At 72.0% G+C, this 56,965-nt stretch carries 52 protein-coding genes (1 of these 52 cut by a window edge); 29 read left to right on the top strand and 23 right to left on the bottom strand.

All coding sequences use genetic code 11. The features are described 5' to 3' along the window. Positions 1-89: 89 nt before the first annotated feature. From ACIBSV_RS05900 to ACIBSV_RS05910, 3 genes are all read right to left on the bottom strand, one after another. Entirely contained in the window at positions 90-3,338 is a 3,249-nt protein-coding gene (locus ACIBSV_RS05900; protein ID WP_395859736.1) for a BTAD domain-containing putative transcriptional regulator, read from the bottom strand. A 222-nt stretch (positions 3,339-3,560) separates the two neighbouring features. Further along, positions 3,561-3,830 (bottom strand): DUF397 domain-containing protein, encoded by a 270-nt coding sequence (locus ACIBSV_RS05905; RefSeq protein WP_395859737.1) that lies wholly within the window; start codon positions 3,828-3,830, stop codon positions 3,561-3,563. After that, the gene (locus ACIBSV_RS05910) at positions 3,827-4,696 is read right to left on the bottom strand and encodes a helix-turn-helix domain-containing protein (RefSeq protein ID WP_395859915.1); all 870 of its coding nucleotides are present in this window, start codon (positions 4,694-4,696) and stop codon (positions 3,827-3,829) included. Before ACIBSV_RS05910 ends, ACIBSV_RS05905 begins: the two co-directional genes overlap by 4 nt. 259 nt (positions 4,697-4,955) lie before the next feature. On the opposite strand from ACIBSV_RS05910, the gene ACIBSV_RS05915 reads away from it, so the two are divergent. Next, positions 4,956-5,357, top strand: coding sequence for an ATP-binding protein (locus ACIBSV_RS05915; RefSeq protein ID WP_395859738.1), 402 nt, complete (start codon positions 4,956-4,958; stop codon positions 5,355-5,357). A gap of 85 nt (positions 5,358-5,442) precedes the next feature. Here the strand turns inward: ACIBSV_RS05915 and ACIBSV_RS05920 are convergent, their stop codons facing one another. Next, positions 5,443-6,390: an alpha/beta fold hydrolase gene (locus ACIBSV_RS05920; protein WP_395859739.1), complete on the bottom strand. Its 948-nt coding sequence runs from the start codon at positions 6,388-6,390 to the stop codon at positions 5,443-5,445. Positions 6,391-6,539: 149 nt separating this feature from the next. Between ACIBSV_RS05920 and ACIBSV_RS05925 the strand changes: the two genes are divergently transcribed. Both ACIBSV_RS05925 and ACIBSV_RS05930 read left to right on the top strand, forming a co-directional pair. Further along, complete coding sequence (locus ACIBSV_RS05925; protein ID WP_395859740.1) at positions 6,540-7,706, top strand: SRPBCC family protein; 1,167 nt, start codon at positions 6,540-6,542, stop codon at positions 7,704-7,706. Between the two features lie 481 nt (positions 7,707-8,187). Further along, positions 8,188-9,723: a PQQ-binding-like beta-propeller repeat protein gene (locus ACIBSV_RS05930; protein ID WP_395859741.1), complete on the top strand. Its 1,536-nt coding sequence runs from the start codon at positions 8,188-8,190 to the stop codon at positions 9,721-9,723. Here the strand turns inward: ACIBSV_RS05930 and ACIBSV_RS05935 are convergent. The 8 genes from ACIBSV_RS05935 to ACIBSV_RS05970 all read right to left on the bottom strand — a co-directional run bounded on the left by ACIBSV_RS05935 (position 9,639) and on the right by ACIBSV_RS05970 (position 18,068). Next, positions 9,639-10,484, bottom strand: a complete 846-nt coding sequence (locus ACIBSV_RS05935; RefSeq protein ID WP_395859742.1) for an urease accessory protein UreD — start codon at positions 10,482-10,484, stop codon at positions 9,639-9,641. The genes ACIBSV_RS05930 and ACIBSV_RS05935 overlap by 85 nt on opposite strands. Next, on the bottom strand, positions 10,481-11,230 hold the full coding sequence (gene ureG, locus ACIBSV_RS05940; RefSeq protein WP_395859743.1) for an urease accessory protein UreG: 750 nt from the start codon (positions 11,228-11,230) through the stop codon (positions 10,481-10,483). Before ureG ends, ACIBSV_RS05935 begins: the two co-directional genes overlap by 4 nt. Next, entirely contained in the window at positions 11,220-11,909 is a 690-nt protein-coding gene (locus tag ACIBSV_RS05945; RefSeq protein ID WP_395859744.1) for an urease accessory protein UreF, read from the bottom strand. Before ACIBSV_RS05945 ends, ureG begins: the two co-directional genes overlap by 11 nt. 126 nt (positions 11,910-12,035) lie before the next feature. After that, complete coding sequence (locus ACIBSV_RS05950; RefSeq protein ID WP_395859745.1) at positions 12,036-13,757, bottom strand: urease subunit alpha; 1,722 nt, start codon at positions 13,755-13,757, stop codon at positions 12,036-12,038. Further along, a complete protein-coding gene (locus ACIBSV_RS05955) occupies positions 13,754-14,152 on the bottom strand; it encodes an urease subunit beta (RefSeq protein WP_395859917.1) in 399 nt (132 codons plus the stop codon). Before ACIBSV_RS05955 ends, ACIBSV_RS05950 begins: the two co-directional genes overlap by 4 nt. Positions 14,153-14,175: 23 nt before the next feature. Continuing rightward, complete coding sequence (locus tag ACIBSV_RS05960) at positions 14,176-14,478, bottom strand: urease subunit gamma (protein WP_395859746.1); 303 nt, start codon at positions 14,476-14,478, stop codon at positions 14,176-14,178. Positions 14,479-14,560: 82 nt separating this feature from the next. Beyond that, positions 14,561-15,799 (bottom strand): acyltransferase family protein, encoded by a 1,239-nt coding sequence (locus ACIBSV_RS05965; protein ID WP_395859747.1) that lies wholly within the window; start codon positions 15,797-15,799, stop codon positions 14,561-14,563. A 259-nt stretch (positions 15,800-16,058) separates the two neighbouring features. After that, complete coding sequence (locus tag ACIBSV_RS05970; RefSeq protein ID WP_395859748.1) at positions 16,059-18,068, bottom strand: S9 family peptidase; 2,010 nt, start codon at positions 18,066-18,068, stop codon at positions 16,059-16,061. Between the two features lie 95 nt (positions 18,069-18,163). Here ACIBSV_RS05970 and arfB point away from each other — a divergent pair, with 95 nt between their 5' ends. Together arfB and ACIBSV_RS05980 are read left to right on the top strand one after the other, a co-directional pair. Beyond that, positions 18,164-18,586, top strand: coding sequence for an alternative ribosome rescue aminoacyl-tRNA hydrolase ArfB (arfB, locus tag ACIBSV_RS05975; RefSeq protein ID WP_395859749.1), 423 nt, complete (start codon positions 18,164-18,166; stop codon positions 18,584-18,586). Between the two features lie 352 nt (positions 18,587-18,938). Continuing rightward, positions 18,939-19,337 (top strand): ATP-binding protein, encoded by a 399-nt coding sequence (locus ACIBSV_RS05980; RefSeq protein WP_395859919.1) that lies wholly within the window; start codon positions 18,939-18,941, stop codon positions 19,335-19,337. A 6-nt stretch (positions 19,338-19,343) separates the two neighbouring features. Here the strand turns inward: ACIBSV_RS05980 and ACIBSV_RS05985 are convergent, their stop codons facing one another. Continuing rightward, a complete protein-coding gene (locus ACIBSV_RS05985) occupies positions 19,344-20,210 on the bottom strand; it encodes a DUF1206 domain-containing protein (RefSeq protein WP_395859750.1) in 867 nt (288 codons plus the stop codon). Between the two features lie 192 nt (positions 20,211-20,402). Continuing rightward, complete coding sequence (locus ACIBSV_RS05990; RefSeq protein WP_395859751.1) at positions 20,403-21,584, bottom strand: acyl-CoA dehydrogenase family protein; 1,182 nt, start codon at positions 21,582-21,584, stop codon at positions 20,403-20,405. Between the two features lie 101 nt (positions 21,585-21,685). Here ACIBSV_RS05990 and yidD point away from each other — a divergent pair, with 101 nt between their 5' ends. After that, entirely contained in the window at positions 21,686-22,408 is a 723-nt protein-coding gene (gene yidD, locus ACIBSV_RS05995; protein WP_395859752.1) for a membrane protein insertion efficiency factor YidD, read from the top strand. A gap of 43 nt (positions 22,409-22,451) precedes the next feature. On the opposite strand, the gene rsgA is transcribed toward yidD, so the two are convergent. The 3 genes from rsgA to ACIBSV_RS06010 form a co-directional block, all read right to left on the bottom strand. Beyond that, a complete protein-coding gene (gene rsgA, locus ACIBSV_RS06000) occupies positions 22,452-23,540 on the bottom strand; it encodes a ribosome small subunit-dependent GTPase A (RefSeq protein WP_395859753.1) in 1,089 nt (362 codons plus the stop codon). Positions 23,541-23,777: 237 nt separating this feature from the next. Continuing rightward, on the bottom strand, positions 23,778-25,082 hold the full coding sequence (locus tag ACIBSV_RS06005; RefSeq protein WP_395859754.1) for a YihY/virulence factor BrkB family protein: 1,305 nt from the start codon (positions 25,080-25,082) through the stop codon (positions 23,778-23,780). 177 nt (positions 25,083-25,259) lie between these two features. Further along, a complete protein-coding gene (locus tag ACIBSV_RS06010; RefSeq protein WP_395859755.1) occupies positions 25,260-25,796 on the bottom strand; it encodes a hypothetical protein in 537 nt (178 codons plus the stop codon). A gap of 226 nt (positions 25,797-26,022) precedes the next feature. On the opposite strand from ACIBSV_RS06010, the gene ACIBSV_RS06015 reads away from it, so the two are divergent. The 11 genes from ACIBSV_RS06015 (at position 26,023) to ACIBSV_RS06065 (ending at position 35,894) form a co-directional block, all read left to right on the top strand. Next, positions 26,023-26,106: a putative leader peptide gene (locus ACIBSV_RS06015; RefSeq protein ID WP_355541009.1), complete on the top strand. Its 84-nt coding sequence runs from the start codon at positions 26,023-26,025 to the stop codon at positions 26,104-26,106. 133 nt (positions 26,107-26,239) lie between these two features. Next, complete coding sequence (locus ACIBSV_RS06020) at positions 26,240-27,937, top strand: nitrite/sulfite reductase (RefSeq protein ID WP_395859756.1); 1,698 nt, start codon at positions 26,240-26,242, stop codon at positions 27,935-27,937. Then, the gene (locus ACIBSV_RS06025; RefSeq protein ID WP_395859757.1) at positions 27,934-28,155 is read left to right on the top strand and encodes a hypothetical protein; all 222 of its coding nucleotides are present in this window, start codon (positions 27,934-27,936) and stop codon (positions 28,153-28,155) included. Before ACIBSV_RS06020 ends, ACIBSV_RS06025 begins: the two co-directional genes overlap by 4 nt. After that, on the top strand, positions 28,152-28,850 hold the full coding sequence (locus tag ACIBSV_RS06030; RefSeq protein ID WP_395859758.1) for a phosphoadenylyl-sulfate reductase: 699 nt from the start codon (positions 28,152-28,154) through the stop codon (positions 28,848-28,850). The genes ACIBSV_RS06025 and ACIBSV_RS06030 overlap by 4 nt, the downstream gene beginning before the upstream one ends. 55 nt (positions 28,851-28,905) lie before the next feature. Beyond that, entirely contained in the window at positions 28,906-29,832 is a 927-nt protein-coding gene (gene cysD, locus ACIBSV_RS06035) for a sulfate adenylyltransferase subunit CysD (RefSeq protein ID WP_395859759.1), read from the top strand. A gap of 2 nt (positions 29,833-29,834) precedes the next feature. Further along, the gene (locus tag ACIBSV_RS06040) at positions 29,835-31,181 is read left to right on the top strand and encodes a sulfate adenylyltransferase subunit 1 (RefSeq protein ID WP_395859760.1); all 1,347 of its coding nucleotides are present in this window, start codon (positions 29,835-29,837) and stop codon (positions 31,179-31,181) included. Positions 31,182-31,343: 162 nt separating this feature from the next. Beyond that, positions 31,344-32,450 carry an ABC transporter substrate-binding protein gene (locus ACIBSV_RS06045; RefSeq protein ID WP_395859761.1) on the top strand — a complete coding sequence of 369 codons (1,107 nt, stop codon included), beginning with the start codon at positions 31,344-31,346 and terminating at the stop codon, positions 32,448-32,450. Positions 32,451-32,534: 84 nt separating this feature from the next. Beyond that, a complete protein-coding gene (locus tag ACIBSV_RS06050) occupies positions 32,535-33,332 on the top strand; it encodes an ABC transporter ATP-binding protein (RefSeq protein ID WP_395859762.1) in 798 nt (265 codons plus the stop codon). Continuing rightward, positions 33,319-34,242 (top strand): ABC transporter permease, encoded by a 924-nt coding sequence (locus ACIBSV_RS06055; RefSeq protein WP_395859763.1) that lies wholly within the window; start codon positions 33,319-33,321, stop codon positions 34,240-34,242. Before ACIBSV_RS06050 ends, ACIBSV_RS06055 begins: the two co-directional genes overlap by 14 nt. A gap of 2 nt (positions 34,243-34,244) precedes the next feature. Continuing rightward, a complete protein-coding gene (locus ACIBSV_RS06060) occupies positions 34,245-34,982 on the top strand; it encodes a sirohydrochlorin chelatase (protein ID WP_395859764.1) in 738 nt (245 codons plus the stop codon). Positions 34,983-35,006: 24 nt separating this feature from the next. Then, positions 35,007-35,894 (top strand): phosphotransferase enzyme family protein, encoded by an 888-nt coding sequence (locus ACIBSV_RS06065; protein WP_395859765.1) that lies wholly within the window; start codon positions 35,007-35,009, stop codon positions 35,892-35,894. Positions 35,895-35,907: 13 nt separating this feature from the next. Here ACIBSV_RS06065 and ACIBSV_RS06070 read toward each other — a convergent pair whose 3' ends face one another. Further along, the gene (locus ACIBSV_RS06070; RefSeq protein WP_395859921.1) at positions 35,908-37,032 is read right to left on the bottom strand and encodes an SAV2148 family HEPN domain-containing protein; all 1,125 of its coding nucleotides are present in this window, start codon (positions 37,030-37,032) and stop codon (positions 35,908-35,910) included. A 588-nt stretch (positions 37,033-37,620) separates the two neighbouring features. On the opposite strand from ACIBSV_RS06070, the gene ACIBSV_RS06075 reads away from it, so the two are divergent. From ACIBSV_RS06075 to treZ, 4 genes are all read left to right on the top strand, one after another. Further along, positions 37,621-37,824, top strand: coding sequence for a hypothetical protein (locus tag ACIBSV_RS06075; protein ID WP_395859766.1), 204 nt, complete (start codon positions 37,621-37,623; stop codon positions 37,822-37,824). Between the two features lie 165 nt (positions 37,825-37,989). Beyond that, positions 37,990-40,104, top strand: coding sequence for a glycogen debranching protein GlgX (gene glgX, locus ACIBSV_RS06080; RefSeq protein ID WP_395859767.1), 2,115 nt, complete (start codon positions 37,990-37,992; stop codon positions 40,102-40,104). A gap of 163 nt (positions 40,105-40,267) precedes the next feature. Beyond that, positions 40,268-42,559 (top strand): malto-oligosyltrehalose synthase, encoded by a 2,292-nt coding sequence (gene treY, locus ACIBSV_RS06085; protein ID WP_395859768.1) that lies wholly within the window; start codon positions 40,268-40,270, stop codon positions 42,557-42,559. Between the two features lie 87 nt (positions 42,560-42,646). After that, positions 42,647-44,407 carry a malto-oligosyltrehalose trehalohydrolase gene (gene treZ / locus ACIBSV_RS06090; protein WP_395859769.1) on the top strand — a complete coding sequence of 587 codons (1,761 nt, stop codon included), beginning with the start codon at positions 42,647-42,649 and terminating at the stop codon, positions 44,405-44,407. Between the two features lie 58 nt (positions 44,408-44,465). On the opposite strand, the gene ACIBSV_RS06095 is transcribed toward treZ, so the two are convergent. Beyond that, a complete protein-coding gene (locus tag ACIBSV_RS06095; RefSeq protein ID WP_395859923.1) occupies positions 44,466-45,326 on the bottom strand; it encodes a PPK2 family polyphosphate kinase in 861 nt (286 codons plus the stop codon). A gap of 751 nt (positions 45,327-46,077) precedes the next feature. Next, positions 46,078-47,124: a cell division protein ZapE gene (gene zapE, locus ACIBSV_RS06100; protein ID WP_395859925.1), complete on the bottom strand. Its 1,047-nt coding sequence runs from the start codon at positions 47,122-47,124 to the stop codon at positions 46,078-46,080. Between the two features lie 31 nt (positions 47,125-47,155). On the opposite strand from zapE, the gene ACIBSV_RS06105 reads away from it, so the two are divergent. From ACIBSV_RS06105 to ACIBSV_RS06135, 7 genes are all read left to right on the top strand, one after another. Continuing rightward, positions 47,156-47,896: a pyrimidine reductase family protein gene (locus tag ACIBSV_RS06105; protein WP_395859770.1), complete on the top strand. Its 741-nt coding sequence runs from the start codon at positions 47,156-47,158 to the stop codon at positions 47,894-47,896. A 184-nt stretch (positions 47,897-48,080) separates the two neighbouring features. Continuing rightward, entirely contained in the window at positions 48,081-48,557 is a 477-nt protein-coding gene (locus ACIBSV_RS06110) for an indole-3-glycerol phosphate synthase (RefSeq protein WP_395859771.1), read from the top strand. A gap of 61 nt (positions 48,558-48,618) precedes the next feature. Beyond that, positions 48,619-50,043 (top strand): UDP-N-acetylmuramate--L-alanine ligase, encoded by a 1,425-nt coding sequence (gene murC, locus ACIBSV_RS06115; protein ID WP_395859772.1) that lies wholly within the window; start codon positions 48,619-48,621, stop codon positions 50,041-50,043. 86 nt (positions 50,044-50,129) lie between these two features. After that, positions 50,130-50,540, top strand: coding sequence for a peptide-methionine (R)-S-oxide reductase MsrB (msrB, locus tag ACIBSV_RS06120; RefSeq protein WP_395859773.1), 411 nt, complete (start codon positions 50,130-50,132; stop codon positions 50,538-50,540). A gap of 151 nt (positions 50,541-50,691) precedes the next feature. After that, the gene (locus ACIBSV_RS06125; protein WP_395859774.1) at positions 50,692-51,567 is read left to right on the top strand and encodes a TIGR04222 domain-containing membrane protein; all 876 of its coding nucleotides are present in this window, start codon (positions 50,692-50,694) and stop codon (positions 51,565-51,567) included. A 96-nt stretch (positions 51,568-51,663) separates the two neighbouring features. Next, positions 51,664-52,476, top strand: coding sequence for a DUF692 domain-containing protein (locus tag ACIBSV_RS06130; protein ID WP_395859775.1), 813 nt, complete (start codon positions 51,664-51,666; stop codon positions 52,474-52,476). After that, positions 52,473-52,868, top strand: coding sequence for a hypothetical protein (locus tag ACIBSV_RS06135; protein ID WP_395859776.1), 396 nt, complete (start codon positions 52,473-52,475; stop codon positions 52,866-52,868). Before ACIBSV_RS06130 ends, ACIBSV_RS06135 begins: the two co-directional genes overlap by 4 nt. 535 nt (positions 52,869-53,403) lie before the next feature. Here the strand turns inward: ACIBSV_RS06135 and hemQ are convergent. Then, on the bottom strand, positions 53,404-54,201 hold the full coding sequence (gene hemQ / locus ACIBSV_RS06140; RefSeq protein WP_395859777.1) for a hydrogen peroxide-dependent heme synthase: 798 nt from the start codon (positions 54,199-54,201) through the stop codon (positions 53,404-53,406). Positions 54,202-54,231: 30 nt separating this feature from the next. Further along, entirely contained in the window at positions 54,232-55,704 is a 1,473-nt protein-coding gene (gene hemG / locus ACIBSV_RS06145) for a protoporphyrinogen oxidase (protein WP_395859927.1), read from the bottom strand. A gap of 65 nt (positions 55,705-55,769) precedes the next feature. Between hemG and ACIBSV_RS06150 the strand changes: the two genes are divergently transcribed. Next, the gene (locus tag ACIBSV_RS06150) at positions 55,770-56,831 is read left to right on the top strand and encodes a DUF4349 domain-containing protein (RefSeq protein WP_395859778.1); all 1,062 of its coding nucleotides are present in this window, start codon (positions 55,770-55,772) and stop codon (positions 56,829-56,831) included. Between the two features lie 62 nt (positions 56,832-56,893). On the opposite strand, the gene hemE is transcribed toward ACIBSV_RS06150, so the two are convergent. Further along, positions 56,894-56,965: the end of a uroporphyrinogen decarboxylase gene (gene hemE / locus ACIBSV_RS06155; protein WP_395859779.1), read on the bottom strand. 993 nt of this gene lie beyond the right edge of the window; the window shows 72 of its 1,065 coding nt (coding positions 994-1,065); its start codon lies off the right edge, out of view; it ends in the stop codon at positions 56,894-56,896.

Here is a 56,965-nt window from a genome sequence, read left to right on the forward strand (position 1 = left end):
TACGACCGCCGGAGCCGACCCTCCGGCGGTACCGCCCCACCGCCGGAGCCGACACCGGCCGGCTCGCGCTGCGAACCGCCCCGGCGCCCTCAGGGTTCCGGGGCCGCGAGCGGTTCCGGCCGGACCAACGCGGTCACCTCGTCCACCCCCAGCGCCGCGCCGATCGCCCTCACCCGGGTGAATTCCTCGACCCCCATGCTCACTTCCAACCGTCGCGCGACCCGGTCCGCGTCGATGTCGCCGAAACCGGGGTGGCCGCGCACCACCTGCGCCGCGCCGAGCAGCAGCGCCGCGCTCTCGAGGTCGCCGTTGGTCAGGGCCAGCACGGCGAACCCCTCGACACACGACGCGAACACCGGCATGTCCTGGCTCTCCAGCGCGTACGGGAGCGCGGCATCGAGGTGGTACCGGGCCGCCGCCACGTCGCCGCGGCCGCACGCGACGTGGGCCCGACCGACGTGCAGGCTGCCGATCAGTTGCGGGGGCAGCAGGGAGGTGTTCGGCAGCTCCGCGAAGGCGCGCCGATAGTGCTGCTCGGCATCCTCGAAATCTCCCGTGTAGCGCGCGAGTTCGCCCAGTCCGAGCTCGGCGAGCAGGAGTGAGAGCGGAGTCGAGTGCACATCGACCCGCTCGACGAGATCGTCCATCACCCGCCGCGCGGACTCGATGTCGCCGGACCGCGCGTGGATCATCCCCCGGCGGACCAGCAGTTGTGGGATCTCGTCCTCCGCCTGCAACTCGTACAGCAGCACGAGCGCCTCGTCCACGGCGGCCAAAGCGCCGTCGAAGTCGGCCGTGTACATCAGCAGTTCGGCCAGCCCCGAGATCGCGGACGCGCGTCCCCACCGGTCGCCCATGGCGGCGAACCGGTCCCGGGCGTCGTTCAGGAAGTAGACCGCGCTCTCGGGGTGGCCGAGATTGACCGCGAAGTGCCCACGCATCAGCCGGGCCATCGCCTGGGTCCACGGGTCGTCGAGCGTGTCGGCCGCCACCAGCGCCGCGCTCATCGCCTGGTTGTCCCCGCGCACCACGTAGCCCAGCATGTCGAGGAAGACCGGCAGCGATTGCGGTGCCTCGGGTCCGAGTCGACGGACGATGATCCGGGCCCCGGCGTAGGCGCGGATCGCGTCCCACCGCTCGCCGGCCGAGAAGGCGTGCAGCGCGTGGAACGCGAGCGCGGTGGCGCGCTTGTCCTGCGGCGCGGGTCCGGGCACCGCGAGCCCCTCGTGGCCCCACGCGTGCCCTTCGCCGTGATTGCCGCGTATCGCCCAGAACCAGGACAGCGCCTCGACCAGTCGGGTGGCGATGTCCGCGTCCCCGTGCTCGACCGCGTGGCGCAGCACGACCGCGAGGTTGTCGTGCTCGGCGGCGATCCGGTTGATCGCCTCGATCTGTCCCGGCCCGCGCAGCCGCGCGTCCTCCGCCTCGGTGTAGCGGATGAACCAGCGCGCGTGCCGCTCCGCGGTCGCGTCCACCTCGCCCGCGTCGGCGAGCCGCTCGCTCGCGTAGGCCTGGATCGTCTCCAGCAACCGGTAGCGGGTCTCGGTGCTGCCGATCACGTCCACGAGCGACTTGTCCACCAACCCGGCGAGCAGGTCGAGCACGTCGGCCGCGGCGAAGTCCTCGCCCGGCAGCACCGCCTCGGCGGCTTCCAGCGTGGTGCCGCCGGCGAACACCGACAGTCGACGCAGCGCGACCCGTTCGCGCTCCTCCAGCAGGTCCCAGCTCCACTCGACCACCGCGCGCAACGTCTGGTGCCGGGGCAGCGCGGTCCGACTCCCGCCGGTCAGCAGCCGGAACCGGTCGTCGAGCCGGTTCGCGATCTGCGCGGGGGTGAGCGAGCGGGTGCGGGCGGCGGCGAGTTCGATGGCGAGCGGTTGCCCGTCCAGCCGCCGGCAGATCTCGGCGACCGCGCCGATGGTGGCGGCGTCGACCACCAGGCCCGGGCGGACCGCGCGGGCGCGGTCGGCGAACAGCCGCACCGACGCGTAGGTCATGCCCTCGTCCACGCCGACGTCGACCGGGGGCAGCGCGAGCGGCCCCAGCGGGCACAACATCTCGCCGTCGATGCCCAGCGGTTCCCGGCTGGTGGCCAGGATCCGCAGGTTGGGTGTCTGGGCGAGCAGTCGGCCGGCGAAAGTCGCGGCGGCGGCGATCAGGTGTTCGCAGTTGTCCAGGATGAGCAGGATGGGTCGGCCCGCGAGCAGCTCGGCGATCCGGTCCACGACATCGCGGCCGGGGCCGGGCAGGTGGGTGTCCAGCAGACCCACCTCACGTCGTCCCAATGCGGCCAGCACCGCCTGTGGGACGTCCAACGGGTCCAGCACCGGGGCGAGTTCGACGAACCAGATGCCGCCGTCCACACCCTGACCGCGAGCCGCGAGCCGGGCGCCGGCCTCGGTGCTCAGTCGGGTCTTGCCCGCGCCTCCCGGGCCCACCACGGTGACCAGGCGCGACTCGTCGAGCAGCCGGTCGACCCGGACCACCTCGTCCTCGCGGCCGACGAACGTGGTCAGCCGCGCGGGCAGATTGCCCGGCGCCGGGCGGGGCTCGGCCGGGGGGTGGGGCTCGGCCGGCGCGGGCGGGGTCGCCCGAGCCGTCGGGCGCGGGTCGCCGCCGCGCAACACCGCGAGGTAGGCCGCCTCCAGGTCCGGCGAGGGGTCGATGCCCAACTCGTCCGCGAGCCGCTCGCGCAGGTCCTGATACAGCGTCAGCGCGTCCGCCCGGCGGCCCTCTTCGTGCAGCGTGCGGATCAGCAGTCCGTACAGTCGCTCGCGCAACGGGTGTTCGCGGGTCAACTGTTCCAGTTCGGCGGCCAGTCCCTGGCTGCGGCCGAGCGTCAACTGGGCCTGCACCCGGTCCTCGATCGCGCCCAGGCGCTGCTCGGCCAGCCGCGCCGCGGGGCCGATCGCGAACGGCGCGTCGGCGGCGTCGACCAGCGCCGGGCCCCGCCACAGCGCGAGCGCCCGGCCCAGGGTCTCGGCGGCGCTCGCCGGATCGCGTTCGCCCAGCATCCTGCGACCGCGGACCGCGAGTGTGCCGAACACGTGCGCGTCCACGTCCTCGGGGCGAATCCCCAGCACGTAGCCGGCCGGCCCCGAGTCGAGCTCGGCGGGCAGTTGTCGACGCAGCCGGGAGATCAGCGACTGGAGCGCGTTGCCGGCCCCGGCGGGCGGCTCGTCGCCCCACACGGCCGCGATCAGCCGGTCCGCGGAAACCGGCTTGCCGGGGTCCAGGGCAAGCCGGATCAGCAGCGCACGCAACCGCGCGCCGCCGATCGTCACGGATCGACCGTCGTCGTCCCACACCTGGAGCGGGCCAAGCACCGAGATCTGCACCCCACCACTCTTCCACCCCGATGCGCTGCCGGAGCGAACCGGAGGGCAGCGCACGGAGTGGAGTAAGGGGTCGGCGACGGAGAGTTGCGCATTGGGAGCGTCCCGGGGCACGGGAACCCGGGACGATCATCGGGAGAATTCACTCTTTCGTGGGATTAATTCCCACTCCTGGGAGTGAGGAGCGCGAACAATCAACCGTTCGGTATCGGAACGGGACTCGACTCAGGCGCCGATCCCACCGATAAAGGTCTGCCACGCGCCGGCTTCCAGTTCGAGCACCGGACCGGCGGCAACTTTCGAGTCGCGCACCAGGACGGCGCTCTCGACGGGGGCCGTCTCGACGCAATTGCTGGTGGCGCCGCTGTATGTGCTCCGCCGCCACGCGTGGCCCGCGACAGCGCTGTGACCTGCATCTTTCCCATCGGGGTAGGAAACCGCAGTGATACTCGGGGAATCGAACCGGAAAAGCGAACCCGGGTTTGTGTTGCTCAAGACAATTCCTTTGCTGCGAGCTCGATCATGGACAAGGATTCACCGTACGACAGCGCCGAAGCGCGGATGTCCTCAAACAAACGCTCATAGACACTGACGTGTTCGGGCTCCTCCAGATAGAGGCTACTCGTATGCGTGTCGAGTACGACCACATCCAGATCGGAAAGCGCGGGGAATCCGATGATCGCGAATGAACCCTCGATCGCCGGGTGTGCGCCCGCCGAGAACGGGAGGATCTGCAGGCGCACGTGCGGCCGCGCGGCGGCGGCCATCAGGTGTTCCAACTGGGCCCGCATCGTCTCCCGACCGCCCACCACGGTGCGCAGCACGGACTCCGAGATCACCACGGTCAGCCGGAACGTCGCCTCGCCCTGCGGCCCGACGCGGTCCAGCACCGCCTGCCGCTCCTGACGGACCCGCACGAGCATGTCCACCTGCTCGGCGGACATGTCCTCGCGCACCGCGGCGATCACCGCCCGGACATAGTCCGGCGTCTGCAACAGGCCGGGAATGAGCGAGAGTTCGAATCCCCGCATACCCGAGGACTCGGCCTCCAGGCTGAGCAGTTCGGCATAGGAGCTGGGCAGGATCGACGAGTAACTGTGCCACCAGCCGCGCTTCTTCGCCTCACGCGCCAAAGTCAGCAGCGAATCGCGCTCCTGCTCGTCCGCGACCCGGTACAGGTCCAGCAGGATGCGCAGGTCCACCGGTCGTACGCCGCTGCGGCCCAATTCGATCCGACTGACCTTGGAATCCGAGCACTCCAGGCGCACGGCGACATCTTCGAGGCTGAGGCCGCGCGCTTCGCGCAACCGGCGCAGTTCGGTCCCGAGCCTGCGCTGCCGAACGGTCGGATTGGGCGCCATGGCCACGCCGCACCTCCACTTACACGCTGTTCACGCACCGAACCGGAACGTCGGCGCGTCCGATCGGGGGACAGTGTGCCCTACTGCGCGTGGAAGTGTGGTTACTACCGGAAACTTCCCGTCGATCCAAGATTGGGAGTTGCACACTCATTCACGGCCGGGCACGCTCCATGTCCGTCATGACTTAATGTTGTCCACGGGTCGCTCTGGGTGCATGTCTCGGATCGCGCGACCCCCTGCCGCACGTCCGGAGGTCGACATGCCGGTGATGGCGGAGGACGTCCGTCACTATTGCGTTCAACTCGCCGCTTCGGCCCTGGGGGTGGGCCGGGCCCGCCGGACCACCGGCAAGGTTTTGCACGACTGGGGCCTGGCCGGGTTGGTCGACGTGGCGGAGGTACTGCTGACCGAACTACTGACCAACGTGCTCGTCCACGTCGGGCCCGGGGCCTGGCACGCGCTGACCCTGCTGCACGACGGCGACGTACTGCGGGTGGAGGTGCGCGACTCGTCGCCGCGCATGCCGATCGCCCGGGTCGGCGACTGGGACGAGGAGTCGGGTCGAGGGTTGCGGATGATCGACGGCCTGGCGCACGCGTGGGGCGCCGATCGACTCCCCCCGGGCAAGGTGGTGTGGTTCACCCTGCCGGACCGGCCGTGACCGGCGACACCCGGGCGCCGGATGGGCCGGGGTCGGTCGGTCCGGCGGCGGGATCGGCGCCGCCGGCTCCCCCGCAGTCGGTGCGTCAGCCGTTGGCGGGGCTCGCGAGCAGGCATTCCTCGGCGAAGGCCAGCACCCGCAGGTGATACGCGCGCGCGGCGTGGTGCAGGCTGATGTTGTGCCCGACACCGCGCTGCGTGTGCGTCTCCACCCAACCCGCGGCGGCGAGCAACTCGCGTGCCTCGTCCGGCACTTCGGGACCGGCCGGCTGGGAGCGCTCGAACTCGGCCACGGTCCAGTGCACCGGCGGCACCACCCTGGCCAGCACCGCGGGCAGCGTGTGCGGGGTCTCCCGTACGTCGAGGAACTCGGCCATCGGCACCGCCGCCGCCACCCGCCCGGCCCGGGTGAGCAGCGCCGGGTCGTAGGACCCGGGCGGCCCGAAGAAGGTGTCCGGAGTGCCGCCGCCGGTCGACGGCACGAAGTCGCCCTCGGTGGGGACCGAGGCGAACTCGGCCAACCGCTGTGGCGTGTACCGCAACGGCGCGCCGCCGACCGCGAGCCCGAGCAGTTCCCGACCGCGCTTGTCCGCGCCCATGCGCAGCGCCAGGATCGCGCCCATCGAGTGCGCCACGACGAACACCGGCAGCCGACCCGGCCCCTTCGACTCCGCGCCGGCCGGGATCCCGGCCGCCTCGGCCGGCGAGTCGGCGAGGCTCTCGGCCACCTCGTCCAGCAACGCGAACACCAGGTCCGCCTGCGCGTCCAGCCCCTGTCGTTCCCGGGCCAGACCCGCGGAGGCCCCGTAACCGGGTCGGTCGATCGCCAGGACCGCCCAGCCGAGGCCCGCGCCCAACAGCAGGAGTGAGCCCTCGGCGGCGCCCTCGCGATGCCAATAGGCCGCGCGCGACCCGCCGCCGTGCAGCGCGAGCAGCAGTCCGCGGGGGCGGACGCCGGGTCCGGGTCGGGCGAGCAGACCCGACAGGGTCAGGCCCGCGATGTCATAGGCAACGTTCTCGACCCGGCCGGGCATGGTGCTGACCTCCACGTGCGATTGCCCACTGATGACACCACATCCGGTCGCGGGTCATTGACGGGGTATCGGCCCGGTCCAACAATGTAACGGTGTAACAGAGATCCGGTCGGGGTTGTGCCGGCCGGCCCGGACATCGGAGTCACACCGTGAAGCACCAGGACGTGGTCGCCACCGGGCGGCGCATCATCGAGCACATCACCCACCGCACGCTCGACCTGGGCGCGGCGCCCGCCGTCCTGGACGGCTCGTGCTTCACCGACCCGGCCCGGCACGCCCGCGAGCGGGAGGTGCTCTTCCGCCGCACGCCGCAGGTGATCGGCTGGGCCGGCGAGGTGGCCGAGCCGGGCGACTTCATCGCGCGCGACGTGGACGGCGTACCGGTCCTGGTGACCCGGGACCGGGACGGCGGATTGCACGCGTTCCTGGACGCGTGCACCCACCGGGGCATGCGGGTCAGCCGGGACGTCCCGGAGACCGAGGGCCTGACCGGCACCGGTTGCGGCAGCGCGCAGCGCTTTCGCTGCGGCTATCACGGCTGGACCTTCGACGACCGGGGCGCCTTGACCGGGCTGCCCGGGCGTCCGCAGTTCCCCGGGATCGACCCGGAGAGGTTCGGCCTGCGCCCGCTGCCGGTCGCGCTGTCCGCCGGCCTGGTCGTGGTCGGCCTGCGTCCGGACGTCGAAGTGGCCGGTGCGTTGGACGAATTGGAGGACGCCTACGCGGGTTTCCCGTACGACCGCACCCGCGCGGTGGTCAGCGAGCGGTTCGAGTTGGCCTGCAACTGGAAGCTCACCGTCGACGTCAACGTCGAGGCGTACCACGTACCGTTCCTGCACACCGCGACCATCAACGGGATCGTGCTCAACCACGGCATCGTCGACACGTGGGGACCGCACACCCGGTTCGCCGTCCCGATCGTGGGGTTCGAGCAACTCGCCGAGGTCCCCGAGGAGTCCTGGCCCGCGCGGCTGCCGATGGTCAACGTGCAGACGGTGTTGCCGTCCACCGTGCTGATCGAGAGCCCGCTGAGCACCACGATGTTGCGGATCTACCCGGGCGATCGGCCGAACCGCTCGGTCGTGCACATGACCGAGGGCACCTGGGAGCCGCTGGCCGAGAGCAGCATCGCCATGGCCCGGGCCAACCACGAGACCAACAAGCGCGTGCTGGTGACCGAGGACTTCCCCGGCGCCGAGTCCTGTCAGCGCGGCTTCGACGCGGGTCTGCCCACGATGGTCGTCGGGACGGGCGAGTCGGCGGTCGCCCATTGGCACCGGGTGTGGGACGGCGCGCTCGAGTCGGCGCGGGACTGAGCGCCGCGACGACCCCGAGCCCGGCGCCGGCGGGCCGGCGGGCGCGGGCGGGTTATGATCGTCCTGCTCGCGAAACGCTGTGCGGTTCGCGAAGGAGGCGCCTTTGGCCGGGCGCCTCCTTTTCTTTTGCCCGAAGCGGGCCCGCCTGTTTGCCCGAAGCCGGCCTGCCCGTTGCCCCGAAGCAGGCCCGGTCCTCGTCCGGCCCCGGTCCGAATGCGGCGCCAAGCCGGTCCCCACCCGACCCGAACCCGATCCGGACCCGACCCGCCCCCGGTCCGAACCGGTTCCGGCCCGGTCCCGGAGCACGCGCGAACCGGTCCGAAAACGCCGCCGAGGTCGCCCCGGGCGCCTCGTGTTCCCCTCGCGAGTCGGGCCGGCGAACCGTTTCCGGATCGTTTTTCCGGGCTCTATCCGTGCCGCCCCCCAGGTCCTACTCTGCTCTCCAGCAAGCACGTCGACAGGTCCCGGAAGGGCGTGGGCGATGCCCGGAGTGCGGACGCTCGGTGAGGTGCTCGACCACGACGGTCCGCTTGCGGACGGCCCGTTGCGCGAGGTCGCGGCGGGCATCGCCGACGCTCTGGCCCGTGTGCACGCGATCGGTCTCGTGCACGGCCGGCTGGGTCCGGACCAGGTGCTGATCACCCCGTACGGTCCGCGCGTGACCGGCTTCGCGGGCCGCACGGACGCGGACGACGGCGGTGATCCCTCCGAGGACGTGTACGCGTTCGGCACGCTGATCACGCTCGCCGGGGGCGGCACGCCCTCCGCCGAGTTGAGCCCGCTGCTCCGGCGCTGCCTGGATCCCGACCCCGGACAACGTCCGACGGCGGTGGACGTGGACCGGGTGCTGACCCCGCGGCCTTCGATACTGGTCCTGCCCGCCGCTCCCGCGCGCGAGCGCGCCGACATGCCGCAGGCGGCCCGGGCACAGGACCCGCCGACCGGGAGCAGGCTGACCCGGCGCCGGCTCCTGATCGCGGGCGGCTTCGCGGTGACCGCGGCGACGGTGACCTCGGCCGGCGTCGCGTTCGCGCGGCTGGGCGAGGGCCGGTCGCAGCCGAAGACGCGATGGCGGCGCGCGGTGGAGGGCCGGGTGACCACCCTCCAGGTCTTCGACAACGTCGCCTACTGCACGACCACCGAGAACGTGGTGATGGCCCTGGGCACCGAGACCGGCGTCGCGCTGTGGACCGCGCGCACCGAGTCGATGGTGTGGTCCGAGCCGGTGGTCTCCGGGACCGCCGTGTTCCTGGCGTGTGTGGCGGGGCAACTCTCCGCGCTCGACCCGGGCAACGGTGAACGCGTGTGGCAGCAGTACGCGGGCGACCAGATCCTCGGCGCGCCGGTGATGCTGGGCTCGTCCCTGGTGGTGGGCACCCGGGACGACCGGGTGCTCGCGTTCGACATCGCGCAGGGCGCGCACCGCTGGGAGTGGAGCGAGTCGGCGCAGCGCGGCGGGGTGATGCCGGCCGTGATCGGCGAGAACGGCGGCGGCGACCTGGTGTACCTGACCCATACCGACGGCACGGTCAGCGCGATCGTCCCCGAGCGCGGGGAGCCGCGATGGTCGATCCACCTCGCCGCGCCGATCACCCGGCCTCCGCACGTCGTCCGTGATCTGGTCTACGTGGTCACCGGGTTCACCCTGGTCGCGCTGAACATCGCCACCGGCGAGATCGTCTGGCGCTTCCGCGGCACCCCGGACCTGACCGCGCCGGTGGTCGTGGACGACATCATCTACACCACCGACGTCGGGACGCTGTACGCGCTGGACGCGCGCACCGGCGCGGAGCGCTGGCGGCGGACCACCGGTGCCGGCGTGCCCAGCCCGGTGGCCGTGGTGGACGGGATCGCCTATGCCGGCGGCACCGACGAGTTGCACGCCTTCGATCGGGCGACGGGCCGGCGGCGCTGGACGCATCCGCTGTCGACCTACCTGACCGCCGCTGCCGCGGGCACCGGCGAGGTGTTGTTGCTGGGTACGGCCGGCTCCGAACTGGTCGCCCTGGAGAGCTGATCCGCCAAGGCCGCGACCGGGGCCGCGGGCGTCGCGGGGGCCGGAGCCGAGGCCGACGTCCCCGCGAGCGCGCGGTGTGCCGTCATCGTGTCCCGCGCGGTCACGGTCACCAGGAGACCGCCGCCCGCGAGATCGCACACCGCCCGGCCCGGCGCACTGGTCGGTCGATCGGGCGGGGCAGGCAGGGTCAACCGGGTGGCCACCACCGTCCCGCCGGCCGTGCCCGCCGGTCCGCGCCAGCCCGGATGCGCGGCCGGGCCGTAGCCGCTTTGCTGGCGCAGCACCGGACGCCCGTCGACGACCACGTCCCAGCGCGAGAGCGCGTCCCCGCAGGGCTCGTCGACACGCCCCAGGACCAGCGTCTCCTGCACCAACAGGTCTGCGTCCGGCGCCGGTTCGGCCCGCACGACGCTGTGGAAGGCGGCCCGCGCGGCCACCACGACCGGTTCCGGCAGCCACTCCAGCAGGCCGCCGGCGCCGATCACCAGGTCCACCCGTTGCCGGGCCGGCGTGCCGTCGCCGATCAGGATCACCGCGGCGGCGGCGGTGCGTACCCGCAGCCGCGCGCCGGCCCCCACCTCGACGCGCAGCGCCAGGTCGTCGCCGCCGATCGGTCCGGCCGCGCCGCCCACGAAGACCACCTCGGCGACACCGCCCGGTACGGACACCTCGCGCGGCAGCAGCGGCACCTGTCCGCGCAGTTCGGTCAGCACCGTGCGGCCGTGCCGAAGTTCCGCGCGGACCAGGGCGGTTGCCCTCACCCGAGGACCGGGGCCGCGGCCGACGCGACCTCGACCCGGCCCGCCGGCCGTACCGGTACCGCCGTGCCGGCCCGCCATGCGGCGATCTGGTCGAGCACCCACGCGGTGACCACGTCCGCGCCCGGACTCTCGCGCAGCGACAGGAAGGCAACCGGGGTGCCCGGTCGCATGCGGGCCGCGTCGCGATCCATCACGGCCAGGTCGGCGCCGATCTGCGGAGCGATGTCGGTCTTGTTGATCACCAGCAGGTCGGAACGGGTCACCCCGGGGCCGCCCTTGCGCGGCACCTTGTCGCCGCCGGACACGTCGATGACGAACATCTGCACATCGGCCAGACCCCGGCTGAAGGTCATGGTCAGGTTGTCGCCGCCGGACTCGATGATCACCAGGTCCAGGTCCGGATGCGCCGCCTCCAGGTCCTCGATCGCGTCCAGGTTGCCGCTGATGTCGTCGCGCACGGCGGTGTGCGGACAACAGCCGGTCTGCACGGCGGCGATCCGGTCCGCCGCCAACACCCCTGCGGCGCGCAGGAAGTCGGCGTCCTCGGTGGTGTAGATGTCGTTGGTGACCACCGCGAGCGAGAAGCGGTCGGCGAGGACCCGGCACAGCGCGGCGACCAGCGCCGTCTTGCCGGATCCCACCGGTCCGCCGATGCCGATCCGCAACGCGCGCGAGCCGGGCACGGTGGGCGGCGGCGAAGGGTGCGTGTGGGTCCCGCCGTTGCCGGGGGCATGGTCAAGATGCAAAGTGGACGACCTCCTCGTGGGCGTGCAGTTCGGCGCAGACGTCGAGGCCGACCGAGGACCAGCACGGCAGCCGGTCCCAGTCGCCGTCGGCGAACACGGTGCGGGCCGCGTCGGCGGCCTCCTCGGCGACCTGATCGCAGTGCCCGGCCATCTCGGCGAGCACCACGGTGACCGAGATCGGATCGAGGGAGAGCAGCTTGACCGCTGCCGAGGCGGGCCCGTTGACCACGTTGGTCGCGGCCAGCACGGCCGCCTCGCGCTCGTCGAGCCGGGCCCGGGTGGCCGCCGCGCCGAGCACGATCGCGTGGTGCGGGGACACCCCCAGGGCCGGCCACGGTTCGGTGGGCCAGGCCGCCTTGGCCACCCGGCGCAGTGATCGGCCCTGGGCGCGCGAGGCGGCCCGGGCCGGCGCGGAGGCGGTCCGCGCGTCGAGTTCGGCGTCGAGTTCGGCCCACGGCGCGATCTCGGGCAGCGCGTACGGCCCCGCGGTCAGCGCGGCGACGGCGGCGAAGGCCGCCTGCACCGCCCCGGTGCCGTAGAGCTTGCCGAGCAGGAATTCGGTGAGCGTGTCGAGGTCGTGCACCTCGCCCCGCTGGACGGCGTTCTCCAAGCCGCCCGAATGCGCGTAGCCGCCTGCCGGCAGCCTGGAATCCCCGAGCAGGAGAAGTCCAGCACCCATGAGTACCACCTCTTACTGGTCGTAACGTGTCGATGTCGGTCCTGGCCGGTCACCGCAGTCACAGTTCTACATCCTGACGGTGAGTCAGCTTTCACTGACCCTCCGTCAAGAAGCTTTCATGCGCAATCAGAACAGGAAATAACGTTGCGCCATCGGCAGGGTTCCGGCCGGCGCCGCGACCACCTTCTCCCCGTCCACGCGCACCGAGAACGTCTCGGGATCCACCTCGATGTGCGGCATGGCGTCATTGAGCGGCATGGCCGACTTGCCCCGTCCTCGCACATCGCCGGTCGGCACCAGTCGGCGGTCGATGTCCAGCCGCCGCGCGAGCCCGTCCTCCAGCGCCGCCGGCGCCACGAAGTGCACCGACGTCGCCGCGGCGGTGCGCGCCGCCGCACCGAACATGGGCCTGGGCAACACCGGTTGCGGCGTGGGAATGGACGCGTTCGCGTCGCCCATCGCGGCCCACGCGATGGCCCCGCCCTTGACGACCAGGTGCGGTCGTACGCCGAAGAACCTCGGGTCCCACAACACCAGGTCGGCGAGCTTGCCGACGGCGACCGAGCCGACCTCCTCGTCCAGTCCGTGCGCGACGGCCGGGCAGATCGTGTACTTGGCCACATAACGACGGGCCCGCAGGTTGTCCGCGGCCCCGTCGCCGGGCAGCGCGCCGCGCCGGACCTTGTTCACGTGCGCGGTCTGCCACGTGCGCAGCACGGTCTCGCCGACCCGGCCCATCGCCTGGCTGTCCGAGCCGATCATGGAGATCGCCCCGAGGTCGTGCAGCACGTCCTCGGCGGCGATGGTCGAGGGCCGGATCCGCGACTCGGCGAACGCCAGGTCCTCGGCGACGGCCGGATTCAGGTGGTGGCAGACCATCAGCATGTCGAGATGTTCCTCGACCGTGTTGACGGTGTGCGGCCGGGTCGGATTGGTGGACGAGGGCAGGATGTTGGGCAGTCCGGCCACGGTGATGATGTCCGGCGCGTGCCCGCCGCCGGCACCCTCGGTGTGATAGGCGTGAATGGTCCGCCCGCCGATCGCGGCCAGCGTGCCCTCGACGAAACCGGTCTCGTTGAGCGTGTCGCTGTGCAGCGCGACCTGGATGCCCGCCGCGTCCGCCACGCGCAGCGCGGCGTCGATCACCGCGGGCGTCGAGCCCCAGTCCTCGTGCAGCTTGAGGCCGCCCGCGCCGGCCCGGATCTGCTCCCACATGGCCTCCTCGGACACGGTGTTGCCCTTGCCCAGGAGGACGAAGTTGATCGGCACCCCGTCCAGCGACTCCAGCATCCGGGCCAGGTGCCACGCGCCGGGCGTGACGGTGGTCGCCTTGCTGCCCTCGGCGGGCCCCGTACCGCCGGCGACCATCGTGGTCACCCCGGCCGACAGCGCCTCGGGGAACTGGGTCGGCGAGATCAGGTGCACATGGCAGTCGACCGCGCCGGCGGTCAGGATCCGGCCGTTGCCCGCGATGATCTCGGTCGACGGGCCGATCACCAGGTCCGGGTGCACTCCATCCATCGTGTCGGGGTTGCCCGCCTTGCCGATCGCCCGGATCCGGCCGTCCCGGATGCCGACGTCGGCCTTGACGATCCCCCAGTGGTCCAGGATCACCGCGCCGGTGATCACCGTGTCGGGAGTCCCCTCGGCGCGCGTCCGCATCGACTGCCCCATCGACTCCCGAATCACCTTGCCACCGCCGAAGATCGCCTCGTCCCCGGCCGCGCCGCGCGGGCGGGTCAGGTCCTCGGTCACCTCGACCAGCAGTTCGGTGTCGGCGAGCCGGATCCGGTCGCCGGTGGTGGGGCCGTAGAGCAGCGCGTATCGGTGCCGATCGATCGACGTCATCGCGCGTCCTCCCGATCCGACGCACCCCGTGCCGCGTCCCCCGGGTTCACCGCGTCCCCCACGTCCTGAGCGTCCCCGGCGTCGCCCGCGTCCAGCACCCCGCCGCGGCCGGCCCGGAGCCCGGGCACGATCCGGGCACCGGCCAGCGGCACCAGTTCCACCTCGCGGGCCACGCCCGGCTCGAACCGCACCGCGGTCCCGGCGGGCACGTGCAGCCGATGCCCCCAGGCCGCTCGGCGATCGAACTCCAACGCGTCGTTGGCCGCCGGGAAGTGCAGATGCGATCCCACCTGCACGGGCCGGTCCCCGGCGTTGACCACCGGCAACACCAGCACCATCCGCCCCGGGTTCAGCGGGATGGGCTCCTCGCCCAGCAGGATCTCGCCCGGCACCACGGCCGCCAACGACCGGCGCGGCCTCACGGAATCGGCCGATGCACGGTCACCAGCTTGGTCCCGTCCGGGAAGGTGGCCTCCACCTGCACGTCCGCCAACAGCTCCGGAACGCCCTCCATCACGTCGTCCCGGGCGAGCACGTGTCGACCCGCCTCCTGGAGGTCGGCCACCGAGCGCCCGTCCCGCGCGCCCTCCAGCAGGAACGACGACAGGACCGCCACCGACTCCGGGTGGTTGAGCCGCAGTCCTCTGGCTCTCCTGCGCTGCGCCAGATCGGCGGCGTAGGAGACCATCAACCGCTCCTGCTCATGCGGGGTCAGCAACACGTCGTGCCCCTCCTCGAGAGTCGTACCGGCTTGTTGCCCTCGAAGAATCGCCGCCGCGTGTTACCCGTCGAAACGGGGCATGTTAACGCGGTGTATCCAAACCCTCACCACTCGAACGCCGCAACCCGCGCCTCGGGGCGGGGTCGGACGCCGCTCGCATGGTCGTCAGGGACTTGTCGAAGCCGCGCTTCATGAGCCGACTCAGCGGACGCTCGACCAGGCGATGCAGCAGCCATGCCACGGTCAGCGCCGCGACCAGCGCCACCCCGATCGCCGCCCGGTCGCCGAGCCCGCGCTCGCGCAGCCAGTGGATCAGCGTCCAGCCGGCCTCCTGGTGGATCAGATACAGGGGATAGGTCAGCGCGCCGAACACGGCCAGCCCCTTCCACCGCACCCAGTCGAACCAGCCCAGCGCCACCGCGATGATCACCGCGTAGGCCAGAGTGATCGCCACCGACACGCCCACCGTCGACATCGGGTCGCCGACCGCGTCGTCGTAGACCTTCTTCAGGCCCGGCACGTCCGCCATCGCCAGCAGCCAGGTGAAGCCGACCATGGCCCAGAGCAGGAGATTCGGCCCGAAGCGATACATCAGGTAGATGGTCACACCCGCGACGAAGTACGGCGCCTGACGCAACATCGCGAGCTCTTCCAGGATCGGCACCTCGCTGCCGTTCGCGATCATCGCCACGACCAGCCAGATGCCGCAGAAGGCGACCACGCGGCGATAGGTCAATCCCATCGCCACGACGATCGCGAACAGCAGATAGAACTGCAGTTCCAGCCACAGCGTCCAATAGACGCCGTCGACGTCCTTGTACCCGAGCCGGCCCTCGAACATGGTGAAGTTCACCAGCACGGTCCGGGCGTCGATGCCGGCCCGAGCGCCCGGCCGGCCCAGGTCCGGCGCGAAGTGCAGGACCGTGGCGGTGAGCAGGATGGCCGCCCAGAAGGCCGGATACAGGCGCACGACCCGGGAGACCACGAAGTCGCCGGCCTGCCGCCCCCACGAACTCATGCAGATCACGAAGCCGCTGATGATGAAGAACAGTTCGACGCCGAGCCAGCCGTATTGGGTGATCCCGGCGACGGTCGGCATGAAGTCCTGCGGGGTGCGACCGCCCCAGATCTCCGGCACGCCGGCGTCCGCCGTCCAGTGGAAGGACAACACGGCGAGCGCGGCGAACAGTCGAAGCACGTCGAGCGCGTACAGGCGGGTGGGACCCGTGCGGCGGGCGGCGGGAGCCGGGACCGGCGGATCGGGCAAAGGCCCGCGATCCGGTGCGGCGGAGGGTCGCTCTTCGACGGGCGCTTCGGGCATGGTCGGCTTCCTCGACGGTGGGCCGCCTCGGCTCGGACGGTCGACCGCGGTGCGGTCGACACCATCCCACCCGAGGCGGGCGAAAACATACGAACCGATGACCGAGTGCGTCGGCATGTCCGCACTGCCTCGGGAATCACAGGACCCGAGGGTAACGGCCCGCGCGCCCGATCCGGACGGGCGGGCCGACGGGCCGCGTCGGTCACCCGCGCGGCGCCCCGTCGGAGGGGACGCCGCGCTCGGTTCGAGCTGTGTCCGGTCAGAATCCCCCACCCGGCGGGGGGTCGATCGGGTCGGCCGGCCGGAAGCCGAAGACCTTTCCGTAGAACCACAGTTCGGCCTCCAACGCGCGGATGATGTTCTCCGCCCGCCGGAAGCCGTGCTGTTCGCCCTCGAAGGCCAGGTAGACGTACGGCAGCCCCTTCTCCTTCAGGGCCGCGACGATCATCTCCGCCTGGGCCGGCGGGACCACCTGGTCCTCCAGCCCCTGGAACACCGCGAGCGGAGTGGACAGGTGCTCGGTGTGGTTGATCGGCGAGCGCGCCCGATAGACCGCCTCGGCCTCCGGGTACGGGCCGACCAGTCGGTCCAGGTAGCGCGATTCGAACTTGTGCGTGTGCCGGGCCAGCGCCGCGATGTCGGCGACGCCGAAGTGGCTCGCGCCGGCGGTGAAGTCGTCGCCCGCCACCAGCGCGGCCAACGTGGTGTAGCCGCCCGCCGAGCCGCCCCGGATGGCCAGCTTGGTGCCGTCCACGACGCCGGTGTCGGCGAGGTGCCGGGCCACCGCGGTGCAGTCCTCGACGTCGACGATGCCCCACGAGTCGTACAGCAGGTTGCGGTACTCCCGGCCGTAACCGGTGCTGCCGCCGTAGTTGACGTCCGCCACCGCGAAGCCCCGGCTGGTCCAGTACTGGATCCGCAGGTTGAGCACCGCCGACGCCTGCGCGGTCGGCCCGCCGTGGATGGACACGATCAACGGTGGCAGTTCACCCTCCGGCGCCCGCACGTCCGGGTTCTTCGGCAGATACAGCAGCGCGTGCGCGGTACGGCCGGCCGCGGAGGCGAACTCGATCGCCCGCGGCGCGCTGAACCACTGCGCGTCCAACCCGAAGTCCCGGGCCGGGCGCAGCCGTTCGATCTGCAACGCGGTGGCGGTGCCGGGCGCGAGCCGAACCCGGCGCGGCGCGTCCTCGTCGTCCGGACCACCGCCGATCAACAACACCCCGCCGGGCACCGCGATCAGGTCGGACAACCGGTTCAGCCCGGTCTCCACCCGGGCTGGCGGCTGCTCCGGGCGGGTCGGGTCGACCAGACCCAGGTGGTCGAAGCCGCCGGAGCCGACCGAGCAGGCGATCCGGCCGTCGTCGAGGAAGGTGTAGAAGCGCTCGCCGAAGACCCACTGCGGGCCGCCGATCTCCGCCTCGACCGGCGCCACCGCCTCGACCTGCCCACCCGCACCGACCCGGTACAGGTTCCACCACCCGGTGCGGTCCGACGTGAACCACAGCGCGCCGTCCGGCCCCCACTCGGGCTGGACCACCGATTCGCGCCCGCCGCCCGCGAGCGCCTGCGCGCCGGTCGGCCGCGGCCCCGCCTCGATCGCCGCGACCATCAGCTCGGCCGCGTCCCACGGCATGTCCGGGTGCGACCACTGGGTCCAGGCGAGCGCGGAGCCGTCCGCGGCCGGGCGCGGCGAGGACACGAAGTCCGGTCCGGTGACCAGGACCCGATCGCCGCCCGGGCCGTCCAGCGGCAGCGCGACGATCTCGTTGACCGCCTCGCCGTGCGTGTTCACCGCCGCCGGCTCGTGGCTCTCGCGCACCGCGACCAGCCACTCGCCCGGACCCCACTGCCCCGCGGGCACGATCGTGAAGTCGGCGTAGCGCAGGCCCGCCTCGACCTCCGGCTCGGCGGAGACCGGCACCGGCGCCGCGTCGCCGGGCGCGAGGCGGTACAACCGCTGATCGGTCCAGTTCGCGAAGACCAGCACACCCGCGCGAACCGTCCAGGCGGCGCCGCCGTACTCGTGCACGCGGGTTCGCGCCGAGAACCCCTCGGGCAGCACGTCCTCGGGCGACCCGCCCGGTCGCAGCCGCACCAACTGGATCCGGCCACCCTCGGACGGCCTACCCTCCGACCACCACACGTCCTCGCCGTCGGCCCGGATGTCGCCGGGAGTCGCGGCCCCCTCCACGAGCCGCTCGGCCGTGATCGGCGAGGGCCAGGACCCGTATGTCTTCGTCTCGTCCGCGTTCATGTCGGCACTCATCCCCCGATCCTCTCCGTCCCGAGCCCGGAAAGCATCCGCCAACGCGCTCGAAAACCCGGTCGACCCGGGCCGGTGCGACACGGGATCATGTCCGTATGACGACAGATCTCGACATTCGCGGCGTGGTGATACCCGCCGCCGAGCTGTCGTGGCGATTCTCGCGCTCCTCCGGACCGGGCGGACAGTCGGTGAACACCACGGACAGCCGCGCCGAGGTGTCCTTCGACCTGGGCGCCAGCACGATGTTGCCCGACGTGCTCAAGGAGCGGGCGCTGCACCGATTGGCCGGGCGCCTGGTGGACGGCGTACTCACGGTCGCCTCGTCCGAGCAGCGTTCCCAGCTCATGAATCGACAGGCCGCGGTCCGCCGATTGGTCGAGCTCCTGGTCGAGGCCACCGCCCCGCCCCCGCCACCCCGGCGGCCGACCAAACCCTCGCGCGGGATGCGCGAACGCAGGCTGCGCAACAAGCACCATCGCGGTGAGATCAAACGACTGCGGCGCTCGACGGGCGATTGATCCCGGATCCGAACAGGATCCGAACCGGGCGCAAAGTCGAGATGAAGTGCCACTTACCGAAGCATTACGGATCACACCCGGAAAACCACGCCCCGAGCACGACGGGCCATCGCACACTGCCAACGCCGGCGCAAGACCCGCGCTCCGCAGTGAACGAAGCGAAGGACTCCGGGATGCCATCCCCCGCACGTGTGCCCCATCCGCCCCATCCGACGATCGTCCCGGTCGCGTCCCGCTCGTCGAGTCATCCGTGACCGCCGTCGGGCGGGCCCGCGCCCGCGCTCGCCACGAGCGCACCTCGAGGGACGACCGGCACGACCCGGATCCCGAGCATCGACCCGGGCCCGTGTTCGTGCGTTGGACCATCGCACCCACGGTCGCCGGCGTGCCCGAGGTACGGCATCGCCTGCGCGACCTGTTACGCGCCTGGGGGGTGGCCGAGGAGATCGAGGAGATCCTGCTCCTGGTCGCCACCGAGCTGACCTCCAACGCGGTCCGACACGCCGCGATCCGTACCGAGCGCATCCGGATCACCGCGTCGCACACCGGCGCCGAGGTCCGCCTCGAGGTCGCCGACGACCACCCGTTCCGCCCGCACGCGCTCCTGGACACCGGCCCGGATGCCGAGGACGGCCGGGGGTTGATGATCGTGAAGCTGATGGTCGCCGAAATCGGCGGCCGGATCGACGTCCTGTCGGTCGGCGCCGGGAAGAGCATCCGGGTCACGGTGCGCGGGGACGCGCCGGGGTAGCCGGCCTCAGCGCACCCGGCGCCACCGCGCCTCACAGAACGAGTACAGCCCGAACACCACCAGGCCCAGTGCCACCACCACGAGCAGGGCGGGCCCCACCGGCGTGCCCGCGAACGAGCGCAACGTCTCGTCCACTCCCTTGGCCCGGTTCGGGTCGAACTTCACCGCCGCCACCACGATGAACACACCGGCCGCGCCGAACACCACACCTCGACTGATTCCGCCGATCATCCCGAGCAGGTCCACCACCTTGCGCTGCGTGGGGCTCATCTCGCCGGTGTTCAGCTTCTCCCGGAACTTGCGCAGCGCGTACCGTACGGCCATCCCGATCCCGACGCCGAGCAGCACCAGTCCGGCCAGTCCCACCAGATACCGACCACCCGGCCAGTCCAGCGCCTTGGCGGTGAGGTCCTTCGAGGTCTCGTTGCTGCTGCCGCCCTGCTCCTTGCCCTGCTCGCCACCGTCCGCGGTGAGGGTGCGGATCAGCGAGACGACCACGAAGCCGTAGAAGATCGCCCGGCCCAGCGACATCAGTCGCTTGCTCGCCTTGTTGCCGTCCGGCACGGCCTGCCCGAACGCGGCCTCCACCAGCCGCCACAGGCACATCCCGATCAGCGCGACGACCAGCACCCACAACATGGCCTCGCCGAACGGCTTCTTGCCGATCTCCTCGACCGCACCGCCCCGGTCGGCTTCCTGGTTCTTGTCGCCGAAGGCGATCTGCACCGCGATCGCGCCGACGAGGATATAGAGGAGGCCGCGTGCGGCCAGGCCCGCTCGGGCAAGGCCCACCATCACCTTGCTGTCGGCGGCCTGCCGCCCGGCGGCCTTGGCTTCACGACCCGATTCGGCCATGGAGGCTGACGCTGACATGTCGTATCCCCAAAGGTTGTCCCGGAGCGCCTTCGCGGCCGTGCCGTACGGCATCCGGCTGGGCAGGCGTCTGCCCGGACCGGCCCTGGGCAAACGGCGCGCAAAGCCGCCGCGGCGTCGGGGATCAAGGAATCGAGAGGTCGTCGGGTAGTCGGGCGGTCGGGCGGAGGCACCCCCGCCGCGCGGGTCCGATCAGTGGAAGGCGTCCAGGCCGGTGAGCGCCTTGCCGATGACCAGGGTGTGCATCTCCGAGGTGCCCTCGTAGGTGAGCACCGACTCCAGGTTGTTCATGTGCCGGATCACCGGGTACTCCAGCGAGATCCCGTTCGCGCCCAGGATCGTACGCGCCTGACGGGCGATCGCGATCGCCTCGCGGACGTTGTTGAGCTTGCCGAAGCTGATCTGCTCCGGGCGCACCGCGCCCGCGTCCTTGCGCCGGCCCAGGTGCAGCGCGAGCAGGTGCGCCTTGCCGATCTCCACCGCCATGTCCGCCAGCTTGGCCTGGGTGAGCTGGAACCCGCCGATCGGCCGGCCGAACTGCTCCCGCGTGCGGGCGTAGTCCAGCGCGGACTCGAAGCACGAGCGCGCCGCGCCCACCGTGCCCCACACGATTCCGTACCGGGCCTCGCCCAGACACGTCAGCGGGCCGCGCATGCCCACCACGTCGGGCAGCACCGCGTCGGCCGGCAACCGTACGTCGTCCAGCGTCAACTCGCTGGTGATCGACGCACGCAGGGACATCTTGTGCCTGATGTCGACGGCCGCGAAGCCGGCGGTGTCGGTGGGCACCACGAAGCCGCGCACACCTTCCTCGGTCTGCGCCCAGATCACCGCCACGTCGGCCACCGAGCCGTTGGTGATCCACATCTTGCGGCCGTTGAGCACCCAGTCGTCGCCGTCCCGCTTGGCGTGCGTACGCATCGACGCCGGATCCGAACCGTGATCGGGCTCGGTCAACCCGTAGCACCCGAGCGCCTCGCCCGCGGCCAGCCGAGGCAGCCACGTGCGCCGGTGCTCCTCGGTGCCGAAGCGGTGGATCGCGAACATCGCCAGCGAGCCCTGCACCGACACCAGCGAGCGCAACCCCGAATCGCACGCCTCCAGTTCCAGGCACGCCAGGCCGTACTGCACCGCACTGGTCCCGGCGCAGCCGTAGCCGTCCAGGGTCATCCCGAGTACGCCGATCCCGCCCAGCCCACGCGCGAGTTCCCGCACGTCGGGCAGCTCGCCGCGCTCGAACCACTCGGCCACGTAAGGCGTGACCCGGTCGGCGCAGAATCGGCGCACGGTGTCCCGGATCGCCTTGTCCTCGGGGTCGAGCAGATCGTCGATGCCGAGCGGGTCCATCGGGTCGAACGCGGGTGCCTTGGCCATCTGCGGGTGCCTCCTGTGTGCGAACCGGGAGACCCGAACGGCGCCGAACGGGTCCCGGTAGATTGCCCCGAACATAGATCCGGAACACGGGGAGCACCACCATGACCCAACCGCCACACGACCCGCATCCCCTGTTCGGTGACGGCGCGGGCCCGCCCGGCGAGACGCCCGAGCAGCGGCGCCGCCGGCTCGAGGAGGAAGAGGAACGTCGCCGCCGCCAGGAGCGCCGTGAGGATCTCGTGGACGCAGCCGGGGAATTGGGCAACCAGCCCTCGGGCGGCGGAGGTGGCGGCGGCGGCGACGGCTGGTCCGGCGGCGGTTCCGGGGGGTCCGGCGGTGGATCGGGCGGTGGTCGTGGAGGTGGTGGCGGCGGAGGCGACGGCCGGGGCTGCTGCGGCCGCGGCGGCAACCGGGACGGCGGCGATCGGGACAGTGGTGGAGGCGGGGGTAGTGGCGGCGGGGGCGGCGGGGGCGGTCGCGGAGGCGGCGGGGGAAACGGCGACTGCGGTTGCGACGCGTGCCTGATCAGCCTGTTCTCGCTGCGCCTGATGTGGATCGCGCTGACCAGCCTGCTCCGCCCACGCGGCGGCTCGCCCGCCCGCCGGTTGGGTGCCGCCGTGGAGCGCTACCGCACCGAGATCAGCCCGCGCACCCCGCCGTGCTGCACCTTCACGCCGACCTGTTCGACCTACGGCAAGCAGGCCCTGCACCGGCACGGCGCGGTCCGGGGCACGTATCTGACGGCGCGTCGGCTGATCCGCTGCCGCCCCGGCAACGGCGGCTTCGACCCGGTGCCGGGCGCACGGCGGGCGAAGGGACACTGACCGGCGGTGGGGGGGCGGACCGAGTCCGCCCCCCGACCCGGCGTCACTTCTTCGGCGACGGCGAGCGGCGCATCTCCTTGTGGATCAGCTTCCACTCACGGGCCCGCTCGGCGCGGATGCGATGGTCCTCGCGCGAGGCGATCCAGCGTGCCTCCCGGAGCAGCTTGCGGTAGCTGTCCAGGCGGCGCTGCGGCAGTTCGCCCGCCTCGATCGCGGCGAGCACCGCGCAGCCGGGTTCGCTGTCGTGCGTGCAGTCGGCGAAGCGACAGTCCCGGACCAGGGCGTCGATGTCCGCGAAGGTGCGGTCCAGACCCTCGCCGACGTCGTACATGCCGACGCCGCGCATGCCCGGGGTGTCCACCAGCACGCCGCCGTTCGGCAGCGGGACCAACTCGCGCCAGGTGGTGGTGTGCCGGCCCTTGCCGTCGCCGCGCACCTCCTGGACCGAGGTCACCTCGGCGCCCGCGAGCGCGTTGGTGAGCGTGGACTTGCCCGCGCCGGAGGTGCCGATCAGCGCGACGCTCTGCCCGGCGGTGTAAGCCTGAAGCACGTCCAGGCCCTCGCCGGTGAGCGCGCTGGCGACCACGACGTCCACGCCCATCGCCACCGACTCGACGTCGGTGCGCAGGTCGTCGGCGTCGGCCGCGAGGTCGGCCTTGGTGAGGATGACCAGCGGCCGGGCGCCGCTCTCCCACGCGAGCGTGAGCAACCGCTCCAGCCGGCCGAGATCCGGCGGCACGTCCAGCGGGACGACGGCGCCGATCAGGTCGACGTTGACCGCCAGGACCTGACCCGCCGAGCGCCCGGACGCCTGCGAGCGCACCAGTGCGGTCCGGCGCTCCAGCAGCGCGGCGACGAACGCCTCGCGGCCGTCGTCGGGAAACTCCAGCGCGGCCCAGTCGCCGGTGCACGGCAGTTCACCACCGCCGTGCGCGGCCCGCACGGTGCCGTCGGCGGTGACCACCTCGCACAGCGAGCGGTCCACGCGGGCGATCCGCCCGGGGACGAGGCCGTGGGTCAGGTAGGGAGCGAATTCGATGTCGCGGTCCGCGTCCCAGCCGTAGGCGGCGAGCACGTCGGAGGTCGCGACGGAAGAGGTGTTGCGGGAAATGCGGTGCTGCTGGGAAGACAAGCCGGTGGCCCTTCGAGGGGCGGATCCGCCGACCTGCGCGCCACCCGGAACGACCCGGTGCGGCTACGCGGTGCGAACCCGAGAGATGGAGAGGGGGAATGAGGTCCAGCCCATCCGGGCGACCGTCATCAAGGTCGTGGTCACGACATCCACCTCCCACCTGTTGTGTGCGACCTCGGGTCGCGCGCTCTCGGGTACCACGTGGCCCCAGCGGACCACTCGGGAAAGCCTAGGCCATCACGGCCGGTCGCGTCGAGCGTGTTCCTGCTCGCCCGCCACGGGGCGGGTCGGCCGCGGCGGCCACGCCGTGTCGTCCAGCGGCAGGCCCGGCAACTCCTGCCCGGCGGGCATGTGCAGGCTCGGCGGCTGGCCGTTGGTGGGCGGCGGACCGGGCGGTCGAGGCGGTCGGGACGGCATCCGGGTGGGCACTTCGCCGGCCCGGCGGCTGCCGTTGGCCCGACCGTTGACCGTGCCCGCGTCGCCGCGCTTGGCGTCGCGCGCGTGGATGGCCCAGCGCTCGGGGAACTCGGACGGCGGCTCGGCGATGTCGGGGAGTTCGCCGTGGATGACGGTGTCCTCCATCTCGTCGTGCTCGTCCGAGGTGGGTGTCCAGTCGCCGGGGTTGCCCCGGTGCCGGCCCGAGCGCAGGTGCTCCATGGCCGCGGCGATCTCCTCGGCGGCCTTCTCCTTGTCCCGCTCGGCGCGCGCCTGCGCGGTCTCCTGGCTGGGCCAGACCTGGTCGATCGCGGCGTTGACGGCCGCGCCGATCAGCACGGCCATCGCCGCGAAGTACATCCACACCATGACCGCGACCGGGGCGGCGAGCGAGCCGTAGACGGTGGGGCCGTCGATGGTGGTGGCGAGGTACACGCGCAGCAGGAAGCTGCCGAGGATGCACAGGAGCAGGGCGACCAGCGCACCGGGTATGTCCTCGCGCCACGGCGTCCGTACCGGCACCGACACGTGGTAGAGCGAGGTCAGGAAGCAGACCGAGAGCACCACCAGGACCGGCCAGTACAGGATGTGCACGGTCCCGGCGAAGTGCGGGAAGGCCTTGACCACCAACTCGGGACCGGCCACCAGGAGCGGGATCAGGAACATCCCGAGCAGCAGGCCGACCACGTACAGCGTGAAGGACAGCAGTCGGGTGCGTACGATGCCGCGCTTGCCGGACAGGCCGTACATGATCGTGATGGTGTCGACGTAGACGTTGAGCGCGCGCGAGCCGGACCACAGGGCGATCAGGAAGCCGGCCGAGATGATGTCGGCGCGCCCGGAGTCGAAGACGTCGTTGACCAGTGGGACCACCACCTGCTCGGTGCTCTTGCTGGAGAGCACCGACCCGGCGGCCTTGACGATGTCCGCCTTGAGGTCGTTGACCGTGCTGCCGCCGATCATGCCGTGCAGGTAGCCGACGGTGCCGGCGAGCCCGAGCAGCAGCGGGGGCAGCGAGAGCAGCATGAAGAACCCGGCCTCGGCGGCCAGGCCGGTGACCCGGTGGTTGAAGCAGGAGATCACCGTCTCGCGGAGTATCCGCCACAATGCGCTCCGCAACCGGATGCGACCGGCCCCTCGCAGGCGAGGTCGTTGTTGGTAGTCCGCTGCCACCCCTTTAAGGTATCCGGCCGGGGGCCCGCCATTCGCCAAGTCGCCGACCGGGTGGATCCACCCCCCGTTCGGCCGCCCTCCACACCCCGTTCATCAGGTGGTCCGCGCTGGTCAGCGAGTGGGCACGAGCACCCCGGAAAGCCTGCTGAGCACCCGCGCCGCGGTGCGCAGTTCCTCGGCCGGCAGGTCCGCGAAGGCGCTCTCCCAACTCTCCCGGAACAACGTGTCGAGCCGGTACAACTCGCGCCGTCCGGCCGGGGTGAGCCGGGCCACCGAGCCGCCCCGGCCGCGCCCGGCGCGCACCGCCTCGACCAGACCCTCGCGTCCGTGCACGTCCAACAGGTCGCGCACGGCGGGCACCGGCAGGCCGAGCACCCGGGCCAGCCGCTCGTTGTCCAGGTCGAGTTCGTCGGCGAGCGCGGCGAGCAGCCGATACCGGGTACCGTCGGCATCGGCGTCGACCGGACCGACCTGCCCGGCACGATCGGCACGGATCGCGGAGAGGAATCCGTTGAGGGCGTACCGCAGTGTCTCGACCGCTTCCTCGCGACGCGGCTCCGGCCGCTCGGAGGCGGATCCCGCGGTAGATACGGGAACGCATACGGAGCGCGTTCTGCGCCGGGGCGCGCCCAGAACCTCGCCTGGCATACCCATCAGCTCCTCGTCCACTGTGGTGCGTGGGCCGCGTACCGTTCGGGGGAAACGGCATCCGACCACCCGTACCGTAACCAACCGCGGCGACGATCCATGCCGCGACCGGCGGGGAAGATCATCTCATCTCATAATGTGGGCATGCGTGTTCGATATGTGAGATGGGCGTTCGCATCCCGGACAGTGATGGACGGCTTTCTGGCTCCATGTCAATCTTTGCGACATGTCACGCGCCGGTATTGCTCTCGTAGGTCGACTCCACGTCGACCTCGGACGCATGTCCAGCGCCGTCTGTTCGCCGGTCTGACGACCCGCCCGTAGCACCTGTCTGCCGGGCGCGCGGTCGCACCGGCACCTCGACTCTCACGGCCGGTCCGGCGAGGGTGCGGCCGGATGCTCCCCTGCGCGTCCCCCACCGATCCGCCCGGAGGACGCTCCCCATGGCCGCCACTACCGACACCGCCGGCAGCGGTCCCCGCGCCCGCAAGACCGCTCGCCATCGCGGCGAGGGTCAGTGGGCCCTCGGCCATCACGAGCCACTCAACGGGAACGAGCAGTTCAAGAAGGACGACGACGGTCTCAATGTGCGCGCGCGCATCGAGAATGTCTACGCCCATCGCGGCTTCTCCTCGATCGACCCCAACGACCTGCGCGGCCGGATGCGTTGGTGGGGCCTGTACACCCAGCGCAAGCCCGGGATCGACGGCGGCAAGACCGGCGTGCTCGAACCGCACGAGCTCGACGACGAGTACTTCATGCTGCGCGTGCGGGTGGACGGCGGCCGGCTGAACCTGGCCCAGTTGCGGGCCATCGCCGAGGTCTCCGAGCGGTTCGCGCGTGGCACCGCGGACGTCACCGACCGGCAGAACGTGCAGTTCCACTGGATCCGGATCGAGGACGTCCCGGAGATCTGGCGGATCCTGGAGGGCGTCGGCCTGTCCACCACCGAGGCCTGCGGCGACACCCCGCGCGTGGTGCTCGGCTCGCCGGTGGCCGGCGTCGCCGAGGAAGAGATCATCGACGGCACCTGGGCCATCGACGAGATCAACCGGCTGTACATCGGCAAGCCCGAGTACTCGAACCTGCCGCGCAAGTTCAAGACCGCGATCTCCGGATCGCCGCTGCTGGACGTCGCGCACGAGATCAACGACATCTCCTTCGTCGGCGTCGTGCACCCCGAGTTCGGCCCCGGTTTCGACGTGTGGGTCGGCGGCGGGCTGTCCACCAACCCCAAGCTCGCGGTCCGCCTGGGCACCTGGGTGCCGCTGGCGGAGGTGCCGCAGGTCTGGGAAGGCGTCATCTCGATCTTCCGCGACTACGGCTACCGCCGGCTGCGCAACCGCGCGCGGCTGAAGTTCCTGGTCGCCGACTGGGGGCCGGAGCGCTTCCGCGAGGTGCTGGAGAACGAATACCTGGGCCGCAAGCTGGTCGACGGCCCCGCGCCCGAGGCGCCCGCGCAGGTGTGGCGCGACCACGTCGGCGTGCGTCCGCAAAAGGGCGGCGGCTTCTACGTGGGCTTCGCCCCGCGCGTGGGCCGGGTCGACGGCGCGACGCTCGGCAAGATCGCCGACCTCGCCGAGCGGCACGGCTCGGACCGGGTGCGCACCACGGTCGAGCAGAAGATGCTCATCCTGGACGTCACCGAGGACAAGGTCGCCTCGCTCAAGGAGGGTCTGGAGGCGCTCGGTCTGCGGGTGGACCCGAGCCCGTTCCGGCGCGGCACGATGGCCTGCACCGGCATCGAGTTCTGCAAGCTGGCGATCGTGGAGACCAAGGGTCGCGGGATCCGGCTGATCGACGAACTCGAGCAGCGGCTGCCGGAGTTCGACCAGCCGATCACGATCAACATCAACGGTTGCCCGAACGCGTGCGCCCGGATCCAGGTGGCCGACATCGGCCTCAAGGGCCAGTTGGTGCTCGACGACGACGGCGAGCAGGTCGAGGGCTACCAGGTGCACCTGGGCGGCGGGCTCGGCCTGGACCCCGGCTTCGGGCGCAAGATCCGCGGCCTCAAGGTGACCTCGGCGGGCCTGGCCGACTACATCGAACGCGTGCTGCGCCGCTTCCAGGAGCAGCGCACCGAGGGCGAGCGCTTCGCCCAGTGGGCCGTGCGCGCGGCCGACGCGGACCTGTCGTGAGCGCCGCCGGCGGCGCCGAGCCGGGTCAGCGGGCCGTCCCGTTCTACTGCCCCTTCTGCGGCGACGAGGACCTTCGTCCGCACGAGGAGGGACACGGCACCTGGCTGTGCTCGGCCTGCCGGCGGGCGTTCTCGCTGAAGTTCCTGGGTTTGGTCTTCCCGCAGAAGCACGGCACCGCAGAGCACGACCGGTCGATCACACAGGAGGAGGCCCGATGACCGTCACCGAGACCACCGATCTCGAGGCACTCGCCACTCGCGCCGGCCTCGAACTCGAGGACGCCGGCGCGTCGGAGATCCTGGCCTGGACGCACGAGCTGTTCGGCCCGACCTGGTGCGTGACGTCCTCGATGGAGGACGCCGTGGTCGCGCACCTCGCCTCGAAGGTGGCGCCGGGCGTGGACGTGGTCTTCCTGGACACCGGCTACCACTTCCCCGAGACCATCGGCACCCGCGACGCGGTCGCCGCGATCTACGACGTCAACGTGATCACCGTGCACCCGGAGCTGACCGTCGTCCAGCAGGACGAGAAGTACGGCGCCGCGCTGCACGATCGTGATCCCGACGCGTGTTGCGCGATGCGCAAGGTGGCGCCGCTGGAGCGGTCGCTGACGAACTACCGCGCGTGGGCCACCGGACTGCGCCGGGACGACTCGCCGAGCCGGGCGAACACCCCGGTCGTGTCCTGGGACGCGCGCAGGCGCAAGGTCAAGGTCGCCCCGATCGCCCGCTGGACACAGGACGACGTGGACGCCTACGTGGCCGAGCACGGCGTACTGACCAACCCGCTCCTGATGGACGGGTACGCCTCGATCGGCTGCGCGCCGTGCACCCGCCGGGTGGCGCCCGGCGAGGACGCCCGTGCCGGACGATGGGCCGGCAACGGCAAGACCGAGTGTGGGATCCACACATGACCGGCCCGATACGCACCACGGCACCGTGCTCGACGAAGACGAAGGAGGGGTTGGCGTGACCACGACGATCGACAAGGGCACCGCACCCGGGGCCCTGACCCACCTGGACGCGTTGGAAGCCGAGTCCGTGCACATCTTCCGCGAGGTCGCGGGCGAGTTCGAGAAGCCGGTGATCCTGTTCTCCGGCGGCAAGGACTCGATCGTGATGCTGCACCTGGCGCGCAAGGCCTTTTGGCCCGCGCCGGTCCCCTTCGCGCTCCTTCATGTCGATACCGGGCACAACTTCCCCGAGGTCATCGAGTATCGCGACCGCGTGGTGGCCGAGCACAACCTGCGGCTGCACGTGGCGAGCGTGCAGGAGTTCATCGACAACGGCCGGTTGCGCGAGCGCCCGGACGGCACCCGCAACCCGTTGCAGACCGTGCCGCTCCTGGACGCGATCGAGTCCAACCGCTTCGACGCGGTGTTCGGCGGCGGTCGGCGCGACGAGGAGAAGGCCCGGGCCAAGGAGCGGGTGTTCTCGCTGCGCGACGAGTTCGGCGCGTGGGACCCGCGCCGGCAGCGGCCCGAGCTGTGGCAGCTCTACAACGGCCGGCACCGCGTGGGCGAGCACGTGCGGGTGTTCCCGATCTCGAACTGGACCGAGCTGGACGTGTGGCAGTACATCGAGCGGGAGAAGATCGCGCTGCCGCGGATCTACTTCTCGCACGAGCGGGACGTCTTCGAGCGCAACGGGATGTGGCTCTCGCCCGGCGAGTGGGGCGGGCCGAAGGCCGACGAGGAGACGGTGCGGCGCGTGGTGCGCTACCGCACGGTCGGCGACATGAGCTGCACCGGCGCCGTCGACTCCCCCGCCACGACGGTGGCGGACGTGATCGCCGAGATCGCGGTGAGCAGGCTGACCGAACGGGGGGCCACGCGCGCGGACGACAAGATGTCCGAGGCCGCGATGGAAGACCGCAAGCGCGAGGGGTACTTCTAGCCATGAGTGGGACATCCGAGATTTCGCCGGACGCCGCGCCGTCCGCGGACGAGCGCGTGGGTCTGCTCCGGCTGGCCACCGCCGGCTCCGTCGACGACGGCAAGTCCACCCTGGTGGGTCGGCTCCTGCACGACTCCAAGTCGGTGCTCACCGACCAGTTGGAGGCGGTCACCCGGGTCAGCAACGAGCGCGGCCAGGAGGAGGCCGACCTCGCGCTGCTCACCGACGGGCTGCGGGCCGAGCGCGAGCAGGGCATCACCATCGACGTCGCCTACCGCTACTTCGCCACCGCCAGGCGCCGGTTCATCCTCGCCGACACACCGGGCCACGTGCAGTACACGCGCAACATGGTCACCGGCGCCTCCACCGCGGAGCTTGCCGTGGTGCTGGTGGACGCGCGCAACGGCGTGGTCGAGCAGACCCGCCGGCACGCGGCCGTCGCGGCGCTGCTGCGGGTGCCGCACGTGGTGCTCGCGGTGAACAAGATGGACCTGGTCGACTACAGCGAGGAGCGTTTCGCCGAGGTCGCGAACACGTTCACCGAGTACGCCGAGGCGCTCGGTGTGCCCGACGTGCGCTCGATCCCGGTCTCCGCGCTGCGCGGCGACAACGTGGTGGACCCCAGCTCGCACATGGACTGGTTCTCCGGGCCGACCCTGCTGGAGTACCTGGAGACGGTGCCGGTGGAGAGCGACCCGACGCTGGAACCGGCGCGCTTTCCGGTGCAGTACGTGCTGCGGCCGCAGTCGGACGACGAGTACCGCGACTACCGCGGCTATGCCGGCCAGGTCGCCTCCGGGGTGTTCCGCGAGGGCGACGAGGTCGTGGTGCTGCCGTCCGGACAGCGCACCTCGGTCGCGGGCATCGACCGGCTCGGTGTCTCGGTGCGCCAGGCCCGGCAGGGCGAGTCGATCACCCTGCGGCTGGCCGACGACGTGGACATCTCGCGCGGCGACCTGATCGCGCCGGTGGACTCGGCGCCGCGGCCCACCCAGGACGTCGAGGCCACCGTGTGCCACGTCGCCGACCGCCCGCTGCGGGCCGGCGACCGGGTCCTGCTCAAGCACACCACGCGCACGGTCAAGGCGATCGTCAAGGACATCGCCTACCGCCTGGACCTGAACGCCCCCATCGACGGCGTGCTGGGCCACGAGCGCCACCTGACCGAACTGCGCGCCAACGACATCGCGCGGGTCGTCCTGCGCACGGCGCAGCCGCTCGCGCTCGACGACTACGCCGTCGGTCGCCGTACCGGATCCTTCCTGTTGATCGACGAGGCCGACGGCTCGACGCTCACCGCCGGCATGGCCGGCGCCGCGTTCCCCGCGCCGGGTCGATGTCACGGCTGACTCGATCGCGGGTGTGACCACCCGCTTTTGACGCTCCGTCAGTTGTACCCAGACATCGTCCGCCGCCGTCCACCACACACGTCGTCCCGGCCCGCGCACAACGGCGCGGGCCCGAGGGAAGGTCCCCGCATGTCCGTTTTCAGGACAAACCGTCGTAGATCGATGCGTACCGGCTTCACCGCCGCCCTCCTTTTGCCGCTGCTCGCGATGTCCGCGTGCGGCTACGGCGAGGACAAGAAGGACGACAAGAAGAACACGCCGGCCGCGGGCGCGGCGCCGGCATCCGGTGGCGCGAAGGCGGGCACCTCGGCCTCGCAGATCCGCCTGGGCTTCTTCGCCAACGTCACCCACGCGACGCCGCTGATCGGTCTGAACGAGGGCTTCTTCGCCAAGGAGCTGGGGAGCACCGAGATCAAGCCGCAGGTGTTCAACGCCGGACCGGCCGCGATCGAGGCGCTCAAGGGCGGCTCGATCGACGCGACGTACATCGGACCGAACCCGTCCATCTCCGGCTTCACCAGCACCAACGGCGAGTTGTTGCGGATCGTGGCGGGCGCCACCTCCGGCGGCGCGTCGCTGGTGGTCAAGCCCGGCATCAACGGGCCGGCCGACCTCAAGGGCAAGAAGATCGCCTCGCCGCAGCTCGGCGGCACCCAGGACGTCGCGCTGCGTGCGTGGCTGACCAAGGCCGGCTACAGCGTGGACACCTCCGGCAAGGGCGACGTCAGCGTCGTGCCGACCGACAACGCGCAGACCCTGGCCGCGTTCCAGAAGGGCGACCTGGACGGCGCCTGGCTGCCCGAGCCGTGGGCCACCCGGCTGGTGCTGGAGGCCAACGCCAAGGTCCTGGTGGACGAGCGCACGCTGTGGCCCGACGGCAAGTTCGTCACCACCGACCTGATCGTGTCCACCAAGTTCCTCAAGGAGCACCCGGACACCATCGAGGCGCTGCTCAAGGGCCAGGTCGCGGCGAACGACTGGGCCGCGAGCAACCAGGACAAGGCCAAGACCGCGGTCAACGCGAAGATCGCCGAGTACGCCGGCAAGCCGCTCGCGCAGAATGTGCTCGACACGGCCTGGCCGAACATCTCGATCACCAACGACCCGCTCGCGGCCTCGCTGCAAAAGCTCTCCGACGACGGCGTCGCGGTCGGTGTGACCAAGAAGCTCGACATCCACGGCATCTATGACCTCACTCTGTTGAACAAGGTCCTGACCGCGAGCGGCAAGCCCGCGGTCTCCGACGGGGGCCTGGGCCCGAAGAAGTAGCGTTCGCGCCGCTTCGACCCGGGCGACCGTGCCCGACCGAGCCCTTCCCCGCCCGACGCGCCCACCGAGAGAGGTGATCCGGACATGACCCAGACCATCAGCGAGGCCACGACCAAGGCCACGACCCCTGTCGAGACCGGCTTCGCGGTCCGCCTTGACCAGGTCACCAAGATCTTCGGCCGAGGCGGCGGCACGCCCGTCCTGGACGGCATCGACCTGACCGTCGCCCCGGGCGAGTTCGTCTGCCTCCTGGGCGCGTCGGGCTGCGGGAAGTCCACCCTGCTCAACCTGATCGCCGACCTGGACCGGCCCACCTCGGGCACCATCGAGGTCTCCGGCGACCGCCCCGCGCTGATGTTCCAGGACCACGCGCTGTTCCCGTGGCTGACCGCGGGCAAGAACATCGAGCTGGCCCTGAAACTGCGCGGGGTCCCCCGCGACCAGCGGCGCGCCGAGACCGACGCGCTGCTGGAGCTGGTCCGGCTCGGCGGCGCGCACAAGAAGCGCGTGCACGAGTTGTCCGGCGGCATGCGCCAGCGGGTGGCGCTGGCCCGCGCGCTCGCGCAGGCCGGCGATCTGCTGCTGATGGACGAGCCGTTCGCCGCGCTGGACGCGATCACCCGCGACGTGCTGCACGACGAGCTGACCCGGATCTGGGCGGAGACCGGCCGCTCGGTGGTGTTCGTGACGCACAACGTCCGCGAGGCGGTGCGACTCGCCCAGCGGGTCGTGCTGATGTCCTCGCGCCCGGGTCGGATCGCCCGGGAGTGGAAGATCGACATTCCACAGCCGCGCCGGATCGAGTCCACCGGCGTGTCCGAGCTGTCCGTGGAGATCACCGACGAGTTGCGAGGGGAGATCCGCCGCCATGGCCGCGCCTGATCTGACGAAGTCCGTCCCCGAGATCGAGGCCGACGCCGGCAAGGCCCATGTCGAGGAGGACCTGGCCGGGCTCGAGGCCGGTCTGGACGCGCTGGAGAGCTACGAGAAGGAGCGCAAGCCGTTCTCCCGCGTCCTGCTGGAGAAGGTGCTCCCGCCGATCCTGGCGATCCTGCTGGTGTTGGCCGCCTGGCAGATCGCCTACTCGATGGAGATCAAGCCCCGCTACGCGCTGCCCAGCCCGCAGGACGTGTGGGACGCGTTCATGGTGCAGTGGAAGAAGGGCACCGTCTTCGACATCCTGTGGACGAGCCTGTCCCGGGGCATCCTGGGCTTTTTGATCGCGGTCGCGATCGGCACCCCGCTGGGCCTGATCGTGGCCCGGGTGAGCTGGATCCGGGCCGCGATCGGCCCGATCCTCTCCGGTCTCCAGTCGCTGCCCTCGGTGGCGTGGGTGCCGCCGGCGGTGATCTGGTTCGGACTGAACAACAGCGCCATCTACGCGGTCGTGCTGCTCGGGGCGGTGCCCTCGATCGCGAACGGCCTGGTGGCCGGGATCGATCAGATCCCGCCGCTGTACCTGCGCGCGGGCCGGGTGCTCGGCGCGCGCGGCCTCAACAGCGTGTGGCACGTCATGCTGCCCGCGTCACTGCCCGGCTACGTGGCCGGTCTCAAGCAGGGCTGGGCCTTCTCGTGGCGCTCGCTGATGGCCGCGGAGCTGATCGCCGCAGGGCCCGAACTGGGCTCGGGGCTGGGCCAATTGATGGACCAGGGACGAGACCTGGGCGACATGCCGATGATGTTGACGGCGGTGTTCATGATCCTGATCGTGGGCATCGGCATCGAGATGCTGGTCTTCACCCCCATCGAACGCCTCGTGCTGCGCCAGCGCGGCCTGGTCGCGGGGAAGTAGTCATGCGCCCCGCTCCCCCGCTCCTGGCCGTCGCGCACGGCAGCCGCGACCCTCGGCACGCCGAGGCGATGGCCGCCCTGGCCGGACGCGTTCGCGCGCTGCGGCCGGGGTTGCGGGTGGAGATCGGCTACCTGGACCACTGCGGCCCGCGGGTACCCGAGCGCCTGGACGAACTGGCCGACGCCGGCGCGGACGCGGTGGTCGCGGTGCCGCTGCTGTTCACCCCGGCGTTCCACGCCAAGCAGGACGTGCCCGACGTACTGCGACACACCCGCCTGACCGTGCGTCAGGCGGCCACACTGGCCCCCTCTCCGCTCCTGCTGGCCGCCCTGGACCTGCGCATGCGCGAGGCCGGGGTACGGCCGGGCGACGGCCGCTACGGCGTCGTCCTGGCCACCGCCGGTTCCACCGACCCGGAGGCGAACGCGGTGATCACCATCGTCGCGCGGGAGTGGCGGCGCACCGGTTGGTGCGCCGTGGTCCCCGCGTTCGCCTCCGTCCACCAGGGCTCCACGATCGGCGCCGCGGTCGCCGATCTGCGCGCTCTGGGCGCCGAGCGGATCGTCGTCGCGTCCTGCATGCTGGCGCCGGGCATCCTGCCTGACCGGATCCGCGAGCAGGCCGCGGCGGCGGGCGCCGACCCGATCACCGAGCCGGTCGCGGACACCGACGAGATCGCCCGTCTGGTGCTCGACCGCTACGACGCGGCGCTGCCGTCGCGATCCCGGCTCTCCGCCTGACCCGAGACCGGTACCATCACCGGCGTGATCGACTCGGTGGCCGGCGAACGTTCGGTACTCGTACGCGCGTGCGCGAAGGTCGGAGTGCCGTCCGCCGGCGCCACGTTGCTCGCCTTCGGCGAGAACGCGGTGTTCGCGCTGCCCGGTCCGGGCCTGGTGGTCCGGGTCGCGCGCGGGGCGCACATGGCCGAGCGGGCCCGCCGCGAGATCGCGGTCGCGTGCTGGCTCGCCGAACAGGACTTCCCCGCGGTGCGACCGGCGGCGGGCGTCGACCCGCAGCCGGTGTCGATCGACGGCCGTCCGGTCACCTTCTGGCAATTGCTCTCGCCGGCCGAGCGCGAGCCGGACATCGTCGACCTGGCCAAACTGCTCAAGAAGCTGCACGCGCTGCCCGCGCCGCCGTTCGCGCTGCCCGCCCGGGAGCCGCTCGCGCTCGTGGAGACCTGGCTGGACTCCGCGGACGCCGCGGTGGGGTTGGAGGATCGCCGCTTTCTGCTGGCCCGCCGCGACGCGCTTCAGGCGGCCTGCCGCGAGCTGACCCCGACGCTGCCGCGCGGCCTGATCCACGGCGACGCGCTGCTGCGCAACGTCGGCGTGCACGGCGGCCGGGCACTGCTGCTGGACTGGGAGACGGTCGCCCACGACCTGCGCGAGTTCGACCTGGTGCCCACCCCGTTGTCCGCGGTGCGCTACGGCCTGCCCGACGGCGCCGAGCGACGGTTCGCGAAGAAGTACGGCTTCGACGTCACCGACTGGCCCGGCTACCCGGTGCTGCGCGACACCCGCGAACTGGCCGCCACCGCCTGGGTCGCCCAGCACGTGCCCGGCAACCCGGCGGCGGAGGAGGAGTTCCACCACCGGGTCCGCACGCTGCGCACCGGCGACCTGGACGCCCGCTGGCACGCGTTCTGAGCGCCGCGGGCGCTCACGAGGTGCGCTTGCTGTCCGCCCACTGCTGCTCGAACTCTTCCTGGAACAACGGGTAGAGCCCGCGCACCGTGTCGCCCGCCGCGTCGGCGCGCAGCACGAAGGCGGGCGACTCGATCCCGCGCGCGTGCCGCAGGTACGGCTGGACCAGGCCGACGTCGCCGTCCACCAGGTAGGCGCCGAATCGAGGCGCCTCGTCGTACAGCCGGATCTCGATCCGCCTGGGCTCGCGCAGCTTCGAGCGGATCCGGCGCATGTGCAGGATGTTGAGCGTGGTCATCCGGGACAGCAGCCCCTTCTTGATGCCCTCGTCCCGCTCCCGCTGCTTCATCGCGTCGCCGGCCGGGTTCAGGAACAACAGCCGCATCTCGCAGCCGCTCGCGCCCAGCCGGGCGAGATCGCGCCCGGAGTAGTTCTGGCACAGCAGGTTCAGCGACACGCCCATCGCGTCGATCCCGCGCGCGCCGTCCACCAGGTCGGCGAACGGCAACCGGCGTTGCAGCGCCGAGCGGTCCTGGAAGACCCCGACCACGTCCGCGTAGCGCCCGGCGAACAGCTCCTCCACCGCGTCCAGCGCCAGCCTGCGGTCGCCCCGGTCGGCGAGCGGGCCGTCCAGCATCGCCAGCACCCGCAGGCACGCGCGTTCGACCTGGGCCAGCACATCCGGCGACAACACCCGGTTGCGGGCCACGATGTGCCGGCCGATCTCGACCTCTTCCAGGGCGCGTTCCAGCTTGCGCCGGTCGGGCAGGAACGGTTCGAAGCACCACCAGTTGCGCACCATCAGCTCGCGCAGTTGCGGCAGGGTCAGGAACGCGATCAGTTCGTCGTCGGCCGGGTCCACGATGTATCCGCGGCGGCGGCTCATCTCCCGTACCGCCTCGGCGCGTTCGACCCATTCGTTCTGCGCGTTGCCGGCCGCGGCCAGCACCCAGGCGCCGTCGTCGTGGGGGTGTTCGCCGGGGCCGTAGACCGGGATGAGCACCGCGCCGATCACCGCGCGCAGCCGCTGTTCGATCAGGTTCAGGTACACGTACGCCCGACCCGCCCGGCGGGCCCGCAGCAGCGCGCCGGCCCAGTCCTCCTCGGTCCAGGTGAGCGTCGCGGGGTCTATCCCGGGCATCGGGTCGGGCGGGCCGGAGCCGTCCAGGACGGCGGTGTCGACGATCGCGTGCCGGGGGCCGGGCAGCGCTCCCGGGTCGATCGCGAACGAGCCGGTGTCGGTGAGCCCGGCCGTCCCGGCCGAGGACTCGCCGTCGGGGTAGGGGGCGTACGGATCCGGGAAGGTGTCACCGCCGCCGCCCGGCAGCGGGCCGCCCAGGTCACCGAAGCCGGTCGTACTCGTCCCCTCCACAGGATTCTCGGTCGTCGAGGGTGGCGAGTCGGACTCCCGATCGGCCATCGCGTCCCATCCGTTCGTCGTCGAGCCGGAACCGAACGAGCGTATAGCGAAACCCGGGGGCCTCGGGGAGCCCGCGCGGGCCGGGTCGGATACCCCGTTCGAGTGATGGAGCCGCGCGGATTACCCGGATGGCGTAAGGCGATTGGGGGGACTCGACGCGCTCTGGCAACTTCTGCCCAGCGGCACGACGGCGTGCCGGAACAATTGCCGGACGGGAGAGGGTCTTCCCTCCACCTGTTCCGAGACGCAACCGGGACGGATCGACGGTCCGTCTCATGCGGCAGGAACCGTGGCACCCAGGAGGTCGTCATGTTGGCCACGAACAGCAGGATCCCGGCGGGACGAAACGGCGCCGAGGACGATTTCGCCAAGTACCGCGACGTGGTCGCGGACATCTTCGCCCACCACCGGCGGACCACCGTCGCGGGCACCAACGAGGCCGGATGCTCGTGCGGCGGCCCGTGGCCGTGCCGGGACGAGATGCTCGCGGCCGAACTGCTCGACTGGATCTGATCGTTCCGATCGAAACCGATCGCAGTCGACGGCGCGCACGACCACCGCCCCGGGCCGGAATTCCACCCGACCGGGGGACGCCGGAGCGGATCTCGCACATGGATCCGGTTCGGTACGGGAGACTGCAAGCTGCCGAAGCACGATCCGCGACAAAGCAGGTTGCTCATGCAGGTCTGGCCCGGTCATCCGTATCCGCTCGGCGCCACGTACGACGGCGCCGGCACCAACTTCGCGGTCTTCTCGGAGGCCGCCGAACGCGTCTGGTTGTGCCTTCTCGACGAAGACGGCACCGAGCGGCGTGTCGAGCTGCGCGAGGCCGACGCGTTCGTCCGGCACGCCTACCTGCCCGGGATCCAGCCCGGACAGCGGTACGGCTACCGCGTCCAGGGCCCGTTCGCCCCGGCCTCGGGGGCCCGGTGCAACCCGAACAAGCTGCTGCTCGACCCGTACGCGAAGGCGATGTGCGGCGAGGTGCACTGGCACGAGTCGATGTACGGCTACTCGTTCGAGCACCCGGACCTGATGAGCACCACCGACTCCGGGCCGCACACGATGGCCTCGGTGGTGATCAACCCGTACTTCGACTGGGGTGACGACCGGCCGCCACGCACCGAGTACCACGACACGGTGATCTACGAGGCGCACGTGCGCGGGCTGACCCGCACCCATCCGGGGCTGCCCGAGGAGATTCGCGGCACCTACGCGGGCATGGCGCACCCGGCGGTGATCGAGCACCTGGTGAGCCTGGGCGTGACCGCGATCGAGCTGATGCCGGTACACCAGTTCGTCCAGGACCACCGGCTGTCCGACCTGGGCATGCGCAACTACTGGGGCTACAACACGATCGGCTTCTTCGCGCCGCACGCGGCCTACTCGTCCACGGGCGAACGCGGGCAGCAGGTGCAGGAGTTCCGCTCGATGGTCAAGGCGCTGCACGCGGCGGGCATCGAGGTGATCCTCGACGTGGTCTACAACCACACCGCCGAGGGCAACCACCTCGGTCCCACACTGTCCTTCCGCGGCCTGGACAACGCCTCCTACTACCGGCTCGCCGACGACAAGCGCTACTACCTGGACACCACCGGCACCGGCAACAGCCTTCTGATGCGCAGTCCGCACGTGCTCCAGTTGATCATGGACTCGCTGCGCTACTGGGTCACCGACATGCATGTCGACGGCTTCCGCTTCGACCTCGCGGCCACCCTGGCCCGGCAGTTCCACGAGGTGGACCGGCTGTCCTCGTTCTTCGACCTGGTCCAGCAGGACCCGGTGGTGTCCCAGGTCAAGCTGATCGCCGAGCCGTGGGACCTGGGCGAGGGCGGCTACCAGGTGGGCAACTTTCCGCCGCTGTGGACCGAGTGGAACGGCAAGTACCGGGATACCGTGCGCGACTTCTGGCGCGGCGAGGAGCGCACGCTGGCCGAGTTCGGCTCGCGGCTGACCGGCTCCTCCGACCTGTACCAGGACGACGGCCGGCGGCCGATCGCCTCGATCAACTTCGTCACCTGCCACGACGGCTTCACGCTGCACGACCTGGTGTCCTACAACGACAAGCACAACGCGGCCAACCGTGAGGACAACCGGGACGGCGAGAGCCACAACCGCTCCTGGAACCACGGCGTCGAGGGCGAGACGGACGATCCGGACGTGCTCGCGCTGCGGGCCCGCCAGCAGCGCAACTTCATCGCCACCGTGCTGCTGTCCCAGGGCGTGCCGATGATCGCGCACGGCGACGAGTTCGGCCGCACCCAGCGGGGCAACAACAACGTCTACTGCCAGGACAACGAACTCGCGTGGGTGAAGTGGCCACAGGGCGAGGAGCCCGACCAACTGGAGTTCATGCGGATGATGACCCGGCTGCGGGCAGAGCATCCGGTGTTCCGGCGCCGGCGCTTCTTCCACGGCAGGTCGGTCCAGGGCACCCACGACGAACTCACCGACATCGCGTGGTTCACGCCCACGGGCGAGGAGATGTCCGACGGCGACTGGTGGGCGGCGGCGGCCAAGTCCGTCGCGGTCTTCCTCAACGGCAACGCCATCTCCGAGCCCGACCCGCGCGGTCAGAAGATCACCGACGACTCGTTCCTGCTCCTGTTCAACGCCTCGCACGAGGCCGAGGAGTTCACCATCCCCGACGGCCTGGGCAAGACCTGGACGGTCGTGGTCGACACCGCCGACGACAAGACCACGATGCACGAGCCCAAGACCCGCGCGACCGTCGACGGCGGCTCCTGCCAATCGGTCGAGGCCCGCTCACTGGTGGTGCTGCAACGGCCCTGACCGGGCGTGCGCCTACGCACCGGTGCCCCCGGCGCTCGACCGGGGGCACGGCTCGTCGAGCCGGCGCGTCGCCCCCGCCGCCCGAGCCCGCCGACGCGCGTCCGATCAGGTTTCACCACCCCGGCGGGTGGTAGCCCGTGGTCCTCCGGGGAAGCTTGTCCGCATGACCTCGTCGCCTTCGCGTGTCCCCACCGGCACCTACCGGCTGCAACTGCAACCCGCCTTCGGGTTCGCCGACGCCGCCGCCGCCGTGCCCTACATCGCCTCGCTCGGGGTGAGCCACCTGCACCTGTCACCCATCCTGCAGGCGGTGCCCGGGTCCACCCACGGCTACGACGTCGTCGACCACTCGCGCGTGTCCGCCGACCTGGGCGGCGAGGACGGCCTGCGCGAGCTCGCCGCCTCGGCCGCCGCGCACGGCCTGGGCATCGTGGTGGACATCGTGCCCAACCACATGGCGGTGCCCACGCCCGAGTCGCTCAACAGGCCGCTGTGGGAGACCCTGCGGGACGGGCCGGACTCGCCCTACGCCCGCTGGTTCGACATCGACTGGACGCGGCACGACGGCCGGGTCCTGCTGCCCGTGCTCGGCGGACCCGTCGAGGAGGTCGCCGACGAGCTGATCGTGGACGGCGACGTGCTGCGCTACCACGACCACGAGTTCCCGCTCCGGGCCGGCACCGACAAGCTCGCGCTCGAGGAGCTGCTCGCCGCGCAACACTTCGAACTCGCGCACTGGCGGCGCGCGGACACCGAGCTCAACTACCGCCGGTTCTTCACCATCGCGGGCCTGATCGGGCTGCGCCAGGAGGACGACGAGGTCTTCTCGGCCACCCACGAGACCATCCTGCGGCTGCTCAACGAGGGCCTGGTGCACGGCCTGCGGATCGACCACCCGGACGGGCTCGCCGACCCGCGCGCGTACCTGGACCGGCTGCGCGCCGCCGCGCCGAACGCGTGGATCGTGGTGGAGAAGATCCTCGCCGACGAGGAGCGGCTCGCCGCCGACTGGGCCTGCGACGGCACCACCGGCTACGACGCGCTGCGCCGGGTGGACTCCCTGTTCACCGACCCCGAGGGCGCCGAGCCGCTGCGCGCACTGCACCGCGAGCAGACCGGCGTCCGTGAGGGCTTCGACTATCTCGCCCAGGAGGCCAAGGCCGAGGTGCTCGACGGTGGGCTTGCCACCGAGTTCGCCCGACTGCGACGGGCCCTGGACCGACTCGAACCGATCGCCGGCGCCGGTGACATCGGCCGCGCGCTGCCGCCGCTGCTGGCCGCGTTCCCCACCTACCGCCCCTACCCCGGCGGCGGCCCCGAATCGATCGCGGCGATGGCACGCGCCCTCACCGGCGTCCCCGGGCAGGTCTCCGAAGCGGCCCGGGAGATCGCCGAACTCGCGCTCGCCGACGGAGAGTTCGGCACCCGCTTCGGCCAGGTGGCGACGGCGCTCGCGGCCAAGGGCGTCGAGGACCGCGCGTTCTACCGTTGGTACGGCCTGACTTCGCTGAACGAGGTCGGCGGCGCACCGGACTCGATCGGCCTGGACATCGCCGGCTTCCACGCCGCGTGCGCGCGGATGTCGCCGACCACGATGACCACGCTGAGCACCCACGACACCAAGCGCAGCGAGGACGTGCGGGCCCGACTCACGGTGCTGGCCGAGGTGCCCGAGGACTGGGCCGAGCGGGTGCACACGTGGAACGACTGGTCCCGGCCGCACCGCTCCGAGTTCCGCTTCGGGCCGGACGGCTACGACACCTACCTGCTGTGGCAGACCCTGGTCGGCGCGTGGCCGCTGAGCCCCGACCGGGCCGTCGCCTACCTGCGCAAGGCGATGCGCGAGGCGGCCCGGGCCACCACCTGGACCGACCCGAACCCCGACTACGAACAGGCGAGCGAGGCGTTCGTGCGCGCCGTCCTGGCGGACGAGGAACTCACCGCCGACATCGCCGAGTTCGTCACCGACCTGGACCGTCCCGCACGCACCGTCTCGCTCGGTGCCAAGCTGGTCCAGCTCACCATGCCGGGCGTGCCGGACGTCTACCAGGGCGGCGAACTGGCGCTGTACACCCTGGTCGACCCGGACAACCGGGCCCCGGTCGACTTCGGCCGCGAGCACGGCCCGCTGGACGCGCTCAAGTTCAAGGTCACCTCGGCCGCGCTGCGGCTGCGGCGCGAGCATCCGACCTGGTTCGCCGGCGCCTACGAGCCGCTGCTCGCGCGCGGCAAGGAGGCCGACTACGCGATCGCGTTCGTGCGCGGCGGCGAGGCGATCACCGTGGCGACCCGACTGCCGGCCGGTCTCGCGGCCAAGGGCGGCTGGGGCGGCGCGCTGCTCCCGCTGCCGCCGGGCCGCTGGGTCGACGCGCTCACCGGCGACACGTACACCGGCCAGGCCCGGCTGCGGCACATCCTGGAGAACCTGCCGGTGGCCCTGCTCACCCGCGGCTGACCCGGCCGCCCCCGCTCACGCACGTTCGCATCCGCCGCCACCCGTCGCCACGTTCGCCCGCACGTTCCCGGAAAGGACACAACCATCGTGGTCAGGTTCGAGGTCTGGGCTCCGAAAGCGTCGTCCCTCGACGTCGTCGTCGACGGCCGGCGCAAGCCGATGCGGGACGCGAACCGGCCCGGGTGGTGGCAGGCGGACGTGCCGGCCGCGGTCCACGGGAGCGACTACGCGTTCGTGATCGACGGCAGCACACCGCTGCCCGACCCGCGCTCGCCGTGGCAACCACAGGGTCCGGACGGCCCGAGCCGGGTGGTGGACCACGCCGCGTACGCGTGGGCCGATCAGTCCTGGACCGGCCGGCCGCTGCCCGGCGCGGTGGTCTACGAGCTGCACATCGGCACCTTCACCGTCGAGGGCACCTTCGCGGCGGCGATCGAGCGGCTGGAGCACCTGGTCGACCTGGGCGTCACGCACGTCGAGGTGATGCCGGTGTCCGCCTTCCCGGGCAAGGCCGGGTGGGGCTACGACGGCGTGTGCCCCTGGGCGGTGCACGAACCCTACGGCGGTCCGGAGGGCCTCAAACGCTTCGTGGACGCCTGCCACGGGCACGGCCTGGGCGTGATCCTGGACGTGGTGCACAACCACCTGGGGCCGTCCGGGAACCACCTGCCGCGCTTCGGGCCCTACTTCACCGACCGCTACAAGACGCCGTGGGGCTGGGCGGTCAACCTGGACGGCCCCGGCTCCGACGAGGTGCGCGCCTACCTGGTCGCCAGCGCGCTGATGTGGCTGCGCGACTACCACGTGGACGGGCTGCGGCTGGACGCGGTGCACGCGCTGGCGGACAACCGCGCGGTGCCCTTCCTCGAGGAGTTGTCCGAGGCGGTGGACAAGCTCGCCGCCTCGACCGGCCGGCCGCTGTTCCTGATCGCCGAGTCGGACCTGAACGACCCGCGCGTGGTCACCCCGCGCGAGAGCGGCGGGATGGGCGTCCAGGCCCAGTGGAGCGACGATTTCCACCACGCCCTGCACTCCCTGCTCACCGGTGAACGGCAGGGCTATTACGGCGACTTCGGGTCGATGGGCACGCTCGCCAAGACGCTCACCCGGGTCTGGCTGCACGACGGCACGTGGTCCTCGTTCCGCGAGCGCACGCACGGCCGCCCGGTGCCGACCTCGCGGATGCCCGCGTACCGCTTCCTGGGCTACCTGCAAACCCACGACCAGGTCGGCAACCGGGCCACCGGCGACCGGATCTCGGCCACGCTGCCGCCGGCGCTGCTGGCCGCGGGCGCGGCCCTGGTGCTGACCTCGCCGTTCACCCCGATGTTGTTCATGGGCGAGGAATGGGGCGCATCCACGCCGTGGCAGTACTTCACCGACCACACCGATCCCGCGCTGGCGGAGGCAGTGCGGGGCGGACGCCGCGCCGAGTTCGCCTCGCACGGCTGGGACGCCACGCAGATCCCGGACCCGCAGTCGCCGCAGACCGTGCGCGACTCGTGTCTGGACTGGGACGAGCGCGAGCGCGCCCCGCACGCGGCGCTGCTGGCCTGGTACAAGCGGTTGATCGCGCTGCGCCGGGAGTGGGAGAACCTGACCGATCCGGACCTGACCCGGGTGCAGGTCACCTTCGAGGAGACCGCCGGCTGGCTGATGGTGCACCGGGGCGCGTTCCGTACGGCGGTCAATCTCGCCGAGCAGCCCGCGACGCTGCCGATGGGCACCGGCGCGGCCGAGATCGTCGCGGCGTGGGACGACCGCGCGGAGATCCGCCGGGGCCTGGTCGGCACCACGCTGCGCCTGCCCGCGACCTCGGTCGCGGTGGTGCGTGTGGGGTCACGCTAGAACCGTCGGCGTGCGCGCGGGTCGTCCCGGATCCGATCCGACCCGCGCGCGATCGTGCTCACGTGTCGAGCAGCCGCTTACGCTCCGCCTCGACGTCGAAGGTGCCCGGCGGATACTGCGGGTCCACCTCGGTGAGGTGCTCCAGCAGCAGCCGGCTGATCGCCCAGTTGCGGTACCACTTGCGATCCGAGGGCACCACGTACCAGGGAGCCGCGTCGAGGTCGCACCTCTCCAGCGCCGCTTCGTAGGCCGCTTGGTACTGCGGCCACACCGCGCGCTCGTCGATGTCCGCCGGGTTGAACTTCCAGTGCTTGTCCGGGTTGTCCAGCCGCGCGAGCAGGCGCTCCTTCTGCTCCTGGGGCGAGATGTGCAGGAAGACCTTGACCACGGTCACCTCGTCCTTGGCCAGCCCCTGCTCGAACCGGTTGATCGCGCCGTAGCGGCGCGCCCACACCTGGCGCGGGACCAGGTTGCGCACTCGCGCGATCAGCACGTCCTCGTAGTGCGAGCGGTCGAACACGCCGATCAGGCCGGGTCCCGGCAGGTTGTTGCGGATCCGCCACAGGAACGGGTGCCCGAGCTCCTCCTCGGTGGGCGCCTTGAACGCGTGGATGTGGCAGCCCGACGGGTTGAACTGACCGATCACGTGCTTGACCGTGCCGCCCTTGCCGGAGGTGTCCATGCCCTGGACCACCAGCAGCACCCGGCGCCGCGCACCACCGGCCACCGCCTGCGCGTACAACTTCTCCTGGAGTTCGGCCAGTCGCGGGCCCATCGCGGCGATGTCGGCGACCGCGTCCGCCTTGTCGCCGGCGAAGGCCGGGGTCGCGCGCGGGTCGATCGTGCTCAGGTCGACCGGGCCGCCGGTCGGGCGCAGCGCGGCCCGGACGGACGGTACGTCGCTCCGGGGGCGAGGGATGTCGGCGGGCCGCTCGGCGACGACCCGGAGCCGGGGCGGCTCGGCCACGGGCTGGGCCGCCGGCTCGACGGCGTCCGCGGCTTCGGCCCGCTCCTCGACGAGCGTCTCGAGTTCCAGCGTCTCGAGTTCGACCGATTCGAGCCCGACCACCTCCAGGCCACCACCCGCTTCGAGGTCACCGGTTTCGAGCCCACCGGTTTCGAGCCCACCCGTGGGGAAGCCGAGTGCCTCGGCGGCGGCGCGCTCGGCCTCGGCCCGCTCGGCCGCCTGCTTGGCGGCCTTCTTCGCGCGCTTCTTGGCCACCTTCGCGGCCTCGGCCGCTTCGGCCGCCTCGCGCTCGGCTGCGGCCTCCCGGGCCTTGGCGGCCTTCTTGGCCGCCTTGCGCGCCGCCCTGGCCTGCTCGGCGAGGCGCTCCCGCTCGGCCTTCAGCGCCTTCTCGGCCTTGGTGACCTTTACAGCCTTCTCGGGCTTCTCGGGCTTCGACACCTCGGCGGTCTTGGCGGCCTTGGCGGCAGCCTTGGCCGCCTTCGCGGCGGCCTTGTCCCGCGGCGCCTCGCCCAGGCCCACCGGGGCGTGCCTCTTCGAGTCCCGGTCGGCCCTGCCTGCACTCTTGCGTTCGGCCTTCTTCGCCATGCGCTGCCTCCGCGTCGTCGGGACCCGGCTCCGATGATGCCTCACCCGCATACCGGTCGCCCACGGACAACACCCGCGCGACGCACGGCCGACCCCGGACCCCGCACGGCCGCTCCGGTCAGTGCGTCGGGACGCGACCCGCGCCGTCGCGCGCCATCGCCACCAGGCGCGATACCGCGCGCAGGTACTTCTTGCGATAGCCGCCGGCCAGCATCTCCTCGGTGAACAGCTCGTCGAACGGCACGCCCGAGGCGACGATCGGCAGTTCCCGGTCGTACATCCGGTCCGCGAGCACCACCAGGCGCAGCGCGGTCGCCTGGTCCCCGACCGGGCGCACACCACGCCAGAAGATCCCGGTGACGCCGTCGAGCATCGCGCCGTAGCGGCTGGGGTGCACGCCGGCCAGGTGGGCGAGCAGGTCGGGGAAGTCGTCGAGCGCGGCGCCGTCGGGCGCGGCCTCGGCGGACTCACCGACCACGTCGTCCTCGACCGGCGTCGGCGCGGCGGGCAGGCCGCGGTGCCGGTAGTCCTCGCCGTCGATGCGCAGCGCCTCGAAGCGCGCGGACAGTTTCTGTATCTCGCGCATGAAGTCCTGCGCGGCGAATCGCCCCTCGCCGAGCTTGTCCGGCAGCGTGTTCGAGGTCGCGGCCAGCTTGACCCCCGCGTCGGCCAGCTTGCCGAGCAGCGTGGAGACCAGGACGGTGTCGCCCGGGTCGTCCAGCTCGAACTCGTCGATGCACAACAACCGGTGTCCGGACAGCGCCTCGACGGTGTGCCGGAAGCCCAGCGCGCCGACCAGGTTGGTCAGCTCGACGAACGTGCACAGCGACTTGGGCCCGGGGGCGGCGTGCCACAGCGACGCGAGCAGGTGCGTCTTGCCGACGCCGTAGCCGCCGTCGAGATAGATCCCGCTCGGTCCGGCCGCGGGCTCGCGGCGGAACCAGCGCCGCTTCCCGTTCCCGCCGTCGCCGTTGAGCTCGGCGGCGAACCGCTCCAGGCGCACCACGGCCGCGGCCTGCCCGGGCTGGTTCGGATCGGGGATGTAGGTATCGAAGCGCACGTCGCCGAAGCGCGGCGGCGGAACCATCTCGGCGACGAGACGGTCGGCGGGGACGCTGGGCTGACGCCGGGTGAGCGACACGACGTGGGGCACGGACACGATCATCAAGCCTACGACCCGTGCAAAACTCGGTCGCATGCGCCGTCTCCTTCCCGTGCCCAGCGCCCCCGCCGAGCCCGACGTCGACCTCGTCGAGGCGTACGCCTATCCCCCCGGTCGAACCTGGCTGCGGGCGAACATGGTGGCCAGCCTGGACGGCGCCGCGCAGGCCCCCGACGGCCTGTCGGCGGGGTTGTCCTCACCGGCGGACAAGCGCGTGTTCGGCGTGCTGCGCGGCCTGGCCGACGTGATCGTGGTGGGCGCGTCCACGGTGCGCAACGAGGGCTACCGGCCGCCGAAGCCCAAGCCCGCCTACGCCGCCGCGCGCGCCGCCGCCGGGCAGCTCCCGGCACCGGTGATCGCGATCGTCTCGCGCAGCCTGGCCATCGACTTCACCACCCCGCTGTTCACCGAGGCGATCACCCCGACCATCGTGATCACCTGCGAGAACGCCCGCCCGGAGGGCCTGGCGGCGGCGGCCGAGTACGGCGACGTGCTCCGGGCCGGGCGGGACCGGGTGGACTTCCCGAGCGCCCTGGACGCGCTGGCGGCACGCGGACTGACCCGGCAGCTCACCGAGGGCGGACCGCACGTACTGGCCCAGATCGCCGCGTGCGGTCGGCTGGACGAGCTGTGCCTGACCGTGAGCCCGCTGCTGACCGCGGGCCCCGCCGATCGCATCCTGGCGGGCCCCGGCCTGACCGGCGCGATGTCGATGCGCCCGATCTCGCTGCTGGAGGAGGACGGGTCGCTGTTCGCCCGCTACGTCCGCCCCTGAGCGATCGTCCCCGCGCGATCCCGAGCGCTTCCGAGCGCTTCCGAGCGCTTCCGAGCGCATCCGAGCGGTCGCCGAATGGTCGCCGGACGGTCGTCGATCCGGAGAGTGGGAGGGTGGTCCCCCGGGCAGACGGGGCTCAGACACCGGCCCGGCGGCCGGCTCACGTGGATCAAGGGAGTGTTGCGTGTACACGATCGTGCTGCTCGTCGAAAAGGTCCTGAACGAGGCGGACGTCAAGTTCGTCACCAGCCTGCACGAGGGCGTCGAGACCTCCTTCGTGGTGGTCCTGCCCGGCAAGGCCGACCATCGCAAGCTGCTCCAGGCGCTGGACGACGTGGCCCTGGTCCGGCTGGACGAGGCCGCGGAGGACATCGAGGACCGGCCCGGCCCGGACGACGGCGCGGACGCGGCCCGGCGCACCCTGGAGGCGAGCGTGGCGGCGCTGCGCGCGTTCGGCGCGAACGCGGTCGGCGAGACCACCCCCGGGCGCGACCCGCTGGACACGCTCAAGCAGATCGTCGAGCGGCACGACGCCGACGAGGTGATCGTGCTCACCGACCCGCACTTCATCGAAGAGGTCTTCCATCGCGATTGGGCCTCGCGGGCCCGGCAGAACGTGGGTGTCCCGGTGCTCAAGCTCTTCGCACACGATCTGGGCTGACACAATCGCGGGGAGCCCGCGCCGAACCGCCCGGGTCCCACGATTCGAAGGAGCCCGCTTCATGGCACCCCCCGCCGAGCCCGTCGACCTCGGCAGCCCCTTCTTCGTCGGCATCGGTGGCGCCGGCATGTCCGGGCTCGCCAAGATCCTCGCGATCCGCGGGGCGCGGGTGTCCGGCAGCGACGCCAAGGACTCCACGCAGGTGCTCGCGCTGCGCCAGCTCGGCTGCACAGTGCACGTGGGCCACGACGCGGCCAACGTGGCCGACGACGTGACCTGTGTGGTCGTGTCGTCCGCGATCCGCGAGAGCAACCCCGAACTGGTCGTCGCGCGCGAGCGCGGCATCCCGATCGTGCACCGCGCGGACGCGCTCGCCCGGCTGATGGACGGACGCCGCTCGGTGGCGGTCGCCGGCACGCACGGCAAGACCACCACGACCAGCATGCTCGCGGTCGGCCTGACCTCGCTGGGTCTGGACCCGTCCTTCGCGATCGGCGCCGACCTCAACGAGGCGGGCAGCAACGCGCATCACGGCTCCGGCAACATCTTCGTGGCCGAGGCGGACGAGAGCGATCGCAGCTTCCACAAGTACGCGCCCGAGGTCGCCGTCGTCCTCAACGTCGAGTTGGACCACCACGCCAACTACGGCTCGCTGGACGACGTCCTGGAGGCGTTCGAGATCTTCGCCGCCCGGATCGTCCCCGGCGGCACCCTGGTGGTGTCCGCCGACGACGCCGGCGCGCTCACTCTGCGCGAGCGGCTCGCGGTGTCCCTGCCGACGCTGAACGTGGTCACCGTCGGCGAGCGCGAGCACGCGGACCTGCGCCTGGTGGAGATCGAGTCGCTCGGTCTGGGCAGCCGGGTCACCGTGCGGGGCAAGGCCGCCGGCGGCGAGTTGGACTTCACCGTCGCGGTGCCCGGTCGGCACAACGCCTCCAACGCGGTGATGGCGCTCGCGGTCGGCCTGGCGCTGGGCGTCGAGCCGCAGCGGATGGCCGAGGGCCTGGGCAACTACCAGGGCGTGCGCCGCCGCTTCCAGCTCAAGGGCGAGGAGAGCGGCATCCGGGTGATCGACTCGTACGCGCACCACCCCACCGAGATCGCCGCCGACCTGGCCACCGCGCGCGGCGCGGTGGGCGCCGGCCGGGTGATCGCGGTCTACCAGCCGCACCTGTTCAGCCGCACGCAGCAGCTCGGCGTCGAGATGGGCCGCGCGCTGGCCGCCGCCGACATCGCGGTGGTGATGGACATCTACGCCGCCCGTGAGGACCCGCAACCCGGCGTTACCAGCAACATCATCGCGCACGCCGCGCTGGACAACGGCGGCCTGGTGCGCACCGAGCACAGCTGGTCCGACGTCGCGGGTTCGGTGGCCGGCCTGGCCCGGCCCGGCGACCTGATCCTGACGATGGGCGCGGGCGACGTCACGCTGCTCGGCCCGGAGATCCTGGACGCGATCCGCGACCGCGCCAACGCCCCGCGCTGAGCCCCGGTCGGCCCGGGTCGACCAACCGCGGTGCCGTGACGTCCCCGAGGGGAACGTCACGGCACCGTTGCGTGTTGGATGTGAACATGGCCTACGAAATCGAGAAGACCGACGACCAGTGGCGGGCCGAGCTGTCCCCCGAGGAGTTCCGGGTGCTGCGCCAGGCGGGCACCGAGCGCGCCTGGACGGGCGAGTACACCGAGACCAAGACGACCGGCGTCTACCGCTGTCGGGCGTGCCGGGCCGAGCTGTTCCGTTCCGACACCAAGTTCGACAGCCACTGCGGGTGGCCGTCCTTCTACGCGCCGCTGGCCGAGGACCGGGTCGAGTACATCGAGGACTCCTCGATGGGCATGACCCGGGTCGAGGTGCGCTGCAAGAGCTGCGGCTCGCATCTGGGACACGTCTTCGAGGGCGAGGGCTACGGGACGCCGACCGACCAGCGCTACTGCATCAACTCCATCTCGCTGACCCTGGAACCCGACCCGGCGGTGTGACGCGCGCTGCCGCGGCCTTCCCGGCCGCGGCACCGGCCTCGTCCGCGCCGGCGGCGGCCGCGCGAGGCGCCGGTCAAACATGCTTTCGGGTGGTGCGGCAAAGGTCACATCGCCCCACGCGGACCGTGTTCGTCCACTAAGCCTGTGGACCATGAATCCGTGGTTGCCACCCCTCGCGTACTCGGTCTGGACGGCGCTCGTGCTCGGCGTCGCCATCGGGTCCGCCCGGCGCGGCGGCCGGCGGGCGAACAAACGGCGCCTGGCCGAACTGGGTCCGACCGAGTACGCGTTCGTGTCCGGCGGCGCCGCCCGCGCGGCGGACGTGTCGATCCTGATTCTGCTCGGCACCGACGGCCTGCACGTGAGCCGGGACGGGCAGGTCGTCGCCACCCGCACACCCGAGCCTGGCGCGGCGTCGGACGCGCCGCTGCGGGTGCTGGACGAGGAGTACGGCGGCCTGCCGCTGCGCGAACTGCGCACGCGGGTGGCCGCCTCGGCGGAGATCCAGGCGATCGGCGCCTCGCTGTTCGCGGACGGTCTGGTCGCGCCGCCGGACGCGCGGGCACGCCGACTGCCCCGCTGGGCGCTGTTCGCGACCATCCCGCTGGGTGTGGCCACCGCCGTGGCGGGCTTCGTGGGCGCCGACGACGGGGCGGCGAGCGCGCTGCCGTGGGTGGGCCTGCTGCTCGCGGTGATCGGGGTCCAGGCCTGCGTCGCGGGCCTGCTGCTGCTCGGCGTGTTCGGTGAGCGGGTGGTGCCCACCGCGCCGACCGCGCGCCGGCTGATCCGGGTGCGCCGGGACGAGGCGGCGGTGGCGGCGCTGGGCGCCGACGGGATCGGCGCGGTCGCGCTGTGGGGTCTGGACCGCTACCCCGACCCGGTGGTCAAGCAGATCTTCCGCCGCAACGCGCCCACCCCCGGCAACCGGGACCCGGGCTCGGCGTGGTGCGGCGGCACGTCCTGCGCGTCCCCGCAGGGCGCCCGGGCGGGCTCCTGCGGCGGCAGCGCGGACGGCTGCGGCGGGTAGCGCCCGACCGCGGTTCCCGTCCGGGGTTCCCGGTCCCGGGCGAACCGAGGGAACTCCGCCTGTTTCGGACCGGGACGGGCCCGTCATGCTGGGCGTATGCGGACAGCGGTGGGAATCGGATGGCGGCCGGAGATCGACCTGACCGTCGAGCGCCTGGCCGGCGTCGACTTCGTCGAGGTGGTCGCCGAGAACGTGTGTGTGGAGCACCTGCCGGAGTCGTTGCGGGTGTTGCGCGCGCGGGGAGTGGAGGTGATCCCGCACGGGGTCGGCCTCGGGCTCGCGGGCGCGGACCGGCCCGACCCGGCGCGACTGGCCCGGCTGGCGGAGGTCGCCGAGGCGCTGGGGTCGCCGCTGGTCAGCGAGCACCTGGCGTTCGTCCGCGCGGGCGGCATGGAGGCCGGCCACCTGCTGCCCGCGCCGATGACCCGGGACGCGCTCGAGGTGGTCGTGGAGAACGTGCGGATCGCCCAGGAATCACTGCCGGTCCCGCTCGCCCTGGAGAACCCGGCGACGCTGCTGTCCTGGCCCGGCAACGAGATGAGCGAGGCGCGGTTCCTGACCGAGTTGGTCGAGCGCACCGGCGTGCGGCTGCTGATCGACGTGGCCAACCTGCACACCGAACGGGTCAACCACGGCCTGGACCCGGCCGCCGCGCTGGTCGAACTGCCGCTGGAGGCGGTCGAGTACGTGCACGTCGCCGGTGGCGTCGAGCGCGGCGGCCTGTGGCACGACACGCACGCGCACCCGGTGACCGCGCCGATCCTCGAGGTGCTGGAGATGTTGTGCGCGCTGCGCCCGCCGCCGCGCGTGTTGCTGGAGCGCGACTCCGACTTCCCGCCCGCCGGCGAGATGGCCGCCGAACTGGCCGCGATCCGCGCGGTGGTCGACCGTACGGCGGTGCGCTCGTGAGCGCGCGCGAGCGGCTGGCCCGGCAGCAGAGCGAGTTGCTCGCGGCGCTGGTCGCGGGCGGGCCCACGCCGGCCGGCTTCGATCCGGACCGGGTGCGCGCACAGGCGCGCGCGCTGGCCGCCAAGCGGCGCGACTCGGCGCTGCGCGCGGTGCCCGAGCTGGCGACGGCCCTGGGCCCGCGCTGGCCGGGCGAGTTCGTCACGTGGGCCCTGGTGCACCCGAAGCCGGCGGACGGCGGCACCCGTGCGGACGTGCACGCGTTCGCGGCCCACCTGTGGGAGCGCGACGCGCTGCCGGCCGCGCTGGCCGAGGTGTTCATCCCGCGCGAGCCGTCCCGGTGGGGCCGGTGGCGGGCACGGCTCGGGCTCCGCCCGTGGACGCGCGACCGGTAGGTACGAGCAGGCGATCACGCACAGAGGGTGGGTGGCATGACCTGGTTCATGGTGGTTCCGTTCGTCATCGCGGGCACGTGCGCGCTGGTGGCGAGCCTGAGCGTCCGGGCGGCGGCCAGACGGCGGATGCGCCGCACGTTCGGCCGGCCGTACGGGTCCGCCGGCGGCCGGCCGGCCGGCGGGTCGTGGTTCGGCCCCCACCCCGGCTCCGGCCCGCCCCCCGGCCAGTGGTCGCCGGGCCCGAACCCGTTCGACGGATACGGCACGCACCACTCGCCCGGGCACCATTCGCCCGGCCCCGACTGGCAGGGGCACCACTCGCACGGCCACCACGCCTCGTGCGGTGGGAACTCCTCGTGCGGCGGGAGCGGGGGCTCCTCGTGTTCGAGCGGCTCGTCCTGTTCGAGCGGGTCCTCGTGCTCCGGCGGGTCTTCGTGTTCGAGCGGGTCCTCGTGTTCGAGCAGCTCGTCCTAGGTACCGGCGCCCCGAGGCGGTCGGGCCGATCGTGGCCGCCCGACCGCCGCACGGGGACGACTCAGGCCAGACCGGCGAGCAGCTCGCCGACCGGGTGCCGGCGACCGGTGTAGAACGGCACCTCCTCGCGCACGTGCCGACGGGTCTCCGAACCGCGCAGGTGCCGCATCAGGTCGACGATGCGGTGCAGTTCGTCGGCCTCGAAGGCGAGGATCCACTCGTAGTCGCCGAGCGCGAACGAGGGCACCGTGTTGGCCCGCACATCCGGGAAGCCGCGCGCCATCTTCCCGTGCTCCGCGAGCAGCCGACGGCGCTCGTCGTCCTCCAGCAGGTACCACTCGTACGAGCGCACGAACGGGTACACCGCGACGTAGTCGCGCGGGGTCTCGTCGGCCAGGAAGGCCGGGATGTGACTCTTGTTGAACTCGGCCGGGCGGTGCAGCGCCATGTTCGACCACACCGGCTCCAGCAGCCGCCCCAGACCGGTGCGGCGGAAGCGGTTGTACGCCTCCTGGAGCGAGTCCGAGTCCTCGGCGTGCCACCAGATCATGATGTCCGCGTCGGCGCGCAGGCCGGAGACGTCGTAGGTACCGCGCACCACGACGTCCTTGTCCAGCAGCTGCTCGAACAATTGCTCGACCTCGCCGGCCAGGCCGGCCCGGCCGCCGGGCAGCGGCTCACGGAGCCGGAAGACCGACCACATCGTGTACCTGATCACCTGGTTGAGGTCGCGGGCCTTGCGGCGCGCCGGCGTGGGGGCGCCCTCGGCCTCCAGGACGTCGTCGGTGAGCGCGGCCTCGATCACGGCTGCGGCGGCGTCGACCGGTTCCGGGGTGTTCTCCGCGGTGCTTTGCGTCATGGGTCGATTCTCTCTCCCCCGTGTCCGAGCTCAGCGCACGGGGCGCGCGAGCGGCTTCGCGAGCTGCGCCAGCACGTCGGCCGCGGCCGACGTCGCGCTCGCCACACACGCCGGAATGCCCACGCCCTCGTACACCGCGCCGCACACCGCGAGCCGGGGCAGCCGCTCCACCGCGTCGCGCACGCACGCGATCCGACCGAGATGGCCCACCGCGTACTGCGGCAACCCCCCGCCCCAGCGGGTGACCTTCGTGTCGATCGGCTCGGCCATCGGGCCGATCGCGTCGCGCAGGTCGGCGAGCGAGTCGGCGACCAGGTCCGCGTCCTCGCGTTGCAGCACGGCCTCCTCGCCGGCCCGCCCGAGCGAGGTACGCAGCACGAACGTCTCCGGATCCGCGTCGGCGATCCAGCCCCACTTGTTGGACGCGAAGGTGCTCGCCTTGATCCGCCGGCCGTCGATCGGCGGGACCAGGAACCCGCTGCCCTCGGGCACCGTCGCCAGGTCGGCGCGCCGGAACGCGAGGGTGACCAGGGCCATTCCGGCGTACTCGATGGAGGACAGTTCGACCGCCGCGACCGTCGAGTGCGGGCGCAGCAGCCGGGCGGCGGGCGCGGCCGGCACCGCGAGCACCACGGCGTCCGCCTCTATCGGCACCGGCGCGCTGGTCGGTCCGGTGACCAGTCGCCAGCCGGTCGGCGTACGCTCCAGCGCGCGCACCGTGGTCCGGGTCCGGATCTCGCCGCGCCCGGTCGCCACCACCGCGCCCGCGACCGCGACCGGCAACCGCCCGACACCCCCTCGGATGCCCATGAACACCGGGCCGCCCGGTCGCTCGGCGGCCCGCTCCAGCAGCCCGCGCACACCCGCGACCAGCGACCCGCCGCCGCGCGCGAACGGCAGCAGTTGCGGGACCGCCGCGGCCAGCGAGATGTCGTAGGAATTGCCCGCGTACACCCCGCCCAGCAGCGGCTCGACCAGCCGGTCCACCACCTCGTGGCCGACCCGCTCGGCCACGTAGCGGCCCACCGAGACGTCGTCCTCGTAGCGGTGCGGCGCCAGCGCGTGGTCCAGCGGGATCCGGGCCAGGCCCGCGGGCGACAACACCCCGCTCGCGGCCAGTGGTTCCAGGTCGCCGGGCACACCCATCACGTGCCCGCGCGGCATCGGCCGCAACGCCCCGCGCGTCCACAACGACGCGGTCGCGGTGCTCGGCGGGCGCAGGTCCGCGGCCAGACCGACCTCGCGCGCGAGGTCGATCGACTCGGTGCGCCGGGCCAGCATCGACTCGGCGCCCTCGTCCACCGCGACGCCGGCGATGGTGCCGGCGTGCAGCTTGCCGCCGACCCGGGCGGAGCCCTCGAGCACCGTGACGGTCAGCCCCGGATCGCCGTCCCGGAGCAGAACCCAGGCGGCCGTGAGACCGGCGATTCCGCCACCCACGACGACGACATGACGACCGTTTTCCACCGGCGAACTGTCCACACCGCACCTTCTCACGAGCATCGTCCCGGGCACGGAACCGGTCACGGCTCGGCACCGTCCCATCACCGACTTCGAGGGGGACCGAGATGAGCGCACGACACGCGAGACGCACGGGCCCGGTGCTCGCGACCGCCGTGGCCGCGGTGCTGGTGGTGGGCGGGTGCAGCGGCGACGGTTCGGGCGGCAAGGACCGCTCCGGATCCGGATCCAAGCCGGCGGCGGGCGCGGCGGAGGCGGCGGCGCCCGCGGCGCCCGGCGCGCCCGGCGGCAAGGCCGCCCCGAACCCGGCCGTCGACCCGGCCGCCGGGCAGCGCAAGGTGGTGCTGACCGGCGACCTGCGGATACGGGTGCCCGACCTCGATCGCGCCACCGCCGACGCACAGGCCGTCGCCCGGGCACGCGGCGGCCTGGTCACCGACGAACGCACCACCCGCTCGAGCGATCGGGACGCGAGCAGGACGGACACCGCGACCACCACGCTCACCCTCAAGGTCCCGCCGACCGAGTTCGATCGGGCGTTGGACGAACTGAGCCGGATCGGCAAGGTGGTCAACCGGCAACGCACCGCCAAGGACGTCACCGACGAGGTCGTGGACGTGAACAGCCGGATCGACTCGCAGCGCCGCAGCTTGGAGCGCACCAGACAACTGATGGACAGGGCCGACACGATCGCCGACATCGTCACCCTGGAGAGCGAGTTGACCCGCCGCGAGGCGGACCTGGAGTCGCTGCTCAAGCGGCAGCAGGCGCTCACCGCGCAGACCGACCTGTCGACGATCACGATCACGATCGGCAGCGACCCGAAACAGGCGGCGGCCGAACCGAAGGACGACGACGACGGCTTCACCGGCGCGGTCGGCGACGCGTGGTCGGCGGGCTGGCACGGTCTGGCCGGCACCGGCCGGGTGATCGCGATCGTGCTGGCGGCGGTCTTCCCGTTCGCGCTGATCCTGATCGCGGTCTGGCTGCTCGACCGCTTCACGGGCCGCCGACTGCGCCGACTGCGCCCCCTGCGCCGCACCCGACCCCCGGCACCGGCCTGGCTCGGCTCGACCGCGCCGATGCCACCGACTCCGCCGATCGTGTCCGCCCGACCCGAGCCGTCGACCCCCGCCACCCGGGAGGAGCCGCCCGAGCCGCGACCGTAGCCGCTCCCGCGAGCGCCGGCCGAGGTCGCCTCGACCCCTCCGGCGCTCGACGCGAGAGCGCCCTACCGCGCGCTGACCTCGTGCACGTGCGCCACGATGCGCGTGAGCACCTCGGGGTCGGTGTTCGGCAGGAC

Source organism: Embleya sp. NPDC050154 (genome assembly GCF_044460165.1).
GTDB lineage: Bacteria > Actinomycetota > Actinomycetes > Streptomycetales > Streptomycetaceae > Embleya.

What these genes read in the sequence shown, in the direction of transcription:
- treY (WP_395859768.1), top strand. Translation starts at nt 40,268, where the DNA reads ATGACCTCGTCGCCTTCGCGTGTCCCCACCGGCACCTACCGGCTGCAA.
- msrB (WP_395859773.1), top strand. Translation starts at nt 50,130, where the DNA reads ATGGCCTACGAAATCGAGAAGACCGACGACCAGTGGCGGGCCGAGCTG.
- ACIBSV_RS06070 (WP_395859921.1), bottom strand. Translation starts at nt 37,032, where the DNA reads ATGCCCGGGATAGACCCCGCGACGCTCACCTGGACCGAGGAGGACTGG.
- ACIBSV_RS05985 (WP_395859750.1), bottom strand. Translation starts at nt 20,210, where the DNA reads ATGTCAGCGTCAGCCTCCATGGCCGAATCGGGTCGTGAAGCCAAGGCC.
- ACIBSV_RS05945 (WP_395859744.1), bottom strand. Translation starts at nt 11,909, where the DNA reads ATGGGTGCTGGACTTCTCCTGCTCGGGGATTCCAGGCTGCCGGCAGGC.
- ACIBSV_RS06060 (WP_395859764.1), top strand. Translation starts at nt 34,245, where the DNA reads ATGCGCCCCGCTCCCCCGCTCCTGGCCGTCGCGCACGGCAGCCGCGAC.
- ACIBSV_RS06150 (WP_395859778.1), top strand. Translation starts at nt 55,770, where the DNA reads ATGAGCGCACGACACGCGAGACGCACGGGCCCGGTGCTCGCGACCGCC.
- ACIBSV_RS06015 (WP_355541009.1), top strand. Translation starts at nt 26,023, where the DNA reads ATGTCACGCGCCGGTATTGCTCTCGTAGGTCGACTCCACGTCGACCTC.
- ACIBSV_RS06010 (WP_395859755.1), bottom strand. Translation starts at nt 25,796, where the DNA reads ATGCCAGGCGAGGTTCTGGGCGCGCCCCGGCGCAGAACGCGCTCCGTA.
- ACIBSV_RS06055 (WP_395859763.1), top strand. Translation starts at nt 33,319, where the DNA reads ATGGCCGCGCCTGATCTGACGAAGTCCGTCCCCGAGATCGAGGCCGAC.
- yidD (WP_395859752.1), top strand. Translation starts at nt 21,686, where the DNA reads ATGACCCAACCGCCACACGACCCGCATCCCCTGTTCGGTGACGGCGCG.
- ACIBSV_RS05970 (WP_395859748.1), bottom strand. Translation starts at nt 18,068, where the DNA reads ATGAGTGCCGACATGAACGCGGACGAGACGAAGACATACGGGTCCTGG.
- ACIBSV_RS06050 (WP_395859762.1), top strand. Translation starts at nt 32,535, where the DNA reads ATGACCCAGACCATCAGCGAGGCCACGACCAAGGCCACGACCCCTGTC.
- ACIBSV_RS05930 (WP_395859741.1), top strand. Translation starts at nt 8,188, where the DNA reads ATGCCCGGAGTGCGGACGCTCGGTGAGGTGCTCGACCACGACGGTCCG.
- hemG (WP_395859927.1), bottom strand. Translation starts at nt 55,704, where the DNA reads ATGCTCGTGAGAAGGTGCGGTGTGGACAGTTCGCCGGTGGAAAACGGT.
- zapE (WP_395859925.1), bottom strand. Translation starts at nt 47,124, where the DNA reads ATGATCGTGTCCGTGCCCCACGTCGTGTCGCTCACCCGGCGTCAGCCC.
- ACIBSV_RS05910 (WP_395859915.1), bottom strand. Translation starts at nt 4,696, where the DNA reads ATGGCGCCCAATCCGACCGTTCGGCAGCGCAGGCTCGGGACCGAACTG.
- ACIBSV_RS05965 (WP_395859747.1), bottom strand. Translation starts at nt 15,799, where the DNA reads ATGCCCGAAGCGCCCGTCGAAGAGCGACCCTCCGCCGCACCGGATCGC.
- ACIBSV_RS05920 (WP_395859739.1), bottom strand. Translation starts at nt 6,390, where the DNA reads ATGCCCGGCCGGGTCGAGAACGTTGCCTATGACATCGCGGGCCTGACC.
- ACIBSV_RS06040 (WP_395859760.1), top strand. Translation starts at nt 29,835, where the DNA reads ATGAGTGGGACATCCGAGATTTCGCCGGACGCCGCGCCGTCCGCGGAC.
- ACIBSV_RS05915 (WP_395859738.1), top strand. Translation starts at nt 4,956, where the DNA reads ATGCCGGTGATGGCGGAGGACGTCCGTCACTATTGCGTTCAACTCGCC.
- ACIBSV_RS06130 (WP_395859775.1), top strand. Translation starts at nt 51,664, where the DNA reads ATGCGGACAGCGGTGGGAATCGGATGGCGGCCGGAGATCGACCTGACC.
- ACIBSV_RS05950 (WP_395859745.1), bottom strand. Translation starts at nt 13,757, where the DNA reads ATGACGTCGATCGATCGGCACCGATACGCGCTGCTCTACGGCCCCACC.
- ACIBSV_RS06020 (WP_395859756.1), top strand. Translation starts at nt 26,240, where the DNA reads ATGGCCGCCACTACCGACACCGCCGGCAGCGGTCCCCGCGCCCGCAAG.
- murC (WP_395859772.1), top strand. Translation starts at nt 48,619, where the DNA reads ATGGCACCCCCCGCCGAGCCCGTCGACCTCGGCAGCCCCTTCTTCGTC.
- ACIBSV_RS06030 (WP_395859758.1), top strand. Translation starts at nt 28,152, where the DNA reads ATGACCGTCACCGAGACCACCGATCTCGAGGCACTCGCCACTCGCGCC.
- glgX (WP_395859767.1), top strand. Translation starts at nt 37,990, where the DNA reads ATGCAGGTCTGGCCCGGTCATCCGTATCCGCTCGGCGCCACGTACGAC.
- ACIBSV_RS06075 (WP_395859766.1), top strand. Translation starts at nt 37,621, where the DNA reads ATGTTGGCCACGAACAGCAGGATCCCGGCGGGACGAAACGGCGCCGAG.
- ACIBSV_RS06105 (WP_395859770.1), top strand. Translation starts at nt 47,156, where the DNA reads ATGCGCCGTCTCCTTCCCGTGCCCAGCGCCCCCGCCGAGCCCGACGTC.
- hemQ (WP_395859777.1), bottom strand. Translation starts at nt 54,201, where the DNA reads ATGACGCAAAGCACCGCGGAGAACACCCCGGAACCGGTCGACGCCGCC.
- arfB (WP_395859749.1), top strand. Translation starts at nt 18,164, where the DNA reads ATGACGACAGATCTCGACATTCGCGGCGTGGTGATACCCGCCGCCGAG.
- ACIBSV_RS06045 (WP_395859761.1), top strand. Translation starts at nt 31,344, where the DNA reads ATGCGTACCGGCTTCACCGCCGCCCTCCTTTTGCCGCTGCTCGCGATG.
- ACIBSV_RS05990 (WP_395859751.1), bottom strand. Translation starts at nt 21,584, where the DNA reads ATGGCCAAGGCACCCGCGTTCGACCCGATGGACCCGCTCGGCATCGAC.
- ACIBSV_RS06125 (WP_395859774.1), top strand. Translation starts at nt 50,692, where the DNA reads ATGAATCCGTGGTTGCCACCCCTCGCGTACTCGGTCTGGACGGCGCTC.